This window comes from Paenibacillus sp. JNU01 (genome assembly GCF_059130585.1).
The window spans coordinates 6,228,515-6,286,185 of record NZ_CP169723.1; the positions used below are offsets into that span (position 1 = coordinate 6,228,515).

The following is a 57,671-nucleotide window of genomic DNA, read 5'->3' on the forward strand; positions in this document are numbered from 1 at the left end:
TTCATGAGTTTACTCTGACAGTATGTCGAATGGTCGCTTAAAATTCTGTGAGAAGGTTAATAGAACGAGAGCAGGCAAAATTCCATACGGGAGGTACAGAATGACAAAACATATTACAGATTGTACGATTCTGAACAACGGAGTAACGATGCCATGGCTAGGATTTGGAACATATAAAGCAAAAGGTAAGGAAGTACAACAGGCGGTTGAGACCGCTTTGGAGGTTGGATATCGGAGCATTGATACCGCGTCTATCTATGGTAATGAAGAAGAAGTGGGACAAGCTATTGCAAGCAGTGGTGTTGCCCGTAACGAACTGTTTGTGACAACCAAGCTCTGGAACGAGGATCAGGGATTTGATTCGACGTTGAGGGCATTTGAAGCCAGTCAGAAGGCACTTGGACTGAATGTGATTGATCTTTACTTAATTCACTGGCCTGGCAGAGACCAGTATAAGGAGACGTGGAGAGCATTCGAACGTCTATATAGCGAAGGAAGCATTCGTGCGATTGGTGTGAGTAATTTCCAAGTACATCATTTGCAAGATATCATAGATGAAGGCGGCACGGTGCCAGCAGTGAATCAGGTGGAGTTGCATCCGGGTCTGATTCAACAGGAATTGCAGGATTTCTGCGGGGCGCAGGGGATTCAACTGGAGGCATGGAGCCCGATCATGAAAGGCAAGCTGAATCAAGAGTCCACCCTCAAAGCACTGGCCCAGAAATATGGGAAAACGCCAGCACAGATCATTCTGCGCTGGGACATTCAGAATCAGATTGTAACGATTCCGAAGTCGGTTACCCCGGAACGTATTCGTGAGAATGCGGACATCTTTGACTTTGAATTGACACCCGATGAGTTGAAACAGATTGATGCGCTGGACTCGGATAAGCGGACGGGTCCACATCCGGATCAACTGTTTTGGGATTAAGTGGGTAGGTGCTAACTGAATATACATGTTTGATGATCTGTTAGTGGAGGTTCCGGTTACGGATCGTTCTTTCGATCGCTGTTGTCTCCAAATTTTTTTGATTCCTCTTTTCAGAGGATAAAATTTGGAGACAAAGGCGAGCGCTTCGCTTCTTCAGAATCGATTCCGTCTCCTCCACAGTAACTGTTCATCAAACACAAAAATATACAATGAGCTAAGTTGTGCATAGTATAAACAAAAGCAGCAGGATCGGGGAGTGTTCCTTGATCCTGCTGCTGTGTGTGTGAATTAATTTTTTTTCGGCACTGCGCAGCCGTCATCTGTGCAGACACCACTGCCTTCGGCTTCGGTTGTGTTGGACTCAACCATGGTGAACGGGGAACGTTCGTCCCATGCTTTCTGAATGGCGTCCAGGAACACCTCATCCGGCTGAGCGCCTGACACGGCGAACTTGCGGTCAAATACGAAGAACGGTACGCCTCGGATGCCCAGTTGCTCGCCTTCCGCTTGGTCAGCGCGGACATTGTCGGTGAATTGATCACCGGACAGCACTGCTGTAGCTGCATCTCGATCCAAGCCAACTTCCTCTGCCAACTGAGCCAACACTTCAGGGTCGCCAGAGTGTTTACCTTCAATAAATACAGCTTGGAATATGCGCTCACTCAGTTCAAGCGCTTTGCCTTGTGTATCCGCCCAGTGTGTCAACCGGTGTGCGGAGAAGGAGTTCGTAGGGATCATGGCATCAATATTGTATTCCAGTCCTGCTGTGCGAGCATTGGCATTCATTTGAGCATTCATGCCTTTGGCCTGTTCCACGCTCATATTATATTTGGAAGCAAGATATTCCGTATTGGTTTTGCCGGGGTTCAATTCAGCATTTGGATCAAGCTCGAAGCTTTTGAATTGCAGCTTCACTTCATCACGATGTGGAAACTGTTGCAATACATTCTCCAGGCGGCGTTTGCCGATATAACAGAATGGGCACAGGAAATCTGACCATATCTCAATATTCATTATGTTAAAACCTCCATTATCCGTATAGTTGAAACTGATATAGTTACAATTATAAAGCCACTTTCTATAATTCGCAAGAAGATTACGATTTATCCCGAAATGCCTTGGTCCAATGATAAGGCTGGATCTCATCCAGTCTCTTGAAGATCAGTTGACCTTCAGGGTCGTATACAGCAGCTTTAACTTCTTCACCCCAATAAAACAATCGTTCCTGACAGACGCCGCAAGGTGTGAGGACCTTGAATTCTGAATGCTCGTCATTACGAGCGATACAGAGGGAGTGGGTGACGCGTTCGTTCAATTTGTGGGCCTCCAGATAAGCTCCTGTTTCCATACACAGATGCGTGGCATCGTTGATGACCTCTGGAGCTACACTAATTAGCAGGGAACCTGCTTCGGTATAGACAGCGCCCGCACCGCCCCATCCCTGAGGATAACGTTGCTTCACAAAGTTGGCGGCTGCATCGAATAATTGCTGTTCAATATGGAGTGGTTCAGTATGTGATGTCATGTAATTAGAATTCCCCTTTTTGCAATCCAATTCACTTCATTTTGTGTATTTGTTTAGCTTAACTTGTCATTACGATAAGGCTCATTGCGATGTTACTGCTGAACTGTCTTCCTCTCGAAAGCGCTGAATCAGATCATAGGTAATTACGGTATCAGAGACATGCAATCGCTTGACTGCTTCATCATGAGCGGGACGGCAAGCGTTGATATCTGTTTTGTCACGTGTGGACAGGTCATAACAAGCGCCGTTCTCGTAGATATAATCATCCGATGGAATATAGAATACAGAACCATCCGAGACTGCGCCATTACGCAGCACAACCGTACGTGCAGACCCGTCATATACGTCGTTACCCATATGATAATAGGACTGGTCAGGCACGCCGAGCAGATGCAGCGCGGATGGCGTGATGTCCAGTTGTCCCGAAGGTTCGTCGATGGTTCCAACGGCTGCCCCATCCGGTAAATGCACCAGCAGGGGAACCTCGTTCATGATCTGTGCCACATCCAGGTCGTTCAACGAGCGTCCGAGAAACTGCTCGTATTGCGATTGTTCTTTGATTGAGTTGTCATGGTCCCCGTAAAACATAAAAATGGTATTTTCCCATAGTCCTCGACTTTTCAGATCCTCCACCATCTTGCCCAGTGCCGAATCTACGTAATGTACGGATTGCAGATAATCACCAAACATGGTTCCCTGAAACTCGCCTACATCCAGTTGTTGTTTCTCTTTCGGCAATGCATACGGATGGTGACTGCTGAGTGTAATGAGGAACGAATAGAACGGTTCGGTAACCTCACTGCTCATTTTCTCAACGGATTGACGGAAAAAGGATTCATCAGACAGGGACCAGCCAAGCGGGTCATCCTGTGCAAAATCATTTTTACTATAGAACTTGTCATACTTCATGTTCTGATACATCGTATACCGATTCCAGAAGCCGCTCTCATAAGCGTGAAATACGTTGGTACTATACCCGTTATCCTTCAGAATAGAAGGGAGGGAATCATACGTATGGTCTGCATATCGTACAAAGGCTGAACCGACCGGAAGTGGATGTAGGGAAATATTTGCCCCAAAATCGGCATCTGATGTTCTGCCCTGACCGGTCTGGTGGTAAAAGTGACTGTAATACTGACTTTCTTTCATCAGTTCATTAAAATGGGGCGTGATCTCCTGACCGCCAATGCTCTGGCCAATCATGAAGTTCATAAAAGCCTCACCCTGTACAATGATGACATTGCTGTCCTTGTATTTACCGAACAAAGCATCATTTTGCGGAGCGTTTTGCTGCCTTTCAGCGAAGAACGCCTTTGCCTGTTCAACATCAGCGGGTTCAGCCTCTGGCCCGGAACCGATGTGGTCTTTGGCATAGTTGTACAGATCATAACCGTGAAAAGCGAGAAGACCGGTCACATTGTACATGGATACATTCCACCAGTTGTTATCGAACAGGCCCTTGGCCCATGTTTTGCTGTAAAAATAAATCGGGCCAACGGCGAGTCCCAGTCCTAGCACAAGGGCAATGCTGCCAGCAGTGAGTCGGCGGCGCATCTGCCCTTTGCGATCGTTGAACGAATAACTTCCATAACCTTGAACCGATGCACTGGAGTGCTTTGAACGGTAATGTCTGCTGAACAGAACAATCGCTGCGAAAGGTATGACGACAAGCCAATCGGCAAAAAACCAGAAATCACTTGGGAAGATCAATGTAGCGATGCTGTCCCCCAATGCGTCAACCTGTCTGGCTTGCAACAATACCGGGATGGTCAAGAAATCCTGGAAATAGCGATAATACACCATATCGGCGTAGATTAGTGCGGTAAGCAGCAGGTTAAGCACGACCAGAGATACGATCATGCCTCTGCGAGGCAGCCACCATGTCCAGAAGGACAGGAGGAGCAATGATCCAATGGCAATAACTTTATCCAGAAGTCCCATCGTAATGTTATAGGCGTGCAGATTGTGATGAAGCCACATGAGTTTGAGCAGCATGAACACAAGAAAAATAAGGTATAACGTTAGTGGATGATTCAGAAGCCCGCGTGGCATGGAGCTGCGCGTAGGCCGAGTGACAACCATAATCTATGTCCCCTTTGTTTTTGTTGTTTTGTAATCGGAATGTAAAATAGGGCTCCATTCATTATAGCGTGACCTCATGGGTTTTCAACTACGCCTCTGGTAGAATCCATTCGTGGTCGATTAAAGGTGGATGAAGGAAAATTCATATGAACAGAAAAGCGCACAAAAAAAAGCGCCCCGGCCATGAGTGGCTAGAGCACTTTATAATTGGAACAATTATGAAGATTGTGGTGTTTTATTTCTTGGAGGTAGTGGGCCCAAATACTGATAGTACTGGGTTTCAATGCGTCCGTTGAACAATTTGCGACGCTTGTCTGCCTTATGACCGAAATATTCTTCAAAGGCTTTAGTTGACGTAATTGCAAAGAAGGACCATGTTGGCATGTCGAGATAACTGCGCCCTAAAGAGCGGAGTAACTTCTGAACTTCTTTTTCTTCACTTAAACGTTCACCATATGGAGGGTTGGTGATGATAACACCATATTCGCCTTGTGGTCTTGCGCGATGAGCGGGCAGAACACTGACTTCAATGTCTTTGGCGAAACCTGCGCTTTTGATAGCAGCCTGAGCTACTTCAATCGCTTCCGGATCGATGTCACTACCTGAAATCTGTAACGGGACATCGTCTCGCACAGCATCGAATGCTTCTTCGCGCGCCTGTTCCCACAATTCTTCAGGAATGACAGCCCAGTCCTCAGAGTTGAAGGTCCGACGGAGTCCTGGTGCAATGTTCCAGCCAATCATGGCGGCTTCGATCAGCATTGTGCCTGATCCGCAGCATGGATCATAGAAGGGACGGGATACATTCCAGCGACTGAGCTGAATCAGAGCTGCTGCAAGTGTTTCTTTGAGTGGCGCTTCGGTGACGAGTTTGCGATAACCCCGTTTGTGCAAGCCTGGTCCGGTCGTATCCAATGTAAGCAAGGCGCGATCGTTCAGCAAAATAACTTCAATCACATAGCGAGACCCATCTTCGGGGAACCACTCTGTATCATAGGTTAACTTCAGTTTCTCTACGATTGCTTTCTTCACGATCCCTTGTGATGCAGGCACACTGCTTAACTGGGATTTTTGAGAGCGACCTTCTACAGGGAATTCGCCGTCGGCTGGAATCCACTCTTCCCAAGGAAGTGCTTTGGTGCCTTCAAACAATTCGTCAAATGTCGTGGCAGGGAATTCACCCATTTTCACCAATACGCGGTCCGAACTTCTCAGCCACAGATTACAACGGCAAATATCAATATAATCTCCTGTGAAGAAAACCCGGCCGTTGTCGATCGTAACATCTTCATACCCCAGTTGCTTCAGTTCCCGGGCGACAACAGCCTCGAGTCCCATCGCCGAGGTTGCAATCAATTGCAATTGAGCCATGTGATTCATTTCAACTCCATTTCAAGCTGGAGAAGGATATCCTTCTCTCTGCTGTATAGTGACGGTGCGGCCTTGCCGCTTTCCGTGAAAAAACTTACAATGAGAAATGCGGTGAACGTATGCATTCCTCTTTCGAAGTGATGCACCAGTCAACCGCCTGTGTTGATAACAAACATTTATTATAGAACATTGGCATCCATATGGAAAGCAGTCCAAGTGTCCAAGGAGGATTTTAGTGGTGAATCTGACCCCTGATGAATATGTAAATCAATTATTTCAAGAGGATGACCTTTTGCTAAAAGTGAAAGAAGCTATCCGTTCGAACGGTATGCCGGAAGTTTCGGTGGCTGCTGCATATGGACGATTGCTCACGTTTCTAGCCAAGACATCCAAAGCAGAAGCTGCGCTCGAAATCGGTGTGCTGGGTGGTTACAGTGGGATCTGTATTGCACGCGGATTGCGTGAGAATGGAACCCTGACTTCGCTGGAACTGAAAGAGGAATATGCGGCAATGGCGCGTGGTCATCTGGAAGAAGGCGGTTTTGGCGAAAAGGTAGAGTACCGCATTGGTCCGGCGGCAGACAGCCTGAAGCAATTGGAGCAGGAAGGACGTACATTCGATTTCTTCTTTATTGACGCAGATAAGGAGAATTATCCGGTATATCTTGATTATGCCATTAAGCTGGCCCGGCCAGGTGCTGTTATTGTAGGCGATAATTGTTTCCTGCGTGGGCGTACGCTAAATCCGGACAAGCAGGGACCGGCTGTGCTTGCTGTTCGTCGCTTCAATGAACAGATGGCAAGTGATCCGCGCCTGGTGACGACGATGTTACCGGATTACGATGGGCTGGTACTTGCCTGGGTGAAGTAAAAGTGGATATTTCCTGAAGATAAAACTCCGATGGAACACGATCTCGCGCTTTTATGTTGTGAGGGGGATCGCGATCGGAGTTTTTTAGCCGTTTTTAATATTGGCCGTGTATATTCTGCTCATTGCAATCCTGGTTTTCTTGATTTTTTTGAGCATACACAAAGAAGAGACGACACACCTTGAATCACAGGGAGTATCGTCTCTTTCTTTGTATTTACAGATATTGTTGTAGTAATTCTTTCTTATACTTCAGGTGTTCCGTACGTTTCGAACCATTTTTTGATGGTGTCAAAATCATCACTGAAGGACAAGCCCAGCATCAATAATACACGAGCTTGTTGTGGACTCAGATTGTCGCCTGCAATGATGCCTTTGCCGCCGCCGTAGACACTTCCTGAACCCGTCCGAGTGGTGGTCACGAAAATGACACCTTCTTCGATGGCTTTGGTGCGCGCTTGTCCCATCGCTCTGGAGATGCCGCCAGCTCCGGTACCGGAAGTCACGATTCCTTTGGCGCCGCTATTCACGAAACCTTCGATCGCCCCGCCTCCAGCTTCTTGATACGAGATCGCAATTTCAACTTTGGCCAGATCTGCCTTTGTGATTTTACTTAGATCAAATACGGGCTTCGCTGTGCCTTCAGGTTTCAAGGCACGTGCAGGAGCGCGGTAGATTCGAATGTTTTCTTCATCAATATATCCTACAGCGCCGAGCATTGGGGTTTCAAACGTATCTGTCCGATAATCATTGGTCTTGGTTACACCACGAGCAAGCTGGATCGTGTCATTCAACATGAGTACAGTCCCGAATGAAGTGGTACGACCACTGCCTGCAAGCTTGATTGCGTTGTACAGATTGGCTTGAGCGTCAGAACCGATGACAGTCCATGGACGCATGGAGCCTGTGATCACGACCGGTTTGTCACTCTGAACCGTCATATCAAGGAAATAGGCGATTTCCTCCATGGTGTCTGTACCTGTAGTAACGACAACACTGTCATACATTGCAAGAGCTTTATCTACCGTCTGCGACAAGTCATAGAGGTCGGCCATACTATAGGAACCCGAACCTGAGTTTCCAAATTGGAGTGTGCTAACATCAGCAATCTTCTGTTTATCCGGTAAGGCGTCTACCATCTCTCCAATGGGAAGTGTACCTGCCTTGTAATTCTGGAAGCTGGTGGCATCTTCGGATTGTCCGGCAATCGTTCCGCCCGTTCCGATTACCAGTACATTAGGAAGTGCAGATTGTTTGGAAGAGTCCGGTATTGCAGGGATGGATGTATTGCGAGCCGGCGTAGTGGTTGCTGTTTGAACAGCGCCTGTTGTGCCTTTCACCTCTACCGTAGCTGCGTGTGCAGCGTAGGTACCAATGGGTGACAACGAGATGGTTAGTGCTGTTAAAGCTGCGGTGCTCCATACGGCCCAGGGACGAAGATTGGATGTTTTACTCATGAATAGCACTCTCCTTCAAGTCAGTGTGATGTTAAGTTTGTTAAGAAGAATATGTATACCATTTCAAATCGATTGTATTTCATGTTAAGTAATATGACAAACATAGATATAGGCAGAGTAATCGGTTACATTCATAGATAATGAGAGTAAAGTGATTGTTTATAAGCAATTATGAAATATTATTCATTTTGGTTGAGAGAGAAAATAGCCGAGTTTGGTAGTTTTGAAGAAGTTAAACCCCTTTTTTCTGTTAATTAACATTACATAATGAGTCTTTTGTCCTGATAAAACGGAATATTGCGATAAAAGAATGTCGAATCGGGACGCATATCAGCAGTGGGTAACAGAAGGAGAGGGTGATAGCAGCACATATTAGGTAATGGGGCTCAATTACGGTCTAAAGATTGGTTTCGTTATAGAGTTATGTTTATAATAGGGATGATCAACATATGTAAATAAATATATAATATTGATTGGAGGAGAAACGATGAAACAGGCACCGAGAAAGTATGCGAATTACATTCCGATTCGGGAACTGGAGACTTTGGAAGAGAGGTTATCTCCCTTCAAGGTGTATGCAGAACTTCGTGATAACACTCCAGTCCGATATGATGAGCATCGAGAATGTTGGGATGTTTTCGGTTATGAAGATGTGAAGTACGTATTGAAAAACCCGAAACTGTTCTCTTCTGCTCGTGATCGTGCCAATACGAGCATGTTGACGACAGACCCTCCCAAACACAAACAGCTGCGTGATCTGGTGAACCAGGCGTTTACACCCAAGGCGATTGAAGCGTTGGCTCCGCGTATTCAGGAAATCACGAATGAGTTACTTGCTCCGCACCTGTCAGAAGGATACATGGAACTTATTGATGACCTTGCAACACCATTACCCGTCATTGTGATTGCAGAATTAATCGGAGTCCCTGCGGCGGATCGTCAAAAGTTCAAAGATTGGTCTGATGTATTGGTGAAAGGTGCACGTGATGATAGTGAAGAGGCCTTTCAGGAGTTACTGGAGGAGAAGAAAAGAAATATGCAGGAGCTGCATATCTATTTTACTGGCATTATGGAAGAACGTCGGTTGCAGCCAGAGGATGATCTGATCTCGTTATTGCTTGCTGCGGAGATTGAGGGTCAGAAGTTGACTGCAGATGAGGTGGTGGGCTTCTGCATTCTCTTGCTTGCGGCCGGTAATGAAACAACCACCAACCTGATTACCAATGCGGTTCGTATCCTATCTGAACAACCTGAGCTACAGCAGGAGTTGCGGGAACATCCTGAACGGATTACTTCTGCGATTGAAGAGACGCTGCGATATTATCCGCCAATTGTCGCGATTGGGCGGGTCGCCAAGGAAACTGTAGAGTTGAATGGTCAGACGATTCAAGCTGGAGAGCAGGTGATTTCCTGGGTTGGAGCTGCTAATCGGGACAGTGCCCAATTTGAACACCCGGAAGATTTCATCTCTGATCGCAAGCCGAACAGACATATGGGATTTGGTTTTGGCATTCATTTTTGTCTGGGTGCACCACTCGCTCGTTTGGAGGCAAAGGTCGTTCTTCATACATTGCTTCAGCACATGGAGCATATTCAGCTTGTGCCAGGAACAGCCCTGGAACCGATACAAAGTGCCTTTGTGTTTGGTGTGAAGCACTATCCAATACACTTCAATCGAATTAATAAATAGATAAAGAATGGCACATGAATGACAAAAGCCGCTCTCAGGCCAATTAGGCGCTGGAAGCGGCTTTTTCAATGGAACAGTAAGATGGACTAGTTAAGAAATAGATGGGTAATCAGGATTTCTGAATAGAAGCAGGTTTATTATACAATTTGAATCTGACCCAAACCATATTAAGCAGCAGCAGTCCGCCGGAGACGATAAACAGACCTTCGATTCCGATGAATCCTGCCATGAAACCTCCAATGATCGCTCCAAGCATGTTGCCTAACGCAAGGGTGCTCGTATTAAAACTGAATGCACGGCTAATCATGCTATCTGCTGTATAGGAACGGATCAAGGCATTGACGCTCGGAAGCAGGCCACCCATGAACACACCCATCATGAATCGGACAAGAATGAGCTGCCACACGGTCTGAACAAATGCCTGCGGAATAAGCATGAGTCCTGTTCCGATGAGGGAGAACGTCAGCACCTTGTGAGGACCTATCCGGTCACTCAGCTTCCCGAGAACAGGAGACATGGCCATATTGGATAGTCCCGTAACTGCACCGACAAGTCCCGCCCAGAAGGCCACATTTACATCCGAAGCATGCAATTTTTGCACATACAGCGGCAAGAGTGACATGGGGCTAATCATCGCAAACTGCAGCAGAAACGTCACAGCAAACAGTGCCGGAAGTTGAGGTGACTTGTTTAATTCCTTCAGACCGGACAATACGGATTGTGCCGGCAGTTTGGCTGCTTCTTGACGGTCGAATTTCTCTCTCACCAGGAACATGGCGAGCATGGAAGCAACAAAGATTAATCCACCTGTAATGTAGAAAATAGGGCGGAAGCCTACTGCATCAGCCAGCAAGCCGCCAATGAGTGGACCCAGGATTGTACCGGCAACTTGCCCGGACTGACTGATTCCCATGGCGAAACCCATGCGGTCTTTCGGAGTGGTACCCGATATCAGCGCAACAGCTGCTGGGTTAAAACCGGAGATTGTACCGTTAAGCAAACGCAATAAGAGAAGCTGCCAGGGGTTCTGTGCCAGACCCATAAGGGCAATTACGATGGCCATCCCGAATCCCGAACGAAGCAGCATAACTTTACGACCATACTTGTCCGACAACTTGCCCCACAGCGGTTGAAACAAAAATGAGGTGAGGAAATTGGCTGCAAAAATAAATCCCGCCCAAATGCCAATTTCATGTTCGCCAACAACGCCAAGATCTCTCGCGAGATACAGGGACAAAAATGGGGTAATCATGGTCATGCCCGAATTGACCAAAAATTGTCCGAACCAAAGCACAATGAGGTTTACTTTCCACGTTTTCAAAGTGCTTTCACTTCCTTTCAAAGATATTTCTGTAATTCTCTAAAAAAATCGATTCTTTCATTATAACACAATTGGCATATGGGGGATGAGTGTAAGGAATGTCATAGTATTGTCACGTAGAACGCATCCGCATGTGGTTGTTACAGCTGTTTAAAAAGGGCATAATGGTAATTATGAGTCCAAAAACTATTGGAGGCTTCTTACATGAGCTATAATGATCGACTGATTCGGGCAAGTTTCAAACAACAGGTAGACCGCGTCCCGGTATGGTACATGCGTCAAGCCGGACGTTACGATCCTGAATATCGCAAGATTAAAGAAAAGTACTCCTTGTTAGAAATCTGCAAACAACCCGAGCTGGCGGCTGAAGTTACACTCATGCCGGTACGCAAACTGGGTGTAGATGCGGCTATTTTGTATTCCGATATTATGAATCCGGTTGCCTCATTGGGCATTGATTTTGACATTGTTAAAAATATTGGACCGGTAATCGATAATCCTATTCGTTCAGCTGCAGATGTGGATCGACTACGCCCCATCGACGTAGAAGGAGATCTGTCACATATTCTGGAGACTATTCGAATTCTGGATAAGGAGCTTGACGTGCCTCTGATTACGTTTGCGGGCGCACCTTTCACGATTGCGAGTTATCTGATCGAAGGCCGACCTTCGAAAGGTTATATCCGTACCAAAACGATGATGTACAGCGAGCCTGAGGTGTGGCATAAGCTGATGCAGAAGCTTGGTGATATGGTTATTACATATGTCCGTGCGCATATTGCGAATGGCGGCAAGGCTTTCCAGTTGTTTGACAGTTGGGTTGGAGCACTTTCTCCCAAAGACTTCAGAACATATGTGTTGCCTACGATTACCCGTATCTTTACCGAATTATCGGATTTGAATGTACCGAAGATTTATTTCCCTGGTGTCGCCTCGGGCGAATTGTTGCCAGCGCTGCATGATCTGCAAGCCAATGTGATTGGGTTGGACTGGAGAGTATCGATTTCGGAAGGGCGTAAACGACTTGGCGGCAAATTTGCCGTACAAGGCAATCTGGACCCTTATTTGCTGACTGCACCGATGGAATTGATTAAGGAACAAGCCAAATTGATTATCGACGAAGGGATCAAGGAGCCGGGGTATATTTTCAATCTGGGGCACGGACTATTTCCTGAAGCCTCCCTTGATAAGCTCAGAGAATTAACGGCTTATATTCATGAGTATTCTGCCGAAGCATTAAAGACAGGGGTGACGATTACTAATGACTAATACTGTAGGTGTACTGGTGATGTCGTATGGCACACCAGAAAATATGGAAAGTGTTGAAGCGTATTACACACATATCCGCAGAGGACGTCCGCCTGAACCGGAGCAACTGAAGGAACTGACGGATCGATATGAAGCCATTGTTGGCGGTGTATTCCCGCTTCGGGAGAACACGGACAATCAGGTCAAGGCTCTTCAGGAGACTTTAAACCGCGATGAGCGTGGCGCTGATGTGGAATTCCGTTGTTATCAAGGACTGAAGCATGCCTATCCGTTTATTGAGGACGGCGTGGAACAGATGGCGAAGGACGGAATTCAGACTGCAATTGGTATTGTACTGGCTCCTCATTTCTCCACAATGAGTGTGGGCAGTTATATCAAACGTGCGCGTGAAAAGGCAGAAGAGCTGGGCGTCCATATGTCCTTTATTGAGAGTTATCATCTGCATCCGAAATTAATTCAGGCGCTGTCCACGCGTGTCAGTGCCAAGTTGGATGCGTTTGAGGAAGCTGGAGCAAAACGTGGGGACGTGAAGGTATTGTTCAGTGCTCACAGCCTGCCGGCACGTATTGTGGAGATGGGGGATCCGTACCCGCAACAACTGCTGGAGACTTCGGAAGTGATTGCCTCACGTGTAGGAATAACCAATTGGCAATTTACGTGGCAAAGTGCCGGACGAACAGCTGAGCCTTGGCTCGGACCGGATATTCTGGATACGTTACAGGAACTTTCGCGTGAACAGGTAGAGGATGTACTTGTGGCACCAATCGGGTTCGTCTCGGATCATCTCGAAGTACTCTATGATCTCGATATTGAGGCCAAATCGATTGCCAAAGAGATCGATATGCGCCTGATGCGTATTGATTCTCTTAATAGCGATCCTCTGTACATGGAGACGTTAAGCGACGTTATTATAAGCCAATGGCAGCAAGGGTCGGATGAGTAATGGGTGATAAGAAACGCCGTGTTGTTGTCGTCGGCGGTGGCCTCACCGGCCTCAGCGCGGCATTTTATATCCGCAAGCATTACCGGGAAGCGGGCGTTGAACCTGTGATTACTCTGGTCGAGAAAAGCTCGTCCATGGGGGGCATGATTGAGACACTGCACCGGGATGGATTTGTGATTGAAAAAGGGCCGGATTCCTTCCTCGCTCGCAAAACAGCAATGATTGATTTGGCTAAAGAATTGGAGATTGATCATGAGCTGGTCAGTCAGAATCCGGAGTCGAAGAAAACGTATATCATGCAGCGTGGCAAGCTTCATCCTATGCCAGCAGGACTCGTTCTCGGTATTCCTACAGAATTAAGACCGTTCCTGAGAAGCGGGCTTGTCTCTCCGGCAGGCAAACTGCGGGCGTTGATAGATTTTGTCATCCCGCCTCGTCGTACAACAGAGGATGAATCGCTCGGTTATATGATTGAACGCCGTCTTGGAGCTGAAGTGCTGGAGAACTTGACCGAACCACTGCTCGCGGGAATCTATGCAGGTGATATGCGGAGATTAAGCCTTCAGGCTACATTCCCGCAGTTCGGCGAAGTAGAGCGGGATTACGGCAGCTTGATCCGGGGCATGATGACAGGTCGCAAACCGGCTGAGACGCATACCGGAACCAAAAGGAGCGCTTTTCTGAACTTTCGTCAGGGACTGCAGAGCCTTGTTCATGCACTTGTCCATGAGTTGCAGGATGTGGATCAACGTCTGAACACCGCGGTGAAGTCACTGCAACGTCTTGATGGAACGCAGACCAGATACCATGTTGAGCTGGAAAATGGTGAAATGCTTGAAGCTGATGATATAGTGGTTACTGTGCCGACATATGTCGCGTCAGATCTGTTGAAGCCTCACGTGGACACAGCGGCACTGGATGCGATTAATTATGTATCTGTGGCCAATGTAGTGCTCGCTTTTGAGAAAAAAGAGGTGGAGCATGTATTCGACGGATCGGGTTTCCTTGTTCCGCGGAAAGAGGGTCGCAATATTACGGCTTGCACGTGGACATCGACGAAATGGCTGCATACCAGCCCGGACGATAAAGTACTGCTCCGCTGTTATGTCGGTCGCTCGGGTGACGAACAGAACGTAGAGCTTCCAGACGAAGCGTTGACGGATCTGGTTCTCAAAGATTTGAGAGAGACGATGGGTATTGAAGCGGTGCCGATCTTCTCCGAGATTACAAGGCTTCGAAAATCCATGCCTCAGTATCCGGTGGGACATCTCCAACATATTGCCTCCCTGCGTGAAGAACTTGGTAGCAAGTTACCGGGTGTGTACATTGCAGGTGCAGGTTATGAGGGCGTAGGCTTGCCGGATTGCATCAAACAAGCGAAGGAAATGTCTATTTTGGCAACACAGGCGCTTGCAGCAGATTAAGTACAGCAAGAGAGCTGTCTCACCGTAGAATTATCTACTGGAGAGATGGCTTTTTTCATATGAAGATCTGGAAGCAAAGCGAGTTAATCCCCTTTCAATAGATACAGTTCCAAGGAAAGATGGAAATCCAGAATATGCCTGATATAATGGTATGTATGGCTGTGAAGAAGAGGAGTTGCTTATGTATCCCCCAAGATCAGATCGAAGTGTAGAGAGAAAAAAAAGAAAGCGCACCCGTGATAGAATCATCTGGACAATTAATCTTTTATTGATCATGACAATTGGTCTGGTGGGCATTTTTTATGTGATTAACACACGTCAGCAACAGGCAGACCAGCCGGTAAAGCAGGAAATTGTTGATCAGGATCAGCCTTCCATTGGAGACGATGCCAAAGGCGGGGATCAAGTAAGTTCTCCAGACTCGGAGGAGTCTGATGAGACTCCGGAAGAAGACGCCGAAGCAACGAATGAAGAAACAACAGCAGATGCAGGTGATTCATCCGGCGTAGCGAAACCTGATACTTCAGGCAATACCAATAATGGGAAAGCCGAATCCGGAACGAAAAAACCTGCTACAGATTCGACGCCGTCCGGCACCAAGGGAAATGCAGGTGCGGATACCAAATCAGAGACGTCGAAACCTTCCAATTCAGCGAAGGATGTCACCATTAATTTTGTCGGGGATATTCAATTTTCGGGCAAAGTTGCTGAACTGCTGGATAAGAACGGTTATGATTATCCCTTTGCTAAACTCGGCAGATTATTCAAGGATGATGATCTTACCATCGGCAACTTGGAGACACCGATAACCCTGGGAGGTACGGGGGCAGCAGACAAAACATATGTATACAAATCTTCGCCCAAAGCATTGGCGGCAATGGCCTCTGCGGGTTTTGATGCTGTCAATTTGGCTAACAATCATATTCTGGATCAGGGTGTTGAGGGTTTGGTAGATACGTTAACCTATCTCAAGGAATATGGTATTGCTCACACCGGGGCTGGCATGAACAGGGATGAAGCGTATGCACCAGCGTATCTGGAACGCAAAGGTATGAAGATTGCATTGCTTGGGTTCTCCCGCGTTGTACCGGAAACGAGTTGGAAGGCTGAGGGCAATCGGGCTGGTGTGGCTGAAGCCTATGATTCCACAGGAGCGGTCAAAGCGATCCAGGAGGCCCGTAAGAAGGCTGATCTGGTAATCGTGGTTGCGCACTGGGGCGAGGAACGTGTAAGTACTCCGAACAGTGACCAGACCCGATTGTCTCATGAGTTTGTGGATGCTGGCGCAGATCTGGTCATAGGTGGTCATCCTCATGTGTTGCAAGGGTTGGAGTATTATAAGGGGAAATGGATTGCATACAGTACGGGAAATTTTATTTTCTCCAGATCAACCACCGAAGAGACATGGAAAACAGCGGTATTTCAGGCACGTTGTACTCCTGATGCAGCTTGCAGCATGAAAGTCATCCCTTATGAAGCGGCGCTTGGTCAGGCCATTCCAATGATTGATGAGGCAAACAAACTGCTGCTGCAACAGATGGCAAAGCTTTCGCCAGGCATACGATATGATGGAAATGGAGTCGCTTCGCCTAATTAATAATCTTTTTGAGGAGGGAATCGAATGAACAACCTTTGTGTAGCGCACCGTGGATTTTCTTCTATTGCACCAGAGAATACGATGGCTGCGTTTCTAATGGCCATGGAACGGCCTGAAGTTCAGTGGATGGAGCTGGATGTGCAGTTGTCGCGTGATGGTGTGCCAGTGATTATTCATGATTTTACAGTGGATCGTACGACGAATGGCAAGGGTCTGGTTCGGGAAACCGATTGGGCTGATCTGCAACGTTTGGATGCTGGAGCATGGAAAAACAAGTCTTACAAGGGCGAACGGATTCCGGCGCTAAGTGAATTGTTAGATCGCTCGTGCGGCAGAGTACGTCTTAACATTGAACTGAAAACGCAGGGAGACATGTACCCGGGTCTGCCTGCGGCTGTTATACATGAAGTGAGAAAAAGACATATGCAAAATGATGTGGTGATCACCTCATTTGAACCAGCCGCTCTGATCGAAGTGAAGAAGCTTGCACCGGAGATCCAGACGGGGCTGATTATCGATGCACGACCAGGTGATCTGTTAACTGCCCTGCAGCAGATGAATTGTACATTTCTCTCCATTGGATACACCAATGTAGACAAATCCTTAATGAACGAGATGCGGAGTGCAGGTATTCGGGTGATGGCCTGGACAGTAGATGACAAGACCATTATGAAGAAACTGGCCGCAGTTGATCCAGAGCTCATGTTATGTACGAACCGTCCTGACGTATGGGAGCTGGCATTTCAGGAGACGAGCAGCCGATTCTTCAGACCGTAATTACTCTAAATGCACTATTGAATCCAATAAAGGTGGTAATATACCCATGTTGACTAATATTCGCAATGTATACTGTGTAGGACGCAATTATAAACTTCACGCGGAAGAATTGGGTAACGCGGTTCCGGATGAACCAATGATCTTTATGAAACCTTCTCATGCAGTCGTGCCCCTGAGTGGTGAAACGCTTGAATTGCCTGCTACCAAGGGTGAAGTTCACTATGAAGCTGAGCTGGTCGTGCAGATCGGCCGGGCTTATGAGCCAGGTATGGCGGTAGATGAGCTGGTGGATGCGTATGCGTTTGGTATTGATTTTACGTTACGTGACGTACAGTCCGTGATTAAGAAAAAGGGCCACCCGTGGACAGCGGCCAAAGGATTCAAAAATTCGGCTCCGGTTACTGCATTTCAGGCGTTCCCGGGGGTGGCAACACTGCTGGAGAAAGACTTTACGTTGACTAAAAACGGTGAGGAAGTTCAACGTGGTAACATTCGTAACATGATCTTCAGTTTACAGGATATTGTGGATTATGTAGGTCACCATTACGGCCTGGGGCAGGGAGATGTCATTTTCACAGGAACACCGGAAGGTGTTGGACCAACACAAGCAGGAGATGTGCTCGAACTGGCATGGGACGGCAAATCCTTGGGTGCATGCACGATTGGGGCAGGGCAATAAGGATTACACAGTACAGATCATACCTGCTTGAGAAGTAGAAATGTTATAGGGTACAGGAAAGGGGCGTGCATACGCTCCTTTTTGTTATGTTATTCATGGCATTTTCACATTTTCATCGTACAGGTAGGTTTTTAATTACGTCAGATTATAAGCTGTATTTGCGCTCTGCGTGACCAACTCTTCCAGTTCGGCTTGGTATGCAGCGTGTTGCTTCGAGCTGATACTTCCACTTGCGAGTCGCTCATCCAATTGCTCTCTGAGCTGTCTTACTTGTATAGCAATCACCTCATCCCAATTCCCCCTGTTTTCTTCCGTAATCGTTCTCAGCGACTTACCGTTGTAGAGCTTCTGATACAGATCCTCTTCTGAAGACTGATTAAGAGCGCTGAGCAGTTCGTCACTACTTCCCTCACCAGGATCCAGGTCAACGATGGACCATTTGGCAGTAGGTATGGGGGAGACGGCAGATTGGCCCCATGCTGTTCCGGCGAAGGACATGGTGACAAACATGGTGCCTATAATAATGACTCGTTTCATATTCATATGCATATTCCTCATTTCTGTAGTAGAGTACGAACGAACTGATTCGTAGCTTGTAGTAGATGTATTTGTTGATGTATCGATCTGTGAATAGTGTAAACGGAGAACCTGAAGTGAAACTTAAAACGGAATAAATAATTTAGCCCGACAGAGAACGACCTTAAAAGAAGCATACTAACATAATTCACACTTGACAGGTTGGGTTAGTTGGTTATATGATGATCTCAATTATTTTAATACTCATTAAATGAACAGTGAAATAATTTGAACTGAAAATAAATCGAGCTGATTGGACCACCAAAGGCTCCCGGGACTACTCCACAATGGAATGTCTACGGGGGCCTTTTTTCGTGTGCTATTGAGGTTTCAGACGATCAAGGAGGTAATGAGATGAGTGATAGAGACTGGGAAGCGTTGGAGCGGACGGATTGGTTATTTCGCAAAATGGTCAGACGATTCGTCAAGGAGCGGGATCGTATCTCTGTAGAGGGCATCAGCCTGCCGGGCATGCTTATCCTGCACAAGATCATTCGTGAGGGAGAACAGCGTCTTGGAGATCTGGCAGAACAGTTGGACTTCACATCGGGTGCCATTACAGCTCTGACCGATAAGTTGGAGAAAAAGGGACTCACCATCCGCAGACGAAAGGAAGACGATCGCCGGACGGTTTTACTGGACATCACATCCAGCGGGCGGGAGATGTATGCGAGAAACAGCAACATCGGTGCCCGATGTATCACGCTTCTGTTTGAGGGTTTTACGGCGGAGGAACTGGAGCAGCAAAGTCAATTCTACGAGCGGGTAGTAGCAAATCTGGAGGGATTCTCGGACACAGTGCTGGAATTGGCGGAGAGCAACGGGATACAAGAACATGATAGCTCCTCCACAAGTAACTTTGAGCAGAAGCAACGGAACAATACCGGGAAGAGTAACTATCTCAGTTATTGAGGTTGGATCACAGTAATGACATTTGATATACCACAAACATTCTAGGGGAGAGATGATCAATGGGACACTCAACAATATATCCAACTGGCGCGACGTTATACAAACCGGACAAGGCTTGGGGCGGTTATACCGTGTATCAGGCAGGTGAAGAAGGCGTAGTATTGATTGATATGAATGGCAAGGAGGTTCACCTGTGGAAAGGGTTGTTAGGATTCCCGGCCAAAATATTGCCTGGAGGTTACGTGCTGGGCAGCACAGGTCGTAGAGATCCAAAGTTCGGCATTCAGGATAATGTTGATCTGGTTCAGGTAGATTGGGACGGTAACATTGTATGGAAATACAATAGCTACGAACATATTGAAGATCCGGGGTATGAGCCACTATGGTATGCCCGCCAGCATCATGATTATCAGCGTGAGGGTAATCCGGTAGGGTACTATGCACCTGGGCTTGCACCGAAGACGAAGAGTGGCAACACACTTATCCTGGCTCACAAAAATGTGAGTAACCCGCAAATTTCAGATAAGCCATTGCTTGATGACGCCATTATTGAAGTGGATTGGGAAGGGAAGGTACTTTGGGAATGGCTGCCTAACGAGCACTTTGAAGAATTGGGTTTTGATGAAGCTGCTCGAAATGTTCTGTTCCGTGATCCGAATACACGTTCTTTTGGTCATTTGGGTGGTGGTGTCGGTGATTGGTTACATATTAATTCTGCTTCTTATGTTGGACCCAACCGCTTCTATGAAGACGGAGACGAACGGTTCCACCCTGACAATATTATCTGGGATGCCAGAGAGGCCAATATAATCGCAATTACAGACAGGCAGAGCGGAAAAATCGTATGGAGACTGGGCCCCGACTATACTTCAACTGAAGCGAAGCACATTGGCACAATTATCGGGCAGCATCATGCACATATCATTCCTCAGGGCCTTCCTGGAGAAGGGAACTTGCTTGTATTCGACAATGGCGGCTGGGCAGGTTACGGCCTTCCGAATCCGGCTTCCCCATTTGGATTAAAACATGCGATTCGGGATCACTCTCGTGTGCTGGAGATTAACCCGGTCAGCCTAGAGATTGTCTGGCAGTATACATCGGCAGAAGCTGGATTTTCTGTTCCAACGGATTCCTATAAATTTTATAGTCCATACATCAGTTCCGCTCAGCGTTTACCTAACGGCAACACCCTGATAACCGAAGGTTCCAATGGCAGGTTGTTCGAAGTGACAGCCGAGCATGAGCTGGTCTGGGAATATGTCTCCCCTTACACGGATCGGCGAAATACCAATATGGTCTATCGCTCGTATCGAGTTCCTTATCAGTGGGTTCCACAGTTGGAGAAGCCGCAGGAAGTTCCCATTGAAACCATTGATGTCTCCACCTATAGGGTGCCGGGAGCAGCACCCAAAGGTTCTGCATCCATCGTGAGTGTGGAGACAACTCTTCCATTTGTGGAGGGAGCAGCCTGTGTGGCAACGTCGGATGAAGGCAAGACGGGCGATTAGGCGTCAAGATCATGACTAGATTGAATGGGGTGTATATTGTGAGAAAACCATCCATAATTACCGGCGTGTTAATAGCATTCCTGGCTACGGCACTGCTATTATCCGGATGCAGTTCAAGCGCAGCAGGGTCCGGAACCAAAGACGCTTCGGGTAAACATGCCGAGAATGTAAAAATTCGAATCGCAGATACCAGTACCAACCCAACGTTCAGGGTAGCCATTGCCAAAGGTTTCTTTGAAAAAAGGGGCATTGACGCAGAGAGTATTACGTTTGGCTCACCGGCTGAAGGTGTAAATGCACTATTTATCAAACAGGTGGATATTGCGTATGGGGCAGATTTTCCCGTATTGAATGCATTGGCTAAAGGAGAATATTCAGTCATCGCTTCGGCTGGTCAGGCTACGGATGAAGCGGCAGCCGCCTGGAAGCTGTATGCAAGGAAGGATATTCAGAGCGGAGCGGATTTGAAGGGCAAGAAAGTAAGTTTCATTCGAGGCACATTTATTCCGTATCTATGGGATGAATATCTGAAAGATCAGGGATTAGCGCTGGGTGATGTGACGCAAATTGGTCAGGGGGCTTTTGATGAGTCCTACATCGCACTGAAACAGGGAGACCTTGATGCCGCCTGGGTGATAGGCTCTGCGTTAACTGATAAATTCGATGCACTCGAAGGGGTCCATCAACTGACGGATATGTCCCAGACCTCTATACGCCTTGGTATGGGGCTCGTATCCAGTAATGAATTCATCCAGGCAAACCCCGAAAAGATAAGTGACTTTCTCGCGGCACTTGATGAGGCATCCGCGTATGCCCAAGCGCATCCTGAAGAAGTTGCGGATCTGATGTATCAAGAGACCAAACAGCCTAAAGATGCCACGTTGAAAGACCTTCCGATCAATCCATGGGAAGTTGGATTTACGCAGGCCGCTTATGATAGTTTGGCAGGTCAGAAGCAATATATGGTGGATACCGGAATCATTGAACAGGATTTTGATCTCGACACCAAACTCAATCTGACCTCTCTCCAGCAGGCTCTGCCGAAAAAAGTGACTTATAGCAAATAATTCATTCAAATGGGAGGTGTTCGTGATGTCCTTACCTGCAACTCAGCATACCATTCATATCGAACAGCTTCGGAAAACGTATCATGCCCCGACTAATGGGGATGTGCATTATATCATCAAGGATGTCGATCTGGTTATCAGGGGAGGAGAGTTTTTCGTCCTGCTTGGTCCCAGTGGGTGTGGGAAGTCAACGCTGCTGAACATGATCGCGGGTTTTATTTCCAAGTCGGGTGGCCAGCTCAAGGTGGATAACAAGGAGATTGACAGACCGGGCAGGGATCGGGCGATGGTATTCCAGCAGGCGGATTCCTCTCTTTTTCCATGGCTAACCGTGAGAGAGAATGTGGAATTTGGGCTCCGAATGTCCAAGGTACCTAAGGCACAACGACGTGAGATCTCTGATCGATACATCCAGCTTGTTGGACTAAGTGCTCATGAGGGGAAATTTCCAAAAGAACTCTCGGGGGGCATGAAGCAGCGGGTTCAATTGGCCCGTGTACTTGCGAATGACTCGGCGATCTTGCTGATGGATGAGCCATTCGGTGCGCTGGACGCGATGACGCGGCGTACGATGCAGAAGGAACTGGTGAATATCTGGAAAGAAACTCATAAGACCGTTATCTTTGTCACCCACGATATTCAGGAAGCGTTATTGCTTGGTGAGCGCATAGGCATTATGTCTGTAGGTCCGTCTTCGAATATTACGGATATTTACCACAACACATTACCTTACCCGAGGAACATCGCCTCATCTGAGTTCAACACCCTGTATGACCAAATTCAAGGCCACTTTGAAGAATAACTGAGGTGATATGTGAGATGAAATGGTTGGAAAAAAAATCGGTGTCCATCCCGCTCCTGTGGGTAACAGTCATCCTGATCTGGCAGTTTGGTGCCCTCATCTATGGGCATGACGTAATCCCTGGCCCTTGGGATACGATTCTGGGAGCGCGTGAACTGATTGCTGACGGTACGCTGATGCAGTATATCGGAATCAGCTTCACGCGTGTACTTGCAGGCTGGGTACTCGGAAGCATCATTGCTATTCCGGTAGGGCTGATTATTGGCAAAGTACATCTCATCCGGCTGTTCGCGGAACCCTTCCTTAACTTTATACGCTTTATCCCGCCGATCGCCTTTATTACTTTATTCTTGGTGTGGTTCGGTATTGGTGAGCAATCCAAGATTGCACTCATCATGTACGCAACCTTCTTCATTGTTGTGCTAAACACCTTAACGGGTGTGCTCTCCGTTGAAGAAGACAAAATCCGGTCGGCACGCAGTATGGGAGCCAATGAACGGCAGATTCTGCTGCATGTGATTGTTCCGGCGACAACCCCGTATATTTTCACAGGTGTGCGCCTGGCAATGGGAACTTCCTATATGGCTATCATTGGTGCGGAGATGATTGCCGCAAATGAGGGAGTGGGTTACCTGATCTGGAATTCCAGACTCTTTTTCCGTACGGATTGGATCTTTGTCGGACTGATTTCCCTGGGTTTCATGGGATTCCTGACGGATCGATTGTTTAACTGGTTTGGTCGCAGGATCCTCTACCGATATGGGGTCATTGGCGGAGCAAAACGAGTCTGAATGAGAACATAAGGATACGCAATTCCAGACGTTACTTGAGAAGGGGATTCATCTTGTTGTAACGTTTAGTCAATAACCTGTTTTGGCACTTCTACACGAGGCCGAAACAGGTTTTTTGTGTGCTGGCCTCAGGAGTTTCGGCATTGGCATCAAACCGTGGTATAATTGAATTTCAAAAATACAATTAACGTCATGTGGGCTGTACAAATGCTGCATGCAGGAGACATTATGGATTGGATTATTGGCGCCGTATGCGCTTCTATGGTGGCAGGTGCTGCCTATGCGAAAAAGTCGCTAACTCTGTCTGGCTGCCTGGCAGCAATTATGATGGGAACGATATATTACGGAGCGGGTAACCTGTTCTGGTTTGGCACGTTATTGCTGTTCTTTATTACTTCAACGTTGCTCTCCAGGTTTCGTAAAGATTGGAAGCAGGAGCTGGAGAAATCCTATGCCAAGTCAGGAAATCGGGACGCCGGGCAAGTAATGGCTAATGGTGGAATGGGCATGTTCCTATGTTTGGGATACTGGATATTTCCACATCCGGCATGGATATATGCGTTCATTGGTGTAATGGCTACCGTGACATCGGACACATGGGCAACTGAACTCGGGAGTCTCAGTCGCAAGCCGCCGCGCTCTGTTCTCACATGGAAGGTACTTACGCCAGGTGCTTCAGGAGGTGTCTCATTTCTCGGCACCGCGGCTGCAGCCGCAGGCGGGGCTCTGATTGGTGCGGGAGCCTTCATGTTTTCGTGGATCGCCGGGATCGAAGGCCTTGGTCTGTCTAGTTGGACTTTTGTCGGTCTTGTAGGCGGGTTGGCAGGTGCTTTTGCCGATTCCTATCTGGGCGCAACGGTGCAGAAGATGTATCGTTGCACTGTGTGTGGCCGTGAAGTTGAGGTGCATGAACATTGCGGGCATCCAACGGTTCGGGCTCGTGGCTGGGCATGGATGAGCAACGACCTGGTGAACGTGCTTAGTTCGGTTATCGGAGGATGCGTGGCGATAGGTTTAGGTAACATTTTGGCGTTGTAAGGGGGAGTACATTTGAGTACGGTACAGGGAGACAAATCGGAGGCTATTTTGGATGCGGCCTATGGTATTTTTGGCTCGAAAGGTTTTTATGAGACCAAAATGTCTGATATAGCAGACGAAGCCGGCATCGCAAAAGGTACCATTTATTTATATTTCAAAAGCAAGGAACAACTATTCATCGCAGTCTCCAAGCGGGACTGTAACAGTTTTATCAGTCGTCTTGAATATGCTTTGAACTCGCATGACAACACAGGTGATAAACTTGGAGCAATAGCCAAGACCCACCTTACGTATTATTATGAGCGCCGCAATCATACCAAACTCTTTTTTATGGCACCCAATAATGATCCGGATCTAATGAAATTCATGAAGGCATTCATGAACCAATACATGAGCATGGTGCGTGAAGTACTGGAGAGTGCAAGTATACCTGAGCCTGTATTGCTTGCTGAAGCTTATATTGGAATTCTGGACCGGCTGAAGATGGATATCATGTTGAATCCGGAGTTCAATGAGGAACATCTGAACAAACGAATTGCCTTTGCAGCAGCATTGTTTCTGGACGGATGCCGTTCTTTTTTACAAGTTTAAAGTGAGTGCGTGGATGTGCGTAATATGAATTTTATTTTACAGAGAAGTGGGTACGAGCAATGAACATAATGACGGTAGAGCAGATTGCAAAAAGTTATGGTGAAAAAATATTGTTCAAGGATGCTTCATTTGGCATGGCTGATCAGGACAAGATTGGTGTCGTTGGGGTAAATGGCACCGGTAAATCCACATTTTTGCGTGTGATATCCGGTATGGAACCGGCAGACGCGGGACAGATCTCCATCGGTAATGACGTACGTATTCAGTTCCTTGCCCAAAATCCGGACTTCAATCCAGACAATACGGTACTGCAACAAGTATTTGAAGGTGACAGCATGGAAATGAAAACCGTGCGTGAATATACGGAAACGATGGAATTATTGGAGCTGAATTCCTCCGATCCAGCGTTGCAAGAGCGATTATTACGTTTGAATCAGCAAATGGAGCAGCTTCAGCTCTGGCAGATGGAGAGTGAAGCGAAGAGTATCTTGTCCAAACTGGGTATTCGTCAATTCGATGCACTGATGGGCACGTTGTCTGGTGGACAACGCAAAAGGGTAGCACTCGCTGCTGCTTTGATTCACCCGTGCGAACTGCTCATTCTGGATGAGCCGACGAACCATATTGATAATGATTCGGTCGTATGGCTCGAGCAGTACTTGCAGAAGCGTCGCGGCGCACTGCTTATGATTACGCATGATCGGTATTTCCTGGATCGTGTGGCCAATGTCATGCTGGAATTGGATCATGGCCGTTTGTTCCGGTATGAAGCCAACTATACACGCTTTCTGGAACTGAAGGCAGAGCGTGAAGAGCGGGAAGCTTCTTCTGAACAGAAGCGTAAAAACTTGCTTCGGACGGAGCTCGCATGGATTCGTCGTGGTGCCAAGGCACGGACGACGAAACAAAAAGCGAGAATTGATCGTTTCGAACAACTCAAAGACCAACAAGGAGTCCAGCGCTCCGGTTCATTGGAAGTATCGGTTGGCTCCACTCGTCTAGGTAAAAAGATTCTGGAAATCGAGCATCTTTCCAAATCCGTCGGTGGCCGCACACTGATTGAAGATTTGAGTTATATTGCCGTACCTGGAGATCGGGTAGGGATTGTCGGACCGAATGGTAGTGGTAAGTCTACGCTGTTACAGATGATATCTGGCAAATTGGAACCCGATGCAGGCGTGGTTGACGTCGGTCCTACGGTCAATCTGGGCTATTTCACCCAGGAGCATCAGGAGATGGATGAATCTCTTCGTGTCATTGAGTACATCAAGGAAGTGGCCGAGAATGTGAAAACAGCCGATGGCTCTCTGATCACAGCATCCCAGATGCTGGAGCGGTTCCTGTTTACCCCGGCATCCCAGTGGACGCCAATCTCCCGCCTGTCTGGTGGAGAGAAACGTCGTCTGTATCTGCTGCGTGTTCTGATGGCTGCGCCGAATGTATTGCTGCTGGATGAGCCGACGAATGACCTGGACATCCAGACACTTGCTGTACTGGAAGACTATCTGGACGATTTTCCAGGTGTTGTCTTTGTGGTATCCCATGATCGCTATTTCCTTGATCGTACGGTGGATAAAGTGCTGTCTTTTGAGGGCAACGGTGCTGTACGTGTACATGTCGGCGACTACAGTGAGTATGCGGAATGGATGCTGAAAAATGCACCTGGAGCTACGCAAGAGAGTGACCCAGGATCAACGAAGGTGAAGCAGTCATCGGAGAAAACAACTCCCGCTGTGTCAGCAGCTAAACCCAAGTTGAAATTCAGCTTCAAGGAGCAACGTGAATACGATCAGATTGATGAAAATATTGAGAAGGCTGAAGCCAATCTTGTCCGGATTAATAAAGAGATGGAAGAGTCATTTAGTGATTCTGCCCGTCTGCAGGAGTTGATGGCGGAGCAGGTTGAGGCTGAACGTCATCTGGACGAATTGATGGAACGCTGGACCATTCTGAATGAACTTGCAGAGCAGATTGAACAGAGCAAGTCTTAATTTATAGTTAAACATCGCCCTTTCTTCTAGAGTGACTTGATGTCGCTTTGGAGGAGAGGGCTATTTTTTGTTTGTGAATTTCGCATGAAAGTGAAACGTTCAGTATATTCATTACGTTGTATAAGTAAAGAATTCCATAGAAGGGAGAGAACACCATACTTATGTATAAAGAAATCAATGAACAGTTGGCGGTACTCAAGGAAAAGGGGAGAATTTACGAGAAATGGACCAAGCGTTTGGAGAAGCTTCAAACGGAAGAAACCGAATGGGAAGCAAAGGTAAAACGTCGTCAGGAGCACCTCCAGAAGGAGCAGAAAGATGTTGATCGACTGAACAGTATGACATTGGCAGCATTTTTCTATCAGCTGATTGGCAAGAAAACGGAGCAGCTGGAGAAGGAAGAACTCGAACTGATGGAAAGCAAGGCTGCATACGATACCGCTTGTCGCATGTTACAAGACGTACAGGAGCAACGAATTCATGTGGAGCAGGAGTTGGAGGGCGGGCGGCAGTATCAATACTGGCAAAGCGATTACAACGCTCTGTGGGGGAAGAAGGAAGGTCGTCTGCTGGACCAGGATGCTGAATTGCAACACATGGCTGAAAATCGGGAACATCTGGCGAGTGAACTTCAGGAACTGGACGAAGCTTTCCGGGAAGGGGAATACCTGGTCTATGCCCTTGAACGTGCCGAGAAGGCTTTGGCTTCGGCAGGTAATTGGGGCATATATGACATGATGGGTGGTGGGGTAATCTCCACACATATCAAGCGGGGACGTATGGATGACGCTCAGGTCGCCATTATGGATGCAGGAAAGCGTCTACGACGTTTCCAAAAGGAATTGGAGGATGTAGAGATGGCAGTACATGCGGATCTGCATCTGGGAGGCCTGCTTTCTTTCGCAGACTATTTCTTTGATAACCTCTTTGTGGACTGGATGGTTCAGGACAAAATTCGTAAAGCCGAACGTCAGGTGAAAGATGGACTGAGTGCGGTTCGACAGACCATGCATGTGTTAAGCAATGAAATGCGTGACCACAGGGCAGAGTTAGAGCGTTTGGAGCATAAATATCATGCCTATGTGGAACAGGCAGATTAAGAGATAGGACAGCAAAGGACACTTCCGATCGCACCGAATGGCTGTGCTTGGAAGTGTCCTTTTGCTTAGACGTACATATGGATGTTATTCACGATTTTTAGTAAATGGAAGATTCTGTTTTACTTCGTTGTAATGTAGGCAGCGAGCAAGCGTGCCGTATTCAAGACAGCATCCTTATGTGTGCGCTCCATGGAATGAGATGCGTGAACGCCCGGTCCGATCAGTGCTGCCCGGATATTGTTTCCTCCGCGTAGTGCTGCACTTCCATCTGAGCCATAGTGGGGGTAGATGTCCACAACGTAATCCAACCCATCTTGTTTGGCCAGTTCAATGAGACGACTGGTCATATCGTAGTCATACGGTCCAGAAGAATCTTTGGCACATATGGATACATCGGTTTCTTTACAACTCAGATCATCGCCCATGGCTCCCATGTCTACAGCGATCATTTCACTGATTTCCGCAGGGATATACGAGGCACCATGTCCGACTTCTTCGTAGTTAGAGATGAGCAGAGAAACATTATGTATTGGTTTCCAGCTTTCGCGATGGGCAGACTCAAGGATGCCGAACAATGCGGCTACACTGGCTTTGTCGTCCAGATGACGTGATTTGATATAACCGCTTGGGGTAATAACTGCACGAGCATCAAAGGAGATAAAGTCACCAACAGCGATCCCGAGTTTTAACACATCATCCTTGGAGGAGACAACTTCATCAATTCGCACTTCCATATGGCTCTCGGTCCGTTCAAAGGTACGTGCATCTGGATATACATGTACAGACGGGTGAAGGGAGAGAATGGTGCCTGTGTATGTCTTTCCGTCCCGAGTATGTATGCTGCAATATTCGTTTTCGATACTTTGCATGGTAAATCCACCGACAGAAGTCAATTTCAAGGTGCCGTGGGATGTAATGGAGCGTACCATGGCCCCTAGCGTATCCACATGGGCACTCAGAGCAATCGTCTTGGATGAATCCTGCCCTGGCAAAGTAAGCACGGCACCACCCTTATTATTGAGCTCACAAGTGATGCCCAGTGATTGAGCTTCTTGGCTAATCATCTCGATAATATGATGGGTGTAGCCGCTTGGACTTGGTGTATCCAGCAATTTTTTCAGAAAAGACAGAACGTAAGATTCATCAATGGTATAACTCATTGTGTAATTTCCTCCTTGAAACGTGGGTATGGTGTGAAACAAATACAGCCTGTCTGGGGGAGTGAATGTGATACTGCCATTCCTGACTCGCCAGCAGGCTGATTCTGTTGGTTACAATGTCCCGGTAGGATTTCCTTTGCGCTGACTCTGGATCGAATCATTCTCCAATAGGCTGTCCGGTTCAGTTGAGTCAAGCGAATCCATCGATTTGAATGAATCGAACGAAGAGTTGCTTGTAGCCGAACTTTCCAATTCAGATACACGCAATTTCAATTGCTTGTTCTCGCGTTGCAGTCGGTATTGGCGATAGATGCCATATGAACCTACAATAATCCCACCGATCAGGGTGCAGCCGAGGATCAGCAAAATCAGCGGGATTTGAACCGTGCTAAATAACAGGTTAACCTGAACAGAATCAACGTTAATAACCGCAAAGATTCCTGTGAGCAGTGCAAAAACAAGACCTGCTATGAGTGCCCATTGCATTTTCATGGTGTTGCCTCCTTGTTGAACAATTGAGAACTAGTATGCATTACCCATATTCGAGTATGTTGCATCTTTCAATGATTGTAAAATCCCTTGCCCAACGGGCAAGGGATGCAGGTCACATGGAACGTTACCTTACTTGGTTAGTTCCTCCATCTGTTCAATCAATTCCTTGAACACACTCATGGCTTCACGAATTGGCTGTGGTGTAGACATATCCACGCCTGCTTTTTTCAGAATGTTAATGGAGTAGTCACCGCCCCCGCTCTTCAGGAAACCGAGATACCGGTCAACAGCCGGCTGGCCCTCTTCCAGGATTTGCTTGGAGAAGCTGGTCGCTGCGGAGAAGCCAGTAGCATATTTATATACGTAAAAGCTGTTATAGAAGTGGGGAATACGAGCCCATTCCATCTCAATATCTTTGTCAACAACCATGTCCTTACCATGATATTTAACGTTCAGATCATAATAGATCTCGGATAACAATTGTGGTGTTAATGCTTCACCTTGTTCCGCGCGTTCGTGAATGATTTTCTCAAATTCAGCAAACATGGTCTGACGGAATACCGTTGTACGAAATTGGTCTGCGTAATAAGTTAACAGATACAATTTTTCCTTTGGATCTGTTGATTTGTTAAGCAGATAATCCATCAATAACGCTTCGTTGGTTGTGGATGCAACCTCAGCTAGGAAGATGGTGTACTGGGCATCACGATACGGAAGTGCTGTATCCGAGTAATGTGAATGCAGAGCGTGACCCATTTCATGAGCAAGGGTGAACATGCTGTTCAGGTTATCTTTGTGATTCAACAAGACATACGGGTGAGTGCCGTACGCGCCCCAGGCATATGCGCCTGAGCGTTTATTTTCATTCTCGTATATATCGATCCAGCGGTTATCATATCCAGTCTGCAATGCATCTGCATAGTCCTTGCCGAGTGGTTTCAGACCGTCTTTAACGGTTTGTTTCGCTTCGTCATAGGTGATATCCATTTTGTATTCGTCTACGAGTGGAGCGAACAGGTCATACATGTGCAATTGATCCACGCCCAGCAACTTTTTGCGCAGATTCATATAACGATGCAATAACGGAAGGCTTTCGTGAATCGTGTCTACCAGATTCGTATACACATCCGTTGGGATGTTATCTCCATATAAGGACATTTCCATTACGGAAGGGTACTTCCGAACATTAGCATAGAACATATTTTTGGTTACATTTGCATTCAAGGCAGCCGCAATCGTGTTCTTCTGTTTGGCATAGGTTTCATATACCGCCTTGAAGGCACGTTCACGAACTTCACGATTAGGATTCTCAAGGAACTGAATGTAGCTGCCGTGTGTCAGCTCGACTTCTTTACCATGTTCATCCTTGATTCTTGGAAACTTGAGATCGGCGTTATTCAGCATACTGAAGATGGTCTGTGGTGCTTGCGAAAGGTTGCCTACCTGTGCAAGCAAAGCCTCTTCCGCTTGGCTAAGAACATGCGCTTTTTCCCGTTTCATCTCTTCAAGAGTAAACGTATAAGCAGAGAGTTTTTCGTTGGCGATAAACGCGTCCAACTGATCATCCGGAAGGGAGAGAATCTCTGGAGTGACAAAAGAGAGTGCTTCACCAACCCGTACGCCTAATTTCTGGGCTTTTTGGGACAGGTTTTGATATGTAGGATTAGCTGTGTCTTCATCTTGATGCATACGTGCGTATACAAAAAGGCGTTCTATTTTGAGGCTGATCTCATCTTCGAACTCGAAGCAAGATTTGAGTACATCAGGTTGACCCAGTTTACCTTGAAATTCGGAGGCCTTCTTGGTCAAAGACGATACTTCTTCATATTCCTGATCCCAAGCTTTCTGATCGGCAAATAAATCTTCCAGTTTCCAGCTATGCTCAGCCGGCACCTCGGAACGTTTCAATAATTGACTCATGGAAATCCTCCTTTGATAATCTGATGAATGGTTGGACGAAGCTGCCTTCGTCTCGCTTGCCTGTGCGGAGAGAGACGAAGGAATCAGACTAAGTACCAGTATAACAGATAGCGATTTCTGGTATTTCAACGGCCTTCCTCCTTACAATACGAATAATCTCGTATAGTATGACCTTAGGCACGCTGAAATATTTGAGTATCACGGTTCTTTGTGATTAGGTTCCCATGTTATACAGAAAATAAACGATCAAGAAAAAGGCGAAACAAATGAGCAGGGTAGCAATAAGCGCCATTCCACGTCTCAGTTGATCCGGGATAGAATTGCGTCCCAGAATAAGCACAATACCAAGGGAGAAGGCAAGGATAATAAAAATGACGACATTGCTTGAGTCAAGCTGCATGGGTTAGACCCCTTTGAAGGCAGCCATCAATTGACGCCATTCATCCTCACGGTTCTCAAAATCTGCTTTTGGGTAACGGCGTTCAGCCCAGTGCATTAAGGCAGGACGACTAAGGAAAGTATGGCATTCTTCGCCCCACTCTTCCGAAATTTCTCGCAGTACGAGATATTTGCCTTGAACTTCAACGGTCATCATATTCCACTTGTCTGTTTTGTATATTTCATGTTTTTTTATCATAGGTAGTCTCCAAACTAACGGTTTTGGTAAAAGGATACCGTACCCTACGATTCAAAGCAAATTTTTTCGACATTTATGGAAAGATAAATTGCAAAATGGAAGCCCATACAGTATAATGAGGGTATTCGCCATAGATGGCGATATTTTTAGGAGGTTTTTCATTTGAAAGGTACAGTTAAATGGTTTAACGCAGAAAAAGGCTATGGCTTTATTTCAGTTGAAGGCGGCGAGGACGTATTCGTACATTTCTCCGCAATCCAAGGAGACGGCTTCAAAACATTGGAAGAAGGTCAAGCGGTAGAATTCGAAATCACTGATGGAAACCGTGGTCCTCAAGCAGCTAACGTAAACAAACTGTAAGAATTTATCCGGTCAACGGACTTCTTATACATGATAAATTTGTAGCTGAATATTAAGAACCCAAGCACAGTCCCCCAAGGGAGGCTGTGCTTTTTTTGATTCTCAATTTACGATGTAAATCACGGTTGAAGATGGTGCAGGTGTCTTGTGTGTTCAAGACACACGATTGGTCATGCTGGACCATAACTTTAATCCGAAACCGATCAGTGCAGCCAGAGAGAACGCCATAGCGGTGAGATAGAAGGTTTGTCTGCCCGCGTGTTCCAGCAACAGTCCACCCAACGTTCCACTAAGCAGTCCCGAAGCACTGGACCAGACAATAGTGAACAAAGCCATACCCGTAGCCCTGTAACCGTCCGGAACCAGACGAATGATATAACGGACTGCCGTAACGTAGAAAATACCGAAGGTCACACTGTGCATCGTCTGAATGGCAACGACAGCTGCCGGTGTATCGGATATGGACATCAGAAGCAAACGAACCGTGTACATCAGCGCAGCAAAAGCAATGAGCGGCAGTTCCTTATAACGGTTTCCATACTTGCTGAGCAGCAGAAATATGGGAATCTCACTTACAGAAGAGATCAGCAAAGACCAACCGATCAGCCCTTCACTGGCACCCAGCTCTTTCAGCGTGATGGTAAGAAAAGCTTCGTTCATCCGATGTCCCATGGCAAGCAGAAATACACAGCCAAAAAAGGTGAGTACCTCTCTGCGTTTCAAAATAGCCCATAGCCCCGATAGATCCATTTTGCTACTACTTCTCGAAGGTTGATCCTTCAATTGAAAACTGATTAACAGTGTAGTGGCAGCAAGACCAACGCAAACCCATATCGTCCAGGCTGGGCCAAAAGATCCAAGGAAATACCCGATACTTAATGCAAAGAAGGCATATCCGATCGATCCGAAGACTCGAATGGAAGTGAAATTTCGACCGTACTTGCTGGCCGTTGTAATCGCCATCGTATCAGAGAGTGGATAGACCGGATAATAGAAAAAGTAAAACAGGGTGACAAGTACAAATACCTGACCGAAGGTTGTTGCATTGGCGAGCATGACTCCTGTAATCAATTGACCACCAAGCAGAATGATCATCACTTTGCGTACTGTTTGGTAACGGTCGCTGGCCATGCTCCAGAACATATTGGAGAACACGGAGATGAGAGGACCAATGCCGTAGAGATAACCAATCTCTGCCCGACTGAAGCCAAGATGACTGAAGTAAAGCTGGAAGTAGGAAACCACTAGAACGGTGGAACCGAAAATGGTGAACATGAGAGCCCGCAGCCAGTTCTGATCCGGGCGGGCGTTGTGACCTAATTTCATGATGAGGGACTCCAATCCTGATAACAGTTCAATAATTTTATTACCCTTTTAGGGAGGATGATTTACCAGTAGGTGGTGTGGACATTGTAGGTTCCTGCTGTGTACGCCGGATGACAAGCCAGACAATGGTAAGTTCGGCGAGCAGGCCAAGGGATTGCGCTACAGCGCCAATCATGCCGTTCCATGCAGGGAAAATACTAACAAGTATAAGCAGCACGATTACCGTGCAGATTGCATTCGCTGTTTGCGAACGAAACATCGTTTTTGTCTGACCGCGAAGCAGAATGATGCCATTGCTGAAATCCAGAAAAGGGAAGATCAGCGGAAATAACACGAACGCACGCAGTGTCCACAGACTTTGTTTCAACAGTTCGCCCTGAACGCTCATGACATTTTCGAGTACCCATGGTCCCAAGGGGGTATAGGCAATCGACACCATCATTGCAAACGGAATAAATCCGGTGACTAGTGCAAATTTTCGTACCAGTTTGGCGTCCACAAGGTAGAAATTGAGCACGATCTGATGGATGTATGTAAAGAAGCTTAGCATCAACTGCATCAGACTGCTTGCTATGGCAAAGGAAGAAATGGCCAGTGCAATCCCGGTCGTTTTGCCAAGTACGATGTTAATGACGGGTCCTATAAACAGGGCTACAAAGCTGGATAGCAGCAGCGGTTTATAAAAGCGAAATACGTCTCCCCTGCTCTCGACGGGATGATCCTCAAGTTTGGCTGGCATCTTGCGCTTAATGCTGTTTCCCTCCAAAAAGCTGACCAGCGCTTCAATCATCATGCCCGCAGCAAAAATGATAGCGCCTACACGTCCACTGTCAATGCTGTCTGTGTAGATGAAATACAGGGATAGGCCGTACATGCCGGCTAAACGGAATATCATGCCGATGGTTAACCACTTGGTTCGGTTATTCGTAATGATGATCCCCTGATAGATGTTGCGGATCACTGAGAAAATACTCACATACATGAGAATTTCATATACGTCGATGACTTTGTTCAGCAGATCAGGACTTACACCAAACAGGTATTTGAACACCCCGATACCAACGGGAGAGTATACGATAAGAAAACCGATGAGAAGCACGCAGGCAAGAAATATTTTGGTCACAAACGTGAGGGCCTGAAAGGATAGGCGATCGCGAACCAGTGCGGAACAGGTTTGCCGCAGCAGGGTGGAGGGGCGTTCCGTGAGGGTTAACAAGCTACCGGCGATGGCATAGCTGGCAATCACCGTCTCGGGATGAGCGGAACGTGCTAATGTACTGTTTATAATGACGTGAGAAATGGTGACGAGAGAGGCGGAAATGCCAAGTGGCACAAAAAAAGAAAATAACCGTCTCCACGAAAGTGATTCACTTGACGACATGTCAACGACTCCTTTGATGGATGAAATATGCCTAGTATATCACAAAGCTTTGAGCGCGGATGCGATTTTTTGCGCGGAATATGCGGCAGATCATTTGTACAATTAAGGGGATCATATTATAATAGGAATGGTTAAAAATCGCTCTAATACGTATTCAACCAAGTGGAGGCACATTTATTTTGAGCCAATCAAATCGAAAACGTCATCAATATCCGCGTGGACCGCTGGCATTGATGAGAGGGGTGTACAAATACACCATTCCGGAAACACGGAAGGCATTGAATGGATGGCGTGCTCAGGCTGAGGCAATTCCGAATGAGGAATTGCGTACGCAGGCACTTGCCAGTCTAAAGGATAAACAGTTTCACTGTGAAGGCGGAACCGTCTACGCGTTAGCTGATTTGCCCAACAGACACATTCTGATTCCGCTGATCGTTTCATATCAGACTATTAGTGATTATTTGGACAATCTGTGCGACCGCAGCACATCGATGGACCCGGATGACTTTCGTCTTCTCCATCAATCTATGCTTGATGCGGTAGATCCCGAAGCAATTCCCGTCAATTATTATGCCCTCCGTGAGGAGCAGGATGACGGTGGATATCTGCGGAATCTGGTGACCACATGTCAGGAACTGACCCGTCAGTTACCAGGCTATGCGTCCGCCAAGCCCCAAATTCAGGATCTGGCAGGCCTATACACGGACCTGCAGGTATATAAGCATATCAAGCCGGAACTGAGAGAAACGGCACTGCTCGAATGGTGGTCGAAGCATCGTCATCGTACACCTCAGTTTCGTTGGAACGAATTTGCTGCTGCGACTGGCTCTACACTGGGCGTTTTCATGCTGTTTCTGGCTGCGAGTGACGATCAGTTGACTGAAGAGCAAGCGGCCTCGATCCACACGGCCTATTTCCCACATGTATGCGCATTGCACATTATGCTCGATTATTTAATTGATCAGGATGAGGACCGCATCGGGGGAGATCTCAACTTCTGCAACTATTATGAGAATGTAGAGACCATGCTGGACAGAATTGCTTTTATTGTGGAGATGGCACGCAGCGATGTGCAGAAGATCCCGGGAAGCTCCTTTCACCGGATGATCATCGAAGGACTGATTGCCATTTACCTGTCTGATCCCAAAGTCAGCGAACAGCAGGAAGTTCGCGTCGTATCCAAACGTCTGATGAAGAATAGTCCGATGACGAGAATATTTTTCTTCATTTTCAGTCGCTGGATACGGAAAAATATGTAAGTCAGGTGTAATTGCGGAGCCTGAAGTGAAACTAGAGGAGGAAGAAACATCATGACAGCAGTAAAGAAAATCGCAGTGTTAACGAGCGGTGGTGATTCACAGGGGATGAACGCGGCCGTTCGTGCGGTTGTTCGCAGCGGACTGTTTCACGGTCTCGAAGTATATGGAGTTCAACGTGGATACCAAGGTCTCTTGAATAATGACATTTTCCCAATGGATTTGCGGAGTGTAGGGGATATCATCCAACGTGGGGGAACGGTTCTACAATCGGCACGTTGCAAGGAGTTCTACACAGCTGAAGGCCAGCAAAAAGGTGCGGACATTCTGCGTGCACGTGGCATTGACGGTCTGGTTGTTATCGGTGGAGACGGTTCCTACAACGGAGCAAACAAACTGAGCAAACTGGGCATTAACACAATGGGTCTGCCAGGAACAATTGATAATGATATTTCATTCACCGACTATACGATCGGATTTGATACAGCTGTAAGCATAGTAGTTGACGCAGTAAACAAATTGCGTGATACGATGTCTTCACACGAACGTTCTTCCATCGTTGAGGTTATGGGTCGTCACTGTGGGGATATTGCTCTGCATGCCGGACTTGCTTCGGGTGCTGAAACCATTCTTGTGCCGGAAGTTCCGTTTGACATGGACGAAGTGGCAGATCGGATGAAAGCTAACTTTGCACATGGTAAACGTCACAGTATTATCATCGTTGCAGAAGGCGTGGGCAAGGGTGAGGATGTGGCGAAAGAACTGATGGAACGTTGCCCGACATATGAGCCGCGTGTAACCGTTCTGGGTCATATTCAGCGTGGGGGTACGCCAACACCTTTCGACCGTAACCTGGCGAGCCGTCTGGGCGACTTCGCTGTTCGTAGTCTGATCGCAGGCGAGACAGACAAAGGTTGTGGCATTATCAAGGGTGAACTTACCCTGACGGATATTGATAAAGTCGTTAACACGAAAAAAGATTTTGATATGGAGACTTACGAGCTTGCACAACGTTTGTCCCAATAATTCGATTCAAAAACAAAGAGCACAATCCCGCATGAACGAGGATTGTGCTCTTTTTGTTGTTTTACGTTTTTACGGAAGTGAATATTAATGTTACGCCTTGCGCAGTGCAGCGTGTTTTTGTATCCGAAAGAGTCTCCAGAGAAGCGCTGTTGCTCCTACAGCAAGGCCGGCAATGAGTCCGATCCAGTATCCAAAGGCACCGAGAGAAGTATATGTAGCCGTTAGATAACCAACAGGCAAGCCAATAATCCAATAAGCTATGAACGTAATGATTAGTGCCGGATTCACATCTTTGTAGCCACGCAATGCTCCCTGGGTCGGTGTAGCAATGGCATCCGAGATCTGAAAGAAAATGGCGTAAATGAGGAAATGCTGCGTAAGTGCAATGACCTCTCGATCGTTTGAGTACACACCTGCAATCTGTTCACCGAACACAATCAACACGATGGCTGTCAGCAGGGAGAGTCCGATGGCTCCACCAATGCCAAGCAGACTGTACTGTTTGGCATCTTTCAGACGCCCTGCACCTGCCTCAAAACCTACAAGGATCGTAAGAGCCATACATATGCTCACAGGCAGCATGTAGAGCGTAGAAGCGAAGTTCAGAGCCGCCTGATGGGCAGCGATCGTTGTGGTATCAAATCGGCTCATCATTAAAGTCACCGCAGCGAAGATGGACGTTTCGAAAAAAGTCGCGAATCCAATCGGAACCCCGATCTTGAGTAACTCTTTCCACTTGGCCAGGGATACGCGGGTCCACTGACGGAAAATACCGTATTGGGCGAAAGGCTCCATCCGATGGACAAAAAAGAGACTAATGAGAAAGATGAGCCAGTACGTACAAGCTGTAGCAACTCCAGCACCAACGCCGCCCAGTTGGGGAAAGCCCCAGCGGCCGAATATCAGCAGGTAATTCAGCAAGATATTAACGGGCAGCGAGACCAGTGTAATGAACATTGTCGTTCGCGTCTGGCCAAGTGCATCCATGAAGCTGCGCAGCACGGTATATCCGAAGAGCGGGATAATGCCAAAAGCGAGTGCACACAGAAAATAAAAGGCTACTTGGGCAACGTGGGGTTCCAAAGGCATTCCGTTTAGTATAGGGCCAAGTAACAAGGCCCCGGCTCCGATAACGACTAGACTGACAGCAATGCCAAGATACAACGCCTGTATGACGTTATATCCGATCTGATCATTACGTTTGGAACCTAACAGATGAGATACAACGGGGGTTATGCCAATTAGAATGCCGCTTAGTCCAGTTTGAACTGGCATCCACAGACTTGTGCCAATCGCAACACCTGCAAGGTCGGCCGGGGAAAACTTGCCTGACATATTCGTATCGAAGAACGACATGGCAGAGAGGGCGATTTGAGTGGTGAAGATGGGCAAAAATATAATCAGGAATTGCTTCACTTTTTGTGAAAAACTTGTTGTGTTCATGTTCACTGGCAGTGCCTCGCTATTCTAAAGTGATGTCATCCAAGTGTCATATCTGGACAGCTATTCATTGTAGTGGATTTTGTCCGATTTGAATAGGGACAGAAGCAGAAGAGAGGCACAATCGAGAAAGGCAAGCATAAAAAACCTCGTTCCGCCTGAAGCGGAGCGAGGTTGGATGAATACAAAGATATGCAAAAGTGCGGATTACTCATATTGTACACCGGATGTATAACGATTGGACGCATTCCAGAGCAGATATTCATGCACATCCATGTCTTTCATCGCTCTAATCTGGTCTTCCACTTGTTTCTTGCCATACTTGATATAATGCCCACTTCCAAGCCAACTTGCCGTGAAGTCCTGAATCCACGGACGAATGACGGGTTTGAGCTCTTTGGTAGGGTCCAGTTTCTTGTGTGTGTCTTCCATGGAGCCCTTGATGGTGGTGTAAGGATCTTTGTCAGGGTCCTTCACTCCATACCATCCCGTTGAATAGTGACTAGGGTATACCATCGGAGAGATGACGTCCACATTTTCGGATATTTTCACAAAATCTTGTCCAATGCCTTCAGCTGCAGGTACAGAAGCGGCATAACCGAAAATATCCACTGAGACACGAACACCTAACGGTGCGAGCTCCTTGCGTGCATATTGCACGAATTCAGCCACAACATCGACCCGTGACTTGTCGGACTTGGTATATTTCAGTACATCGGCCCGAGTTTCGAAACCTTCCGGGAAACGAACGTAATCGAATTGAATTTCTTTGAATCCAAGTTTGGCCGCTTCCTTTGCAATCTCGATATTATAGTCCCACACTTCCTTGCTGTACGGATTCACGAAGCTGTCGCCTTTGCCATTGGCCCATACAGATCCATCCTTATTTCGGAAGGAAAGCTCTGGATTCTTCTTGGCAAGAATCGTATCTTTGAATACAACGACACGTGCGATCGGGTAGACATCGTGTTTTTGCAGCCGTTTCATCAAGGCATCGATATCCCGAATAAAGGGTTGGGATTTGCCCATTTTCTGTAGCGCTTTGTTTTCTGTGGGATAAGTTATGTATCCGAGATCGTCTTTGATATCAATGACCATGGCATTCAGTTCGGTACTGTCTGTCAGTTCTAGCAATTCTTTCATACGTGCGCCGCCAGCGCTGTAGGCTGTGACGTAAATACCTTTGACCACAGGTGCGTCAGGTTGAGGATCCATTTTGGCAGGTGGGTTATCAGCATCAATAACGACCTGATCTTTTTGAGATTGGATGATTGCGGTGTTAAAACTGTTGGTTAACGATTGGAACTGGGGGTTTCCCTGATCCGCTGCTGCGGGGGTACCACCAAAGCTTCCAAAGGCCATAGCCAATAAAGCCAAAAACATGTTCATTCATTTCCACTCCCTTATGTGCATTCCATATATGAATTATACATTAAAGCCTCCGGGCTTTTAACCATATTAAGCAAGTAATGAAACACATGGAAAAAATGAAAACCGCTTCCTGCAGAGGAAATCCCCTGCAAAAAGCGGCGTGATCAATCTGAAAAAAATTATTGAATGTAAATCTCATTTTGATGCTCACAAATACTGTACTGAATGATTTCCATTGCGTCTCCCTGTTCCAGGATGCCCAGCCCATCCCGGAGGACAATCAGTGAGTCGAGTTCATTCGGTTTCAAGAAAGGGAGCATTTCCGGGCACCATCTGTTGACAATTTCAAACAGTTTTACCGTTTCCATATCCACATTAATCACCCTTTCCTACTCGAATTCCAAAATGGTAAGTCATTCGGTGCATTCGGGAAAGCATATGGCCTGTGAAATTGAAGGGTTGAACCTGCTATACAACATATTTAGGAGCCGTACACCGTTATTATACCACAATGTTGTGAATTGTTAACCGTACAGGTGTCTTAACTTCTGCGAAATGAGCCCATAACACCAACCGTTTCCACTATGTTAACAAAAGCATTTGGATCGGTATCCTTGATAATTCGTTTAATTTCAACCAGCTCGTAGCGGGTGGTAACGGTCATGAGCATGTCCTTTTCAATATCCGTGTATGCTCCCTGAGTCTTAATTTTGGTAACTCCACGAGGCCGAACAAGTAATTTTTTCAACATGGCTTCGGTTTCGTTTGTGATAATATACAGGGTTACCTTGACGTGACTGATATGGATCAGATCAAGCACCTTGCCTGTGATGTAAATGGATACCATGGAGGCCAAGGCTGTATTCCAATTGTCACTCAGGTATCCTGCAAGCATAATAATCGAACCGTTCATGCCGGCCATCACTGTACCAATCGGAAAGTCTCGTTTACGTGTGAAAATGGACCCAACAATGTCGAGTCCTCCTGTGGAGCCGCCGACGCGGAAGGAAACGCCAGTGCCCATTCCAATGAGTACACCGCCAAATACAGAACTAAGCAAAGGGTCTGTAGCCACAGCAAAAACAGGCAGAAGCGCAATGAACCAAGAAGTGGCTGCTACCGAGAGAATACTTAATGTAATGAAACGACGTCCAAGAATAAACCAACCTGCAATGAGCAGGGGAATGTTAAGAACAAAATACATTATACTAAGATTCAACGTTGTAAAATAACCCAGAAGCATTGAAATACCGGATACCCCGCCGCTTAAAAGCTGATGGGGGACCAAGAACCAGTTAAAGCCGCAAGCAATAGCTGCGGCACCCAAAATGATCACTAAAGAGTGCCAAATTATTTTGGGCAATTTAATCACCTCATTTATATTTAAAACCAGATTGCTGGTAATCTTGAATTGTTTTGTGATATAATGATTTGTGGATATTCTTGAGTAGGAAACTTTTCCCAAATGGAACGATAAAATTTGAAATGTTTCAAACACATGTATGTAGTTTTAGTCTTATGTTGGGGACCCATTCATGGAATTATAATCGTTCGTGAAAATAATTTGCCCAGTTGGGATACCCTATAAATATTAACGCTACTTAAGAATACAGACAACAAAGTGGATTGTCCACCATGTCCACCATATAAAAGGAGTATGAATAATTTTGACAAATTTAAATTTCACAGATTTCAATCTTGAACCGCTGGTGCTGCAAGCCATCACTGAGCTCGGGTTTGAAGAAGCAACACCAATCCAATCCAAATCAATTCCTTTGGCGCTTGAAGGAAGAGACTTGATTGGTCAAGCACAAACGGGTACTGGTAAAACAGCTGCATTCGGTATTCCATTGATCAGCAAAATCACTAAAAGTGACGAAAAAATCCGCGCCCTCATTATGGCACCTACACGTGAACTTGCAATCCAAGTTGCTGAAGAGATCGAAAAACTCACTCGCTTCAAAGGTCTGCGCTCCCTGCCAATCTATGGCGGACAAGATATCGTTCGTCAGATTCGCGCACTGAAAAGAAAACCACAAATTATCATTGGTACACCTGGACGTCTCCTTGACCACATCAACCGCAAAACAATCAAACTTGATGATGTACAAACTGTTGTATTGGATGAAGCAGATGAAATGCTCGATATGGGTTTCATGGAGGATATTCAGTCTATCCTGAAACAAGTACCAGACGAGCGTCAAACGATGCTGTTCTCAGCAACAATGCCTCCTAACATTCAAAAATTGGCTCAACAATTCTTGAACAACCCTGAACACGTATCTGTAATTCCTAAACAAGTAAGTGCACCATTGATCGACCAAGCTTACATTGAAGTTCCTGAGCGTCAAAAATTCGAAGCACTTAGCCGTTTGCTGGATATGGAATCTCCTGAACTGGCGATCGTATTCGGACGTACCAAACGTCGTGTTGATGAATTGGCTGAAGCTCTGCAAAAACGTGGATATTCTGCTGATGGTCTCCATGGTGACCTTTCCCAGAATCAACGTGATACAGTAATGCGTAAGTTCCGTGACGGCAGTATTGATGTACTCGTTGCAACAGACGTAGCTGCACGTGGTCTCGATGTATCCGGCGTAACTCACGTTGTGAACTTTGACCTTCCGCAAGATCCGGAGAGCTATGTTCACCGTATCGGTCGTACAGGTCGTGCGGGTAAAGAGGGTGCTGCTTGGTCCTTCGTTACACCGCGTGAGATTGATCACTTGCACTTCATTGAGCGTGTAACACGTCACCGTATTCCACGTAAACCACTGCCAACAATGGCAGAAGCTGTTGAAGGAAAACAACGTTTGACAGCAGAACGCTTGCTGGAAATCGTACAATCGGGCGAATTGAACGAATACAAAGGTATCGCGATTCAAATGCTTGAGCAATATGATTCTGTTCAACTGTTGTCGGCTGCTCTGAAGCTCCTGACAGGTGACAAAAAAGATGCTCAAGTTGACCTGACTCCTGAAGATCCAATCCGTGCGAAGCGTCGCAAACCGGATGTTCGCTCTGGCGGACGTAAACCATCTGGCTATAGCGGTAACCGCAGCAGCGGCAGTGGTGGTGGCTACAACCGTGATCGCAACAGCGGTGGCGGCGGACGTGGTGGCTACAACCGTGATCGTAACAGCGGCAGCAGCACTGGTGGCGGAAGCAGAGAAGGTGGTTACAACCGTGACCGCAAACCTCGTCCAAGCTCCAACGAAGGACGTCGTCCAGCAAAAGATTCCTCTTTCGAGTAATATAAATGTGTGAACTTGAAATGGAGCAGGCAACTGCTCCATTTTTTTATTTTTAGATGGCTATTTTCTTTTTTGCTGATTAAGCAAAGCGCTGGTCAAAGGCGGAGCTGATCTCTTTTCGGGAAGTACTGGCTTTTCCTATCTATAATAAGGTATATTAATATTAGACTTCAGGTAATACGCAAGGCTGCGGAGGAGGAGAAATGTTTGGAATTTAAAGGAGCTATGGGTGGGATCTACCGGCTTACAGAGTGGATTACGAGACTGGCCGCAACCAATCTGTTGTGGGCTATTTGTTCGTCTCCGTTCTTGTTTTTCTTGATTATGAAACTGCTCGTTATGCAGCAGAACCTCGCCAACGAATCATTGCAAATGAACTGGGCTATAGCCATTGTGGCACCGCTTACACTATTCCCGGCGACGTCGGCGCTGTTTACGGTTGTTCGTAAATGGAATATGGGAGATACGGATGTGCCAATCTTCCGTACGTTCTTTGTAGGTTACAAAGAAAACTACAAGCAAAGTTTAATCGGGGGCATTTTTTACACATTGTTGTTCGCGATCATGTATCTGGATTATACGGTGTACATGACCCAGTTCCGCAACATGCAGCTCGTGGGAATCATCATGCTTGTGCTGCTTCTCTTGTTATTTGTATCACTCTTTAACTTTTTCTCAATGGTTGTACATTATCACATGTCCATTGGACTCATTATCAAAAATGCAGTACTGTTAACGCTGATCAGACCATTCCGTGTATTTTCCACATTGCTGGGAAGCGGACTACTGTTCTACATTGGTTTCCGTTATCCGGTATTGTTCGTCTTCTTCATTATCAGCATCATTGCCTGGTTCGCGTTCTTTAACTTCTACGCAACCTTCAACAAAATGCAGGAGCAGATGGAAAAGATGCAGTTGAAGAAGGAAGAAGAGGAAGCTGCTGCGCTGGCTGAACAATCAGCAGAGAATGGTGAAACATCTGAGCCATCAGACGACAAAAACATTACATTGCAAAAATAAAACATGATGAATCGCCATTTACTTTTTACACAGTTAGGGATATAATAATTGTACATCCTGCGATGTACGTTTCGGTTATTCGTTGTTTTGAACCAATGATGATGTCTTCGGGAGATCAACACAGAATGTTGCTGAAAAGCCCTGTCTATACGACATGGGGACTTCAAAAAGCATTTTTGCGGTCACCCACCTGCCAAGCAGGTTCATAAGACAATGTAGCCGGACGGCATAGGCGGGTTCCTAAATTTTCATGTACAGCACCCTGACTTTCCCTCTTCTGAAGGAATCTCAGGGTGTTTTTAAGTTGTGATGATTGTTTTTGATTGGTTTTGTGATAAATATGATGCTTACCCTTTTGTTACTACTTGAACAATGTTACACTTAGATACATAAATGGAACGGTTACAATCAAAGGAGGAAGGGTCTTGACCTTAAAGAGAACGCTCGTCGGTATCATCCGCAGCATGGAGGGGACCAGCGATCGAGCCAAGGATCCCAAATTAAAAACACGGTATTATAACTTATCTAAAGACAGAGCTTGGGAAGAGGTTTCTTCAACACTCAAAAAAATTCCGGGTTATAAAGTGCTGCACGAAGTGCCTTCTGTTGGAGAAGTTATACTGGAGAAGCGGACTACCTTTGGACGGACGATGGATATTACAGTTTCCATTATCTCGGTAAGTCCTGTTCGTAGTGCGGTGGATATGTATTCAGCTTCACGTGGTTCGCTTGGAGATTTGGGTTCGAATTATCGCACGATTATGAACTTATTCTCCGTACTGGACAAGAAGCTAAGCAAGTATAAAGCGAATGATTGAAATAGATGATAAATAACAAAAAGCGAGTGAAGGTTAACCTTCCTCGCTTTTGTTCTGAACGTGTGGTAACTTCTACAGCAAAGCTTTTACAGCAGCAATGGCTTGTTCGAAGTTAGGGGAGTCTGTCATTTCAGGCAAATACTCCACATATGTAATCCGGTCTTCGGCATCCAAAACAAAAATGGAGCGCATGTCGAGTTGGAATTCTTTGATCAGAACGCCGTAGTCTTCACCGAAAGAACGTGTTTTGTAGTCTGACAATGTAACTACGCGGTCGACACCAGCTGCCCCGCACCAACGGGCTTGAGCGAACGGGAGGTCAACGCTTACTGTCAAGACAACAACATTGTCTCCCAGTTCTCCAGCTTCAACGTTGAAACGACGAGTTTGCGCATCGCATACGCCAGTATCCAGCGAAGGAACAACGCTGATTAATTTGATTTTGCCTGCGTAGTCTTTCAGGGAAGCATCTTCAACCAGGTTTTTGCTCAGTGTAAAATCAGGTGCTTGATCGCCCACTTTCAGTTCGGGTCCGATCAATGTAATAGGGTTGCCTTTGAATGTGGCTGCGCCTGTACGTTCTTGTGTCATAATAATGTTCCTCCTTATAAATTGGTGATCCGTGCCAAAATCCATTATAATCTTTTATGAAAGGCATTGTCCAATTCGGACATGTACCATTACGATGGATCAGAGATTAAGTCCGATCTGAACAGGGTGGAGTGAAAGAAGAAATTTATGATATTTATTCGCTATGAGAACTGGAAAGGTTATCTGAAGTATTTCCCTTTGACGTCGATTTTTTTAATTGCCAATGTTGTGATGTTTATTGTGTTAACGGTGAACGGTGGCTCAACGAACAATATGGTGCTGCTGAAATTCGGAGCACTTACGAATCATGAATTGTTCGCACAGGAGTGGTGGCGTTACATTACATCGATCTTTCTGCATGCGGGCTTCAGTCATTTATTGTTTAACAGCTTTGCGTTAATTGTATTTGCACCACCAATGGAACGTTTGCTCGGGTCGGTAAGGTATGGTGTATTGTATCTGGGTGGTGGTGTATTGGGTAATATCCTTGCTGTTGCATGGTACAACTCGATTGGAAGTATCACCATCTCCGTAGGTGCTTCTGGAGCGATCTATGCCGTCTATGGTGCATTCCTGTATGTAGCGCTGTTCCAGCGAACGATGATGGACGAGGCTTCGCGCAAAACGATGTACACGCTGCTTTTGTTCGGGATCATATTCTCTTTCGCGATGTCGGGCATCAATTGGATGGCGCACCTCGGAGGATTGTTGGGTGGATTCTTTATTTACGGACTGTTGATCAGGTTGTGGAAACCTCGCAGCTTAAAGCGGTAGTCAGAACGTTCTCAAGATGGAATGCAGTCAAGGATAAGTAGGGTATAACAGATTGGAGCGATCAGGACGAGTGGAATTAAGACAGTTGCATTACTTTTTGAAAGTGGCACAGAAGGAACATGTAACACAGGCTGCTGAAGAGCTGCATGTGGCACAGTCGGCGGTGAGTCGTCAGATTCATCAGCTGGAAGAAGAACTGGGCGTGGACCTTTTTATGCAAAAGGGGCGAAACCTGCAGTTGACTGCAGTAGGACAGCTTTTTTGCAAACGAATTGAAGGTATATTAAAAGATTTGGACAAAGCAGTCGGGGAAGTTCATGAGTTTCTTGACCCGGAGCATGGGGAGATCCGCATTGGATTCCCGCATAGCCTGGGGATTCATCTCATTCCTTCCGTTGTAGCTGCTTTTCGTCAGCGCTACCCTAACGTGAAATTCAGATTCAAGCAGGGGATGTTCCCTACATTGATTCGTGACGTGTTATCGGGAGAGGTAGACTTGGCATTCATTTCTCCTTTTCCAGAGAAGCATGATCAAGTGGCTGGTGATATTGTACTCACGGAAGAATTACATGCCATCCTTCCTCCGAATCACCCGTTAGCTGGTGAAGAGACCATTGCGCTTGAACAACTCAAGGATGATAAATTTGTATTGTTTAGCAAAGGTTATTCTCTTCGTCCTATTGTGTGGCATGCCTGTCTGGAAGCTGGTTTTACACCCAAAATTGCTTTTGAAGGGGAAGAGACCGACACGATCCGCGGATTGGTCGCTGCGGGCATGGGGGTCAGCCTCCTGCCTGAGATGGCGCTATTCCAGACAAACCCGTTGCAACCGGCACATGTCGCCATCTCCCATCCAAAAGTAACACGGACCATTGGGTTAATTCACCGTGCAGATGACAAGTTGCCGCTGGTTGCCCAGTCCTTTCGTTCATTTTTGCTTCATTATTTTGGTTTACAACAGAACAATACCCCATCCGATTAACGGTGGGGTATTGTTTTTGTTGTATGAGCTATGCAATTAATCGCGGCTATTGAAGATTCCGATGTAACGAATCAACTCAAGCAGTGAGATCAACGCTGCAGCGACGTAAGTCAAGGCTGCGGCGTTCAGGACTTTTGCAACACCTTTTTCTTCTTCATTACGGATGTACCCTTCAGATACCATAATTTCTCTAGCACGGTTACTCGCATTGAACTCAACCGGTAACGTGATGAGTTGGAATGCTACAGTTACAGAGAAGAAGATGATACCGATCCCTACAAGGTTCATGGCATTGAAGAGGAATCCTGCAATCAGCAGGAATGGAGCTAATCCGGATGCGAAATTCACAATGGGAAAGATCCGGTGACGCAGTGCCAGCATTGGATAACTTTCTTTATGCTGAATGGCATGACCAACTTCATGGCAGGCTACCGAAACAGCTGAGATTGAGTTTTCATAATATACTGGTTCTGATAACCGTACAACCCGATTGATCGGATCGTAGTGATCTGAGAGCGTGCCGCGTACAGGTTCAATGGGAACATCATGCAGGCCGTTAGCATCCAGCATCTGGCGAGCAGCATCGTAACCCGTCATTCCGTTTTGGTTCGGGACCTCCGACCAACGTCTAAATGTACCTTTAACGCGAAATTGCGCCCATAAAGAGAGCAAAAAGGCGATAATGATCAATACGAACATACCGTTATTAAAACTCATATTCATTCCTCCGCTTTCTGAAATAAGCTACATCATGGTGTTCTCAAGCAAGATTTTAAGTGCCTCCATTGTACCGGCGCTTTTGGTGAGAAGTCCTGCCATCATTTTGCGTGCTTGTACAGGTTTCATCTCTCCAAGTAGCGGTTTGAGTTCATTAACCTCTCGCTCAAGTTGTTGTACGTGAAGTTCCAATGTTGTCAATTTGCTGGCAACTTGTTCTTCTGTACTAACCAGACGCCACTTCTCAAGAGATTGCTTAATCTCGTCGAGACTATACTTCTCTTGTTTCATCTGTACAATACGTTCAAGCCTCGTTAAAGTTTCATTACTATAGAGACGATAATTTTTTTGTGTACGTTCTTCGGGAGCGATCAACCCAAGCTTTGTGTAATAATCAATCGTCCGTTCACTCACACCAGCGGTCTTGGCGAGTTCGCCAATCCGAAAAAGTTTCATATCCCCAATGATATTCACCTCGCTTGCAAGTTCAAATGTAGGGAATTGTAGTTTCCAGTTGCGAATTTCTATACTACGCCCAATTTTTCTTACTAATAAGTATGATACATGATCTTTAACCGTACAGTCAAACGTTATGCTTTGGCGATCAGGATACCGCATTTCTATATCTATGTACTCATAGAATGTGATTATGTACTTAAGTGCAAGAAAAAGACGTATGACTTTATTCCCAGAAATAATTTTCAGTTTTGATGAAAATACTCTTGTCAACTTTCCTCTCTTCTGCTTATAATGACATTAAGAGTTTCACGTTATGTGAAGAAACTTAACATAAGAGGGAGTGGGGTATATGAGAAAGAAATGGTTGGTTTCCATGTTAGTAATGCTTACTTTGTTCGCTTTTCCGGTCAGCGCATTTGCGGCTGCGGAGGGTCCAACTAACATTGAACTTCAAAGCGGTTTGAACTCAGCCTTTACGTTTCTGGCTGTGGTACTCGTATTCTTGATGCAAGGCGGATTTGCTTTACTCGAAGCGGGTTCAACACGGATGAAGAATGCAGGACACATTGCAGGTAAGACCATCCTGACATTGGGAATTTCAGTTATTGCCTTCTGGGGGCTGGGTTTTGGTCTAGGCTTCGGTAATGGTAATGGATTTTTTGGGACTACCGGATTCTTCCTAAGTGGAGACAGTATGGCTGCTTCCTTCGAATCACTGGCTTTCTCCGATGTTCCACTGACTATCAAATTTGTATTCCACCTCGCCTTTGCGGCGGTATCTCTGGCCATTGCCTGCGGTGGTATGGCTGAACGTGCAAAGATGAGCGTATATATCGTGTTTGGTACATTGTATACCATTATTATGTATCCGGTTGTTGCTCACTGGGTATGGGGCGGCGGCTGGTTGGCTGAGCTGGGTATGCAAGACTTTGCAGGATCGACGGTAGTTCACTTAACTGGTGCGACTGCAGCATTGGTAGCTACCATCTTGTTGAAACCACGTATCGGTAAATATAACAAAGACGGCAAACCTAACATCATTCCAGGTCACAACCAAGTGTATTCGGTACTCGGGGTTATTATCCTCTGGATCGGTTGGTTTGGATTCAACCCAGGTAGTACGTTATCTGCCATGGGGGATGGATTCTTCGGTTATGTTGCATTGACTACTAACGTAGCTGCAGCAGCAGGTGGTGTTGCTGCGCTGTTAATCTCGTGGGCAGTACTTGGTAAGTCAGATATTCCTAGCATGTTAAACGGTGTGCTTGCGGCACTCGTTGCGATTACAGGGGCATGTGCATTCGTTGAGCCTTGGGCAGCGCTGGTTATCGGTGCTTTGGCGGGTATCATCACATTCTTCACAGCACAGTACTTCGATCGTAAAGGAATTGACGATCCAATCTACGCTTTCTCCGTACATGGTATTGCGGGTATGTGGGGTGCGATTTCCACAGGTTTGTTCGCTACTCCTGAACTTGCCGAGAATGCTGGTGTAGGTCAAGCGGGTCTGTTCTATGGCGGTGGCTTCCACCAATTGGGCGTACAACTTCTAGGTCTGGCGGGTGCTTTTGCCTTCGTACTGGTGATGTCCTTCATTATTCTGGGCGGAATGAAAGCGATCATGGGCATCCGTGTTACTGAAGAAGAAGAAACAATGGGTCTGGATATCAGTGAGCACGGTACTTACGGATACCCTGAACAAATGAAAAGCGTAGATTCAAAATCCAATGGTGGTACGTTCAGCTCCTGAGTTGGATAATGCTGAAACATGCATCAAGGAGGCTGGACATGATGGAACCCATCTCGTTTACAAACTACTCCTGGTCTTATCAGGGAATCGATGGTGCGGTGTCTGTTCCAGAACTGCGCCAGGCACGTGTGATATTACAGAATGAGCTCCAGGATTTGTTGTCCGCTTCCTTGTCGCCAATCGAGTGGTACCAAACGGTAAATGAACTGCATGACCGGATTGCACGGAAAGCAGTAGAGTTATGCATTCAGGGGATGGTTGAGGAAGGCTTAGGCCAACCTCCCGTCCCCTATGCCTTTATCGTATTTGGCAGTTCTGGCAGGGAAGAAGCAACGTTATGGAGTGATCAGGACAATGGCATGATTATTAGCGATATCCCACATGAGGGTAAAGGGGCATACTTTGCCGAGCTTGGACAGCGAATCACGGATATGTTGGAAGGGCTTGGTTACGCCAAGTGCGAAGGAAAAGTTATGTGCTCAGAGTCACTGTGGAGAAAAACGCTGGCATCATGGAAGCAACAATTGGCAGAGTGGAGTTCAGATCTGAATTGGGAGCCTGTTCGTAATCTGATCATCGCTTCAGACATGCGTTTTGTTGCGGGGCAGCAGAGTCTGGCAGAGGAGTGGATCACAAGTTTTTATGAACAATTCAGACTTGTTCCTGAACTTTCGGATGCCGTTCTTCGCAATACGGTTAAACATAAAGCTACATTAAATGTACTTGGACGTGTGGTCACAGAACGATTTGGTGAACATGCAGGTGGATTTGATGTCAAGTATGGTTTGTACATCCCACTTGTGAACAGTGCCCGTTATTTGGCTTTGCAGCATGGGATCAAGGAGTCATCTACGTTAAAAAGAATGGAGAGACTGACTTCACTTGAAGCTGTTCCGTTTACACTACTGGACGCATGTCAGCGGGCCTTCATAGCCGCTTTGAAGTTTCGCCGAAGTACGCCGGTTATCATCCAAGGGGATTTGCAACATAGCAGCGGGTTCCTGGATGAGAAACAGATGAAACAAAAACAGATTCATTATGAGCTCAGGGATACGCTCGGGTTGGTACGACGAGTGCATCGTGCTTTGCAAAGACAGTTGCGTTTTGCAGAAAGGAGACGTCCATGAGAGAGCCGGCAAGGGGCAATACAGGATTCTGGAATTCGCTGCGTCAGGGAGGGGTTCCTTCCGCCATCGCTTCCATTATGGGAGCCCCTACGGCGCAACACATGGCGTTTATCCGCTCGATGATGAGAGAACAGCGCAGACCTGAGGTTCTGCATACGCCTCTAAACGAGTTAGACGCAGTTGTATTTGATCTGGAAACGACGGGTTTTTCACCCCAGCATGGGGATGAGATTATCTCATTTGGTGCGGTCCGTATACATGGTGGTGTGGTGCTGGAAGGAGAACAGTTCTATACGGTGGTGCAGTCCAAAACTGCGGTCCCGGAACATATTACTGAACTTACAGGTATTACACAGGAGATGACACTGAACGCGCCAACTTTGTTGGAGGGATTGCATGATTTCATGTCTTTTGTAGGCGGAAATGTTCTGATCGCACACGCAAGTGCGCATGATCGCGCTTTTCTCAATGCTGCGTTGTGGCGGACTTCAAAAGTAAGACTGACGCATCGTTTAATTGATACGATGATGTTGGCTCGCTGGCTTGAACCAAGCAGGCCGGGGTATGGTCTGGATGAATTACTGGAATCCAGAGGCATTCCGATCTATGGTCGTCACCATGCACTGGAAGATTCGAAAATGACTGCACAGTTATGGTCCTGTTATCTGGAGGACATGATGCGTAAAAATGTGGAGACCCTGGGTGATTTGTATACCCAGCTAAGTCACGCATAACGGAACGGGAAGCAGATGGTAAGAAGGCGCAACGTGGTGTGCTTGATCCGGCAATTCCTTCGAAGATTCAATCTGATATCCGTTCAGATGCATACGCGATCGCAACCCGCTTGTTAGGTCAGGTGAGCCGATGAGGTACATCTGAAGCAAACCGGCGAAGGCGGGAAGAGCTTGCATGTCCTCTAGGGAAGGAACAGGACTAGTCTGCGGATGAGAATGGAAGATGCCGATGAGTTTGGGTTCGGAGAAAACGCACCGAATCCATTCGGCATCGTCCAGAGCAAAATGGTGCAGCGGGTCAGGTGCTACGTTACGAATGGGCTGAAACCGACTGATTCGTATACCGCCCGCTGCGGTTTCACCCAGCATAACCCCGCAGGCTTCTTGCGGCAGCGAAAGGAACATGTGCTTACACATCTCTTGTTCTACGGAAGAAGGGATGTAGAAGGTGTTCTGCTGTCCGTGAAGTGCTGCCATTTGTATTCACCCCTCTCTCTTTGGCTCCTGCTTAGGCAGGAGTCCTTTTTCATTTTATTTTCTGTGATGTGGATTGTAAAATTTTAAAGGAAAAGGGTACAATATTAAAGAGGACATTGGTGAATTATGTTCTGGTGATCTGTAATAGATTGTCGTAAACATCTAACATGCGCGAAATAAGGTTTCAGTTTCAATAGGTTAATTATATAAAAGGGTGGCGGGTTATGAAACGAAACATATACATACTCCTCGGTGTTGTCTTACTAGTTGGTATTGCACTGGCCCAGAATGCGGGTGATGGTATTGCCGCCGTATTTAAGCAGGAGGAACCCATGCCTACTGAGACGGGTCCGCGTGCGGGTCTTCTGGCACCTCCTTTTTCTCTGACAGCAATGGATGGGAAAACGTACAATGTGGGCGGCGCCAAAGACAAGGCGACTTTCGTCAGTTTCTGGGCATCGTGGTGTGATCCGTGTAAACAGGAAGCTCCCGAGCTGAACAAAATGGCTGAGAAATATAAGGATAAGCTTGATCTCTATGGCGTTAATGTAACATCCTACGATAAACTGAAAGATGCCAAAGCTTTTGTGGATGAATACCAACTGAAGTTCCCCATTCCCTTGGACGAGAAGGGAACCGTGTATGCTCAATACAATGGGGTCGCCTTTCCAACGAATGTTCTAATTGACTCCAGAGGCGTTATACAGGAGATCATTCTGGGCATATTGCCCGAAAAAGAGTTGGAACGTAAGATTAAAGAATTAATTGCAAATTAATTACTGCAAAGAAAGAAGCCTTTGCATCCATGAATCATGGGTACAGAGGCTTCTTTTTATTTTCCGGGAAATACACTTTAATGATTACTCAGCCCGTGAGCAGGAATAGGGAGTGTCCCCGGCTCATCCTGCAATTTTTCTTGAAGCAGCGCATAGCGGAAACTATGCACGAGAGCTTCCCAACTGGCTTCAATTACGTTCTCGGATACACCAACCGTGTTCCACGTGTTTTCCGTATTTTTGGATTCGATCAAAACACGAACTTTGGCAGCAGTGGCATCCTTCTCATCCAGTACACGTACTTTGTAGTCCGAGAGATGCATGTTGGCAAGTGAAGGGAAGTATTGCACCAGTGCTTTCCGAAGTGCATTATCGAGTGCGTTAACCGGACCATTACCTTCAGCAGCGGTATAGACACTTGTTCCAGCTACATTAAGTTTGACAAAAGCTTCAGAGACTACGGATTTGCCCGCCGTTTTCTCCACAAGCATTTTGAATGATTCGAAAGTGAACAATTCTTTCATGTCACCGTTCGCCTCACGAATTAACAATTCGAGCGAGGCGTCAGCGCCTTCGAACTGATAACCCTGATGCTCCAGGTCTTTGATTTTCTCAATAATCTGACGTGAATTGGCACTGCTTGGATCGAATTCAAGCCCCAGTTCCTGTGCTTTGGATACAATATTACTCTGTCCGGCAAGTTCCGATACCAACACACGTTGCTTGTTACCGACAAGTTCAGGCACGATGTGTTCATACGTACGCGAATCCCGCAGGATGGCAGAGACGTGGATCCCACCTTTGTGAGCAAAAGCAGCATTGCCGACATAAGGCTGATTAATCGGCATGTTTACATTGGCAATCTCGCTAACATAACGAGCCACGTTGGTAAGTTGTCGCATGGACTCCTCAGTAACACATTCATAGCCAAGCTTCAGTTGCAGGTTCGGGATAATGGATGCGAGATTGGCGTTACCGCAACGCTCTCCATAACCGTTCATTGTTCCTTGAACCTGACGGGCTCCGGCTTGTACAGCGCTTAGTGTGTTGGCCACAGCCAGTTCACAGTCATTATGTGTATGGATGCCGAGATGTGCATGAGGCAGGCTTCTATGCAGTGTTGATACGATCTCGTACACCTCGTTTGGCATGGTCCCGCCGTTGGTATCACACATGACGAGCCAGTCCGCTCCAGCCTCGTGAGCCTTGGTCAAGACAGCTTGAGCATACTCCGGGTTATGTTTGAATCCGTCAAAGAAGTGTTCTGCATCAAAGATGACTTCCATACCGTTCTGTTTCAGATAGGCGATGGAATCATAGATCATGGACAAGTTCTCTTCCAGGGTGGTTTGCAAAGCAGTATGCACGTGGAAGTCCCATGATTTACCGACTAAGGTTGCAGCTTGGGCGCCAGATTCGATCATGCGTTTCAGGTTGGCGTCTTCACTGGCGACGCTGCCTTTACGGCGTGTACTGCCAAAAGCAACGACCTTTGCGTTCAGGTTTAACTCCTTGACTCTTTTGAAAAACTCAATGTCCTTGGTATTGCTGCCGGGAATTCCGCCTTCAATATAATGGACACCCAGGTCATCAAGCTTCTTGGCAATTTTGAGTTTGTCGTCTGCCGATAAGCTGACACCCTCCCCTTGTGTGCCGTCACGTAAAGTCGTATCGAAGATGGAAATGGCCTTTGACATGAAGATCCTCCTTTGAGATAAAGCGCTCTTTTAAAAGTTTGGATTGTAAGTTGGGAAAAGCAGTTAAGTACGGTAATGGACAAATCCTTCAATTCGGCAACGCTACACTGTGTTAAACTGGATGCGTTGATTTGTCCTAAAGTTGTCAATTTGTATAATTAATTATTATAGCACCATTATAGCCAAATGCTACATCGAAATCACAGTTTCATGTAATAATTAATGGATTTTAGAGCTAAAAGAAGGATGTTAATCATAATCCGGATGTATGTTATAATTTATTATTGAGTTTTAATAGGAATATGTGGAAAAAAAGGAGGGTTGATTTTGACTTTTGTATGGGAAAATACGATTATTGCCCTGATCACGTTGATTCTTTTTGTGAGTGTAGGCTGGTTGGTTATTCGATCTCTGATCAGATCTCGGAGAAAATAAAAGCCCGCGACTGAATTTACATAACGGGTTTGATATACTATAGAAGAAAGAAATTCGTTTCATTAATTAGTGTGCATGAAAGGGCGGGGGTCATGATGTCTTCAGACGGCAATCCTCCAGCGAATGTGGATCAATATTACCCTACAGCCGGACGGGTGATACTGCATGTGGATATGAATGCTTTCTACTGCTCTGTACATGAAGCGGAAGAACCGGATCTATATAGAGGAAAAGCAACGGCCGTTGCGGGAAGTAGTGAACTGCGCAAGGGTGTAATTGTAACCTGCTCATATACCGCTCGTAACCGAGGGATCTCAACAGGTATGGTTGTACACCAAGCCATGAAAAAGTGCCCTGACCTCATTGTGATTCGTCCCGATTTTCATCTATACCGTCAATATTCAAGAGCGTTCATGCAGATTGCATATAGTTATACGCCTCAACTTGAGGCAACATCCATTGATGAGTGTTATCTTGATATTACAGGCTCAAGACAATTCGGGAATCCAATGGAGATTGCGGAGAGCATTCAGCGTAGAATCAAGGATGAATTGGGACTGCCTTGTTCCATTGGTATTGCACCCAACAAATTATTGGCGAAAATGGCTTCGGATCTGAAAAAACCGAACGGTATCTCCATTTTGCGCATGAGGGACGTACCCCGGATTCTTTGGCACAGGCCATGTAACGAAATGTTTGGCATTGGCAAAAAAACGGCTGAAAAATTGAAAAAAATAGGCATTGAAACCATTGGTCAATTGGCCAAGTCGGATGAGAACATGTTGACCGAACTATTTGGAGTCAATGGAGCCTGGCTCAAAAACTCTGCAAATGGCATTAACCATTCCGCGGTTCACGCAGAACGGGAAGCCAATAAGTCCATTGGGCATACGACAACTCTGCCGGCGGATGTATCGGATATGAATGAGATTCATCGGGTATTCCTCAATATAAGTGATCAGGTCGCCAGAAGATTGCGTAAGCACGAAATGTTCAGCCAGGGTATTCAGATTACGATCCGGACACCCGATATGAAGACGATCACCCGATCACGTCTAATGGAAGTTCCTACGGAGGATGCAGTCGTCATTTACCGTGAGGCATGTCAATTATTTGAGAAGCATTGGGGAAGTGGCAAGCCTGTACGTATGCTGGGTGTGACACTTCAAAACCTGATTCCAAGAGAGGAATCTGCTGTGCAGATGGACTTGTTCGAATATGAGCAGAAGCCCAAAAAGGACAATCTGATTCGGATTATGGATCAGTTACGTGATAAATTTGGTGAGAATGCTGTTGTGACTGCAGGCATGCTTGGGGACGATCCTTCCGTACTGCTTCGTAATCATAAAGTGCGGGGGACTTCACTGCAAAAAGATAACTT

At 46.5% G+C, this 57,671-nt stretch carries 54 protein-coding genes and 1 other RNA gene (1 of these 55 cut by a window edge); 32 read left to right on the forward strand and 23 right to left on the reverse strand.

What is annotated here, in order from left to right:
• Positions 1-100 precede the first annotated feature (100 nt).
• A complete protein-coding gene (locus tag NLBNIHML_RS27405; protein ID WP_076249922.1) occupies positions 101-931 on the forward strand; it encodes an aldo/keto reductase in 831 nt (276 codons plus the stop codon).
• A gap of 288 nt (positions 932-1,219) precedes the next feature.
• Here the strand turns inward: NLBNIHML_RS27405 and NLBNIHML_RS27410 are convergent, their stop codons facing one another.
• The 4 genes from NLBNIHML_RS27410 to NLBNIHML_RS27425 all read right to left on the reverse strand — a co-directional run bounded on the left by NLBNIHML_RS27410 (position 1,220) and on the right by NLBNIHML_RS27425 (position 5,909).
• Positions 1,220-1,945, reverse strand: coding sequence for a DsbA family oxidoreductase (locus NLBNIHML_RS27410; RefSeq protein WP_494353245.1), 726 nt, complete (start codon positions 1,943-1,945; stop codon positions 1,220-1,222).
• 82 nt (positions 1,946-2,027) lie between these two features.
• Positions 2,028-2,456 carry a cytidine deaminase gene (locus NLBNIHML_RS27415; RefSeq protein ID WP_339241116.1) on the reverse strand — a complete coding sequence of 143 codons (429 nt, stop codon included), beginning with the start codon at positions 2,454-2,456 and terminating at the stop codon, positions 2,028-2,030.
• An 81-nt stretch (positions 2,457-2,537) separates the two neighbouring features.
• The gene (locus NLBNIHML_RS27420; protein ID WP_494353246.1) at positions 2,538-4,538 is read right to left on the reverse strand and encodes an LTA synthase family protein; all 2,001 of its coding nucleotides are present in this window, start codon (positions 4,536-4,538) and stop codon (positions 2,538-2,540) included.
• Between the two features lie 216 nt (positions 4,539-4,754).
• A complete protein-coding gene (locus tag NLBNIHML_RS27425) occupies positions 4,755-5,909 on the reverse strand; it encodes a THUMP domain-containing class I SAM-dependent RNA methyltransferase (RefSeq protein WP_310336624.1) in 1,155 nt (384 codons plus the stop codon).
• Between the two features lie 238 nt (positions 5,910-6,147).
• Between NLBNIHML_RS27425 and NLBNIHML_RS27430 the strand changes: the two genes are divergently transcribed.
• On the forward strand, positions 6,148-6,780 hold the full coding sequence (locus tag NLBNIHML_RS27430) for an O-methyltransferase (RefSeq protein WP_339260244.1): 633 nt from the start codon (positions 6,148-6,150) through the stop codon (positions 6,778-6,780).
• A gap of 242 nt (positions 6,781-7,022) precedes the next feature.
• Here the strand turns inward: NLBNIHML_RS27430 and NLBNIHML_RS27435 are convergent, their stop codons facing one another.
• Complete coding sequence (locus NLBNIHML_RS27435; RefSeq protein WP_339241122.1) at positions 7,023-8,234, reverse strand: asparaginase; 1,212 nt, start codon at positions 8,232-8,234, stop codon at positions 7,023-7,025.
• A gap of 487 nt (positions 8,235-8,721) precedes the next feature.
• On the opposite strand from NLBNIHML_RS27435, the gene NLBNIHML_RS27440 reads away from it, so the two are divergent.
• Positions 8,722-9,924, forward strand: a complete 1,203-nt coding sequence (locus NLBNIHML_RS27440; RefSeq protein ID WP_339260245.1) for a cytochrome P450 — start codon at positions 8,722-8,724, stop codon at positions 9,922-9,924.
• Between the two features lie 109 nt (positions 9,925-10,033).
• Here the strand turns inward: NLBNIHML_RS27440 and NLBNIHML_RS27445 are convergent, their stop codons facing one another.
• Positions 10,034-11,245 (reverse strand): MFS transporter, encoded by a 1,212-nt coding sequence (locus NLBNIHML_RS27445; protein ID WP_339260246.1) that lies wholly within the window; start codon positions 11,243-11,245, stop codon positions 10,034-10,036.
• Between the two features lie 204 nt (positions 11,246-11,449).
• Between NLBNIHML_RS27445 and hemE the strand changes: the two genes are divergently transcribed.
• The 6 genes from hemE to NLBNIHML_RS27475 all read left to right on the forward strand — a co-directional run bounded on the left by hemE (position 11,450) and on the right by NLBNIHML_RS27475 (position 17,934).
• Positions 11,450-12,514, forward strand: coding sequence for a uroporphyrinogen decarboxylase (hemE, locus tag NLBNIHML_RS27450; protein ID WP_339260247.1), 1,065 nt, complete (start codon positions 11,450-11,452; stop codon positions 12,512-12,514).
• Positions 12,507-13,457 (forward strand): ferrochelatase, encoded by a 951-nt coding sequence (gene hemH, locus NLBNIHML_RS27455; protein ID WP_221823324.1) that lies wholly within the window; start codon positions 12,507-12,509, stop codon positions 13,455-13,457. Before hemE ends, hemH begins: the two co-directional genes overlap by 8 nt.
• Positions 13,457-14,881, forward strand: coding sequence for a protoporphyrinogen oxidase (gene hemY / locus NLBNIHML_RS27460; protein ID WP_494353247.1), 1,425 nt, complete (start codon positions 13,457-13,459; stop codon positions 14,879-14,881). Before hemH ends, hemY begins: the two co-directional genes overlap by 1 nt.
• A gap of 181 nt (positions 14,882-15,062) precedes the next feature.
• The gene (locus NLBNIHML_RS27465; RefSeq protein ID WP_445252946.1) at positions 15,063-16,478 is read left to right on the forward strand and encodes a CapA family protein; all 1,416 of its coding nucleotides are present in this window, start codon (positions 15,063-15,065) and stop codon (positions 16,476-16,478) included.
• Between the two features lie 24 nt (positions 16,479-16,502).
• Positions 16,503-17,255: a glycerophosphodiester phosphodiesterase gene (locus NLBNIHML_RS27470; protein WP_253433275.1), complete on the forward strand. Its 753-nt coding sequence runs from the start codon at positions 16,503-16,505 to the stop codon at positions 17,253-17,255.
• 46 nt (positions 17,256-17,301) lie between these two features.
• On the forward strand, positions 17,302-17,934 hold the full coding sequence (locus NLBNIHML_RS27475; protein ID WP_339260250.1) for a fumarylacetoacetate hydrolase family protein: 633 nt from the start codon (positions 17,302-17,304) through the stop codon (positions 17,932-17,934).
• A 135-nt stretch (positions 17,935-18,069) separates the two neighbouring features.
• On the opposite strand, the gene NLBNIHML_RS27480 is transcribed toward NLBNIHML_RS27475, so the two are convergent.
• Entirely contained in the window at positions 18,070-18,477 is a 408-nt protein-coding gene (locus tag NLBNIHML_RS27480; protein ID WP_494353248.1) for a hypothetical protein, read from the reverse strand.
• A gap of 387 nt (positions 18,478-18,864) precedes the next feature.
• On the opposite strand from NLBNIHML_RS27480, the gene NLBNIHML_RS27485 reads away from it, so the two are divergent.
• The 9 genes from NLBNIHML_RS27485 (at position 18,865) to NLBNIHML_RS27525 (ending at position 28,310) form a co-directional block, all read left to right on the forward strand.
• The gene (locus NLBNIHML_RS27485; RefSeq protein WP_339260255.1) at positions 18,865-19,422 is read left to right on the forward strand and encodes a MarR family winged helix-turn-helix transcriptional regulator; all 558 of its coding nucleotides are present in this window, start codon (positions 18,865-18,867) and stop codon (positions 19,420-19,422) included.
• Between the two features lie 59 nt (positions 19,423-19,481).
• Complete coding sequence (locus NLBNIHML_RS27490; protein ID WP_342572498.1) at positions 19,482-20,930, forward strand: aryl-sulfate sulfotransferase; 1,449 nt, start codon at positions 19,482-19,484, stop codon at positions 20,928-20,930.
• Between the two features lie 11 nt (positions 20,931-20,941).
• Positions 20,942-21,997, forward strand: a complete 1,056-nt coding sequence (locus tag NLBNIHML_RS27495) for an ABC transporter substrate-binding protein (protein ID WP_494353249.1) — start codon at positions 20,942-20,944, stop codon at positions 21,995-21,997.
• A gap of 25 nt (positions 21,998-22,022) precedes the next feature.
• Positions 22,023-22,799 carry an ABC transporter ATP-binding protein gene (locus NLBNIHML_RS27500; RefSeq protein WP_494353250.1) on the forward strand — a complete coding sequence of 259 codons (777 nt, stop codon included), beginning with the start codon at positions 22,023-22,025 and terminating at the stop codon, positions 22,797-22,799.
• Between the two features lie 17 nt (positions 22,800-22,816).
• Positions 22,817-23,590, forward strand: a complete 774-nt coding sequence (locus NLBNIHML_RS27505) for an ABC transporter permease (RefSeq protein ID WP_494353251.1) — start codon at positions 22,817-22,819, stop codon at positions 23,588-23,590.
• Positions 23,591-23,818: 228 nt separating this feature from the next.
• Complete coding sequence (locus tag NLBNIHML_RS27510; protein WP_494353252.1) at positions 23,819-24,628, forward strand: DUF92 domain-containing protein; 810 nt, start codon at positions 23,819-23,821, stop codon at positions 24,626-24,628.
• A gap of 12 nt (positions 24,629-24,640) precedes the next feature.
• Positions 24,641-25,219: a TetR/AcrR family transcriptional regulator gene (locus NLBNIHML_RS27515; RefSeq protein ID WP_494353253.1), complete on the forward strand. Its 579-nt coding sequence runs from the start codon at positions 24,641-24,643 to the stop codon at positions 25,217-25,219.
• Between the two features lie 59 nt (positions 25,220-25,278).
• A complete protein-coding gene (locus NLBNIHML_RS27520) occupies positions 25,279-27,210 on the forward strand; it encodes an ABC-F family ATP-binding cassette domain-containing protein (RefSeq protein ID WP_339260265.1) in 1,932 nt (643 codons plus the stop codon).
• 161 nt (positions 27,211-27,371) lie between these two features.
• Positions 27,372-28,310, forward strand: a complete 939-nt coding sequence (locus tag NLBNIHML_RS27525) for a hypothetical protein (protein WP_339260267.1) — start codon at positions 27,372-27,374, stop codon at positions 28,308-28,310.
• Between the two features lie 119 nt (positions 28,311-28,429).
• Here the strand turns inward: NLBNIHML_RS27525 and NLBNIHML_RS27530 are convergent, their stop codons facing one another.
• The 5 genes from NLBNIHML_RS27530 to NLBNIHML_RS27550 all read right to left on the reverse strand — a co-directional run bounded on the left by NLBNIHML_RS27530 (position 28,430) and on the right by NLBNIHML_RS27550 (position 32,519).
• Positions 28,430-29,470 carry a M42 family metallopeptidase gene (locus NLBNIHML_RS27530; protein WP_339260269.1) on the reverse strand — a complete coding sequence of 347 codons (1,041 nt, stop codon included), beginning with the start codon at positions 29,468-29,470 and terminating at the stop codon, positions 28,430-28,432.
• Between the two features lie 111 nt (positions 29,471-29,581).
• Complete coding sequence (locus NLBNIHML_RS27535) at positions 29,582-29,962, reverse strand: LapA family protein (protein ID WP_339241162.1); 381 nt, start codon at positions 29,960-29,962, stop codon at positions 29,582-29,584.
• Positions 29,963-30,091: 129 nt separating this feature from the next.
• Positions 30,092-31,882, reverse strand: a complete 1,791-nt coding sequence (gene pepF / locus NLBNIHML_RS27540; protein WP_494353254.1) for an oligoendopeptidase F — start codon at positions 31,880-31,882, stop codon at positions 30,092-30,094.
• Between the two features lie 214 nt (positions 31,883-32,096).
• Positions 32,097-32,282, reverse strand: a complete 186-nt coding sequence (locus NLBNIHML_RS27545) for a hypothetical protein (protein WP_421897176.1) — start codon at positions 32,280-32,282, stop codon at positions 32,097-32,099.
• A gap of 3 nt (positions 32,283-32,285) precedes the next feature.
• The gene (locus NLBNIHML_RS27550) at positions 32,286-32,519 is read right to left on the reverse strand and encodes a hypothetical protein (RefSeq protein ID WP_494353255.1); all 234 of its coding nucleotides are present in this window, start codon (positions 32,517-32,519) and stop codon (positions 32,286-32,288) included.
• 162 nt (positions 32,520-32,681) lie between these two features.
• Here NLBNIHML_RS27550 and NLBNIHML_RS27555 point away from each other — a divergent pair, with 162 nt between their 5' ends.
• Positions 32,682-32,879, forward strand: coding sequence for a cold shock domain-containing protein (locus NLBNIHML_RS27555; protein ID WP_017689394.1), 198 nt, complete (start codon positions 32,682-32,684; stop codon positions 32,877-32,879).
• Positions 32,880-33,032: 153 nt separating this feature from the next.
• Here NLBNIHML_RS27555 and NLBNIHML_RS27560 read toward each other — a convergent pair whose 3' ends face one another.
• The gene (locus NLBNIHML_RS27560; protein ID WP_494353256.1) at positions 33,033-34,205 is read right to left on the reverse strand and encodes an MFS transporter; all 1,173 of its coding nucleotides are present in this window, start codon (positions 34,203-34,205) and stop codon (positions 33,033-33,035) included.
• A gap of 40 nt (positions 34,206-34,245) precedes the next feature.
• Entirely contained in the window at positions 34,246-35,586 is a 1,341-nt protein-coding gene (locus NLBNIHML_RS27565; RefSeq protein ID WP_494353257.1) for a polysaccharide biosynthesis protein, read from the reverse strand.
• Positions 35,587-35,765: 179 nt separating this feature from the next.
• On the opposite strand from NLBNIHML_RS27565, the gene NLBNIHML_RS27570 reads away from it, so the two are divergent.
• Both NLBNIHML_RS27570 and pfkA read left to right on the forward strand, forming a co-directional pair.
• Complete coding sequence (locus NLBNIHML_RS27570; RefSeq protein WP_339241170.1) at positions 35,766-36,845, forward strand: tetraprenyl-beta-curcumene synthase family protein; 1,080 nt, start codon at positions 35,766-35,768, stop codon at positions 36,843-36,845.
• Positions 36,846-36,896: 51 nt separating this feature from the next.
• Complete coding sequence (pfkA, locus tag NLBNIHML_RS27575) at positions 36,897-37,868, forward strand: 6-phosphofructokinase (RefSeq protein ID WP_253433325.1); 972 nt, start codon at positions 36,897-36,899, stop codon at positions 37,866-37,868.
• A 90-nt stretch (positions 37,869-37,958) separates the two neighbouring features.
• Here the strand turns inward: pfkA and NLBNIHML_RS27580 are convergent, their stop codons facing one another.
• The 4 genes from NLBNIHML_RS27580 to NLBNIHML_RS27595 all read right to left on the reverse strand — a co-directional run bounded on the left by NLBNIHML_RS27580 (position 37,959) and on the right by NLBNIHML_RS27595 (position 42,042).
• Positions 37,959-39,311, reverse strand: coding sequence for an MATE family efflux transporter (locus NLBNIHML_RS27580; RefSeq protein WP_339243000.1), 1,353 nt, complete (start codon positions 39,309-39,311; stop codon positions 37,959-37,961).
• 204 nt (positions 39,312-39,515) lie between these two features.
• Positions 39,516-40,697 (reverse strand): putative glycoside hydrolase, encoded by a 1,182-nt coding sequence (locus NLBNIHML_RS27585; RefSeq protein WP_339241173.1) that lies wholly within the window; start codon positions 40,695-40,697, stop codon positions 39,516-39,518.
• 161 nt (positions 40,698-40,858) lie between these two features.
• A complete protein-coding gene (locus NLBNIHML_RS27590) occupies positions 40,859-41,047 on the reverse strand; it encodes a hypothetical protein (protein WP_029880762.1) in 189 nt (62 codons plus the stop codon).
• Between the two features lie 173 nt (positions 41,048-41,220).
• Positions 41,221-42,042, reverse strand: coding sequence for a YitT family protein (locus NLBNIHML_RS27595; protein WP_091017520.1), 822 nt, complete (start codon positions 42,040-42,042; stop codon positions 41,221-41,223).
• A 304-nt stretch (positions 42,043-42,346) separates the two neighbouring features.
• Between NLBNIHML_RS27595 and cshA the strand changes: the two genes are divergently transcribed.
• The 4 genes from cshA to NLBNIHML_RS27615 all read left to right on the forward strand — a co-directional run bounded on the left by cshA (position 42,347) and on the right by NLBNIHML_RS27615 (position 45,771).
• Positions 42,347-43,933 carry a degradosome RNA helicase CshA gene (gene cshA, locus NLBNIHML_RS27600; protein WP_339241176.1) on the forward strand — a complete coding sequence of 529 codons (1,587 nt, stop codon included), beginning with the start codon at positions 42,347-42,349 and terminating at the stop codon, positions 43,931-43,933.
• Between the two features lie 207 nt (positions 43,934-44,140).
• Positions 44,141-44,953, forward strand: a complete 813-nt coding sequence (locus NLBNIHML_RS27605) for a YesL family protein (protein ID WP_017689383.1) — start codon at positions 44,141-44,143, stop codon at positions 44,951-44,953.
• Between the two features lie 51 nt (positions 44,954-45,004).
• A non-coding RNA gene (gene ssrS, locus NLBNIHML_RS27610) (6S RNA) lies at positions 45,005-45,196 on the forward strand.
• Between the two features lie 182 nt (positions 45,197-45,378).
• Entirely contained in the window at positions 45,379-45,771 is a 393-nt protein-coding gene (locus tag NLBNIHML_RS27615) for a DUF1499 domain-containing protein (RefSeq protein ID WP_017689382.1), read from the forward strand.
• Between the two features lie 72 nt (positions 45,772-45,843).
• Here the strand turns inward: NLBNIHML_RS27615 and tpx are convergent, their stop codons facing one another.
• On the reverse strand, positions 45,844-46,362 hold the full coding sequence (tpx, locus tag NLBNIHML_RS27620) for a thiol peroxidase (protein WP_339241177.1): 519 nt from the start codon (positions 46,360-46,362) through the stop codon (positions 45,844-45,846).
• Positions 46,363-46,509: 147 nt separating this feature from the next.
• On the opposite strand from tpx, the gene NLBNIHML_RS27625 reads away from it, so the two are divergent.
• Both NLBNIHML_RS27625 and gltC read left to right on the forward strand, forming a co-directional pair.
• Positions 46,510-47,136: a rhomboid family intramembrane serine protease gene (locus NLBNIHML_RS27625; RefSeq protein WP_253433339.1), complete on the forward strand. Its 627-nt coding sequence runs from the start codon at positions 46,510-46,512 to the stop codon at positions 47,134-47,136.
• A 70-nt stretch (positions 47,137-47,206) separates the two neighbouring features.
• Complete coding sequence (gltC, locus tag NLBNIHML_RS27630) at positions 47,207-48,118, forward strand: glutamate biosynthesis transcriptional regulator GltC (protein ID WP_339241179.1); 912 nt, start codon at positions 47,207-47,209, stop codon at positions 48,116-48,118.
• A gap of 36 nt (positions 48,119-48,154) precedes the next feature.
• Here gltC and NLBNIHML_RS27635 read toward each other — a convergent pair whose 3' ends face one another.
• Both NLBNIHML_RS27635 and NLBNIHML_RS27640 read right to left on the reverse strand, forming a co-directional pair.
• Entirely contained in the window at positions 48,155-48,835 is a 681-nt protein-coding gene (locus tag NLBNIHML_RS27635; protein WP_338593613.1) for a zinc metallopeptidase, read from the reverse strand.
• A 27-nt stretch (positions 48,836-48,862) separates the two neighbouring features.
• On the reverse strand, positions 48,863-49,291 hold the full coding sequence (locus NLBNIHML_RS27640) for a MerR family transcriptional regulator (protein ID WP_017689377.1): 429 nt from the start codon (positions 49,289-49,291) through the stop codon (positions 48,863-48,865).
• 352 nt (positions 49,292-49,643) lie between these two features.
• Here NLBNIHML_RS27640 and NLBNIHML_RS27645 point away from each other — a divergent pair, with 352 nt between their 5' ends.
• The 3 genes from NLBNIHML_RS27645 to NLBNIHML_RS27655 are packed head-to-tail and all read left to right on the forward strand — an operon-like array spanning position 49,644 to position 52,905.
• Complete coding sequence (locus NLBNIHML_RS27645; RefSeq protein WP_339260276.1) at positions 49,644-51,044, forward strand: ammonium transporter; 1,401 nt, start codon at positions 49,644-49,646, stop codon at positions 51,042-51,044.
• Between the two features lie 41 nt (positions 51,045-51,085).
• Positions 51,086-52,171 carry a DUF294 nucleotidyltransferase-like domain-containing protein gene (locus tag NLBNIHML_RS27650; protein ID WP_445252967.1) on the forward strand — a complete coding sequence of 362 codons (1,086 nt, stop codon included), beginning with the start codon at positions 51,086-51,088 and terminating at the stop codon, positions 52,169-52,171.
• Positions 52,168-52,905 (forward strand): exonuclease domain-containing protein, encoded by a 738-nt coding sequence (locus tag NLBNIHML_RS27655; protein ID WP_339241186.1) that lies wholly within the window; start codon positions 52,168-52,170, stop codon positions 52,903-52,905. The genes NLBNIHML_RS27650 and NLBNIHML_RS27655 overlap by 4 nt, the downstream gene beginning before the upstream one ends.
• Here the strand turns inward: NLBNIHML_RS27655 and NLBNIHML_RS27660 are convergent.
• Complete coding sequence (locus NLBNIHML_RS27660; protein WP_339241188.1) at positions 52,891-53,382, reverse strand: M67 family metallopeptidase; 492 nt, start codon at positions 53,380-53,382, stop codon at positions 52,891-52,893. The genes NLBNIHML_RS27655 and NLBNIHML_RS27660 overlap by 15 nt on opposite strands.
• A gap of 224 nt (positions 53,383-53,606) precedes the next feature.
• Here NLBNIHML_RS27660 and NLBNIHML_RS27665 point away from each other — a divergent pair, with 224 nt between their 5' ends.
• Positions 53,607-54,158, forward strand: a complete 552-nt coding sequence (locus NLBNIHML_RS27665; protein WP_494353258.1) for a TlpA family protein disulfide reductase — start codon at positions 53,607-53,609, stop codon at positions 54,156-54,158.
• Between the two features lie 77 nt (positions 54,159-54,235).
• On the opposite strand, the gene cimA is transcribed toward NLBNIHML_RS27665, so the two are convergent.
• On the reverse strand, positions 54,236-55,855 hold the full coding sequence (cimA, locus tag NLBNIHML_RS27670; protein WP_339241194.1) for a citramalate synthase: 1,620 nt from the start codon (positions 55,853-55,855) through the stop codon (positions 54,236-54,238).
• Positions 55,856-56,385: 530 nt separating this feature from the next.
• Here cimA and NLBNIHML_RS27675 point away from each other — a divergent pair.
• A protein-coding gene (locus NLBNIHML_RS27675; RefSeq protein WP_339261373.1) for a DNA polymerase IV crosses the window boundary here: on the forward strand, positions 56,386-57,671 show its 5' portion. The gene runs 16 nt beyond the window's last position; only the first 1,286 of its 1,302 coding nucleotides appear in the window; the start codon lies at positions 56,386-56,388; its stop codon lies beyond the right edge, outside the window.

What these genes read in the sequence shown, in the direction of transcription:
- NLBNIHML_RS27495 (WP_494353249.1), top strand. Translation starts at nt 20,942, where the DNA reads ATGACTAGATTGAATGGGGTGTATATTGTGAGAAAACCATCCATAATT.
- NLBNIHML_RS27470 (WP_253433275.1), top strand. Translation starts at nt 16,503, where the DNA reads ATGAACAACCTTTGTGTAGCGCACCGTGGATTTTCTTCTATTGCACCA.
- NLBNIHML_RS27535 (WP_339241162.1), bottom strand. Translation starts at nt 29,962, where the DNA reads ATGAAAATGCAATGGGCACTCATAGCAGGTCTTGTTTTTGCACTGCTC.
- NLBNIHML_RS27480 (WP_494353248.1), bottom strand. Translation starts at nt 18,477, where the DNA reads ATGAATATGAAACGAGTCATTATTATAGGCACCATGTTTGTCACCATG.
- NLBNIHML_RS27405 (WP_076249922.1), top strand. Translation starts at nt 101, where the DNA reads ATGACAAAACATATTACAGATTGTACGATTCTGAACAACGGAGTAACG.
- NLBNIHML_RS27440 (WP_339260245.1), top strand. Translation starts at nt 8,722, where the DNA reads ATGAAACAGGCACCGAGAAAGTATGCGAATTACATTCCGATTCGGGAA.
- NLBNIHML_RS27625 (WP_253433339.1), top strand. Translation starts at nt 46,510, where the DNA reads ATGATATTTATTCGCTATGAGAACTGGAAAGGTTATCTGAAGTATTTC.
- NLBNIHML_RS27650 (WP_445252967.1), top strand. Translation starts at nt 51,086, where the DNA reads ATGGAACCCATCTCGTTTACAAACTACTCCTGGTCTTATCAGGGAATC.
- NLBNIHML_RS27500 (WP_494353250.1), top strand. Translation starts at nt 22,023, where the DNA reads ATGTCCTTACCTGCAACTCAGCATACCATTCATATCGAACAGCTTCGG.
- NLBNIHML_RS27485 (WP_339260255.1), top strand. Translation starts at nt 18,865, where the DNA reads ATGAGTGATAGAGACTGGGAAGCGTTGGAGCGGACGGATTGGTTATTT.
- NLBNIHML_RS27585 (WP_339241173.1), bottom strand. Translation starts at nt 40,697, where the DNA reads ATGAACATGTTTTTGGCTTTATTGGCTATGGCCTTTGGAAGCTTTGGT.
- NLBNIHML_RS27505 (WP_494353251.1), top strand. Translation starts at nt 22,817, where the DNA reads ATGAAATGGTTGGAAAAAAAATCGGTGTCCATCCCGCTCCTGTGGGTA.
- NLBNIHML_RS27655 (WP_339241186.1), top strand. Translation starts at nt 52,168, where the DNA reads ATGAGAGAGCCGGCAAGGGGCAATACAGGATTCTGGAATTCGCTGCGT.
- NLBNIHML_RS27490 (WP_342572498.1), top strand. Translation starts at nt 19,482, where the DNA reads ATGGGACACTCAACAATATATCCAACTGGCGCGACGTTATACAAACCG.
- NLBNIHML_RS27435 (WP_339241122.1), bottom strand. Translation starts at nt 8,234, where the DNA reads ATGAGTAAAACATCCAATCTTCGTCCCTGGGCCGTATGGAGCACCGCA.
- NLBNIHML_RS27550 (WP_494353255.1), bottom strand. Translation starts at nt 32,519, where the DNA reads ATGATAAAAAAACATGAAATATACAAAACAGACAAGTGGAATATGATG.
- NLBNIHML_RS27410 (WP_494353245.1), bottom strand. Translation starts at nt 1,945, where the DNA reads ATGAATATTGAGATATGGTCAGATTTCCTGTGCCCATTCTGTTATATC.
- NLBNIHML_RS27530 (WP_339260269.1), bottom strand. Translation starts at nt 29,470, where the DNA reads ATGAGTTATACCATTGATGAATCTTACGTTCTGTCTTTTCTGAAAAAA.
- NLBNIHML_RS27590 (WP_029880762.1), bottom strand. Translation starts at nt 41,047, where the DNA reads ATGGAAACGGTAAAACTGTTTGAAATTGTCAACAGATGGTGCCCGGAA.
- NLBNIHML_RS27640 (WP_017689377.1), bottom strand. Translation starts at nt 49,291, where the DNA reads ATGAAACTTTTTCGGATTGGCGAACTCGCCAAGACCGCTGGTGTGAGT.
- NLBNIHML_RS27665 (WP_494353258.1), top strand. Translation starts at nt 53,607, where the DNA reads ATGAAACGAAACATATACATACTCCTCGGTGTTGTCTTACTAGTTGGT.
- tpx (WP_339241177.1), bottom strand. Translation starts at nt 46,362, where the DNA reads ATGACACAAGAACGTACAGGCGCAGCCACATTCAAAGGCAACCCTATT.
- NLBNIHML_RS27545 (WP_421897176.1), bottom strand. Translation starts at nt 32,282, where the DNA reads ATGCAGCTTGACTCAAGCAATGTCGTCATTTTTATTATCCTTGCCTTC.
- NLBNIHML_RS27660 (WP_339241188.1), bottom strand. Translation starts at nt 53,382, where the DNA reads ATGGCAGCACTTCACGGACAGCAGAACACCTTCTACATCCCTTCTTCC.
- NLBNIHML_RS27565 (WP_494353257.1), bottom strand. Translation starts at nt 35,586, where the DNA reads ATGTCGTCAAGTGAATCACTTTCGTGGAGACGGTTATTTTCTTTTTTT.
- hemE (WP_339260247.1), top strand. Translation starts at nt 11,450, where the DNA reads ATGAGCTATAATGATCGACTGATTCGGGCAAGTTTCAAACAACAGGTA.
- NLBNIHML_RS27420 (WP_494353246.1), bottom strand. Translation starts at nt 4,538, where the DNA reads ATGGTTGTCACTCGGCCTACGCGCAGCTCCATGCCACGCGGGCTTCTG.
- pepF (WP_494353254.1), bottom strand. Translation starts at nt 31,882, where the DNA reads ATGAGTCAATTATTGAAACGTTCCGAGGTGCCGGCTGAGCATAGCTGG.
- NLBNIHML_RS27465 (WP_445252946.1), top strand. Translation starts at nt 15,063, where the DNA reads ATGTATCCCCCAAGATCAGATCGAAGTGTAGAGAGAAAAAAAAGAAAG.
- NLBNIHML_RS27475 (WP_339260250.1), top strand. Translation starts at nt 17,302, where the DNA reads ATGTTGACTAATATTCGCAATGTATACTGTGTAGGACGCAATTATAAA.
- NLBNIHML_RS27425 (WP_310336624.1), bottom strand. Translation starts at nt 5,909, where the DNA reads ATGGCTCAATTGCAATTGATTGCAACCTCGGCGATGGGACTCGAGGCT.
- NLBNIHML_RS27635 (WP_338593613.1), bottom strand. Translation starts at nt 48,835, where the DNA reads ATGAGTTTTAATAACGGTATGTTCGTATTGATCATTATCGCCTTTTTG.
- NLBNIHML_RS27580 (WP_339243000.1), bottom strand. Translation starts at nt 39,311, where the DNA reads ATGAACACAACAAGTTTTTCACAAAAAGTGAAGCAATTCCTGATTATA.
- NLBNIHML_RS27525 (WP_339260267.1), top strand. Translation starts at nt 27,372, where the DNA reads ATGTATAAAGAAATCAATGAACAGTTGGCGGTACTCAAGGAAAAGGGG.
- NLBNIHML_RS27415 (WP_339241116.1), bottom strand. Translation starts at nt 2,456, where the DNA reads ATGACATCACATACTGAACCACTCCATATTGAACAGCAATTATTCGAT.
- NLBNIHML_RS27520 (WP_339260265.1), top strand. Translation starts at nt 25,279, where the DNA reads ATGAACATAATGACGGTAGAGCAGATTGCAAAAAGTTATGGTGAAAAA.
- pfkA (WP_253433325.1), top strand. Translation starts at nt 36,897, where the DNA reads ATGACAGCAGTAAAGAAAATCGCAGTGTTAACGAGCGGTGGTGATTCA.
- hemY (WP_494353247.1), top strand. Translation starts at nt 13,457, where the DNA reads ATGGGTGATAAGAAACGCCGTGTTGTTGTCGTCGGCGGTGGCCTCACC.
- NLBNIHML_RS27560 (WP_494353256.1), bottom strand. Translation starts at nt 34,205, where the DNA reads ATGAAATTAGGTCACAACGCCCGCCCGGATCAGAACTGGCTGCGGGCT.
- cimA (WP_339241194.1), bottom strand. Translation starts at nt 55,855, where the DNA reads ATGTCAAAGGCCATTTCCATCTTCGATACGACTTTACGTGACGGCACA.
- NLBNIHML_RS27510 (WP_494353252.1), top strand. Translation starts at nt 23,819, where the DNA reads ATGGATTGGATTATTGGCGCCGTATGCGCTTCTATGGTGGCAGGTGCT.
- hemH (WP_221823324.1), top strand. Translation starts at nt 12,507, where the DNA reads ATGACTAATACTGTAGGTGTACTGGTGATGTCGTATGGCACACCAGAA.
- NLBNIHML_RS27645 (WP_339260276.1), top strand. Translation starts at nt 49,644, where the DNA reads ATGAGAAAGAAATGGTTGGTTTCCATGTTAGTAATGCTTACTTTGTTC.